This window comes from Actinomadura sp. NPDC049382, assembly GCF_040677125.1.
Lineage (GTDB): Bacteria > Actinomycetota > Actinomycetes > Streptosporangiales > Streptosporangiaceae > Spirillospora > Spirillospora geliboluensis.
The window spans coordinates 54,376-106,669 of sequence record NZ_JBFARO010000012.1; the positions used below are offsets into that span (position 1 = coordinate 54,376).

Sequence of the window (52,294 nt, forward strand, 5' to 3'; positions counted from 1 at the left end):
CGCTGATCACTGCCGAGTAGCATCCGGGTGATCGACCTTGGTAGCCAGGGAGCGTGATCATGCCTCGTCCGCCCGCACCTCCCGGAGGTCGCCCGCGGGCGATTGCGGCATTGCTGCTGTCCGCGTTCTTTTTTCTGCTGATCGGGTGCGGGGCGACGATGGTGTTCATCGGTGCTCACGACCTTTATGTGGCCGACCGGCCGATCAAGTGCGGCGGCGAGGTGATGAACCCGGACGGCCCGTACACGTGCTTCACCGGTCACGGTCCCCGCAACTACAGCGATCTCGTGAGGGAAAGACGCGCCGGACAGGATCGGGCACCGTACATGCTCGCGTTCGGGGCCTTGGCCGTGGTGATCGGTGTACCCGCCCTCAGGCGCGCTCTTCGTTACGTGGGGCGCGTCCAGCGATGGACGACCTCAGGTGAGTGGACCGTTTGAGCCTTCGTGACCCCGGTCGGGCCTGCCATTGGCCACCACGCCCGCGACGCCCCTTCAACTTCCGGGCGTCCCCGCACACGTCGTAGCTGCACAGCACGGGGACGCGGACCCGGCCATCACGCTGCGCGTCTACGCGCACGCCGTCAACGAGCAACTCGCCGAAGCGCCCACGATCTCCGCCGCCCGGATCGGCGGTGCCGCGTAGACCCTGCTGTCAGCAAGACCGCTGGCAAAAGCCCCCTTGTGGTGATCGCAAGGGGGCTTTGAGCTGGGAGCCGGCGAGGGGACTTGAACCCCTAACCTTCTGTTTACAAGATCGCCAAACGATCACTGCCGCCGTCCGAACCCGTCCGCACGCTGGGCCGATGACCTGCGCCTCATCCGAACTAGTTCACCACGATCCGAGATCATCCGTCGCCGTCGCTCCCACGGTGGCTCCCAGGGAGGCACGCCGTCGATCAGTTCGCGAAGCTGGTCACGGACGACCGTGACATCGCGTCGCCTGCGATGCTGTGCGAATGACCTCCTCGCTTCCCGCAGGTTGGACGATCGAGCGAGTACGCACAGTGTCGGGTGACGACAGTGCCGCAGTGTCGCCGACGAAAAGACCCGTATTGGTTGAGGAGTGGACCGACCATCAGTCAGCTCACGAACCCGTTCCGGCAGACCGGGTCGGAACGATCATTCAGTTCGACGGCCTGTGTCTCGTCAGCATCGAAGGCGAGTGGTACATGGGCGCCCTGCAGCCGGACGGTTCCGTCGCCTGCTGGGCTTCGTACGGCGCTGACCTGCAAGAAGCCCTTCGATCTCTCTGAGGGGCCGTTCCGAACCGGGGCCGCAACAGACGAACGAACCTGTACGGAGGGTGCTCCCGCGCGCACGGCGCGCACCCCGTGACAGACGGACGCGCGCGAGAGTGCGCCCTCCGGGGCCAGGAGGGGTCTGGGGAACCACGGGGTTCCCCAGTCACGCACGCGCAGCCTCTCCGACCCAAGTGCCTCGTCGGGGGCGTCTTTGCTTTAGCCAGCCCCGTGGGACGATAGGGCCATGATCTCAACACGAAAGGCAGATGCCGCGTAAGCGGCCTGGCCAACTCCGCGTCGAGGCGTTGTCTCGGCTGCGGTTGCGAAGAGGCCCGACCGGTCAAGGTCGCGTCTCAATGGTTCCCGGCCTATCGCCTCATGGCCGCATGGTCATCGCGCGACTTGAGCGCATGTGCCTATGGCCTGGGAAGACAGCCGAGGCTCTAGACCTCTGGCGCAGCTTCGTACGGACCCCCTACCACCGCCTATATGACCCGAAGTACGTCGGATGCGGCTGCTGGGGCTGCTGCACGGACACGACAGAGGTCCGCTGGGTTCTGGAAGTCGTGGCGCACCACCTGCCACGACGCGACGCCCGTCGGCTGAGATGTGAGATCGCGAGCATCGATGAGGACTGGTGACCGGGCAGCGACGCGACCCTGAGCGGACGGTTCGCCGGCGGGCAGGCCCGGCCTCGCATCGATGCGCGGCCGGGCGTGCGCGGCCGGGGACCGGCGCCCACGCCACACGCCCCGGCCGCGCGGGCGGCGGGCCGCGCCAACGGCGCGAGCGTCGCCGCCCCCTGACCAGGCCAAAGACCTTCTGAAGTCGGTGGAGAGTAACCGGTATGGCGGCGCGATCACCATCGCACTGGCCTATGGCCTGCGTCGTGGCGAGGTGCTCGGGCTTCGCTGGCAGAACCTCGACTGGGAAGCCGGGACGCTGCGGCTCACGCATGCGGTGAAGCGGATCAAGGAACGGGACAAGAGCAGCGCTCGGAAGACCCGCGTCGTGCTCAGTGAGCTGAAGACGGCCAAGGCGCGGCTCGCCCTCGGTGAAGCCTGGCAGGATCACGGGCTGGTCTTCCCGTCCGAGGTCGGCACGCCTACCGACCCGGACAACTTCTCGCACACCTTCTCCAAGCTCGCCAAGCGGGCGGGGCTCGGTCACTGGCATCCGCATGAGCTGCGGCACTCGGGCGCTTCGCTGATGCTGGCGCAGGGGACTCCGCTGCACGTGGTCTCCGAGATCCTCGGGCATGCGGGCATCGCGATCACGAAGGACACCTACGGGCATCTGGTCGTCGACGACAAGCGCGCGGCGGCGGAGGCCATGAGCGGCGCTTTGTTCGGCGGCTGAATCCCGTGGCTCCCACAATGGCTCCCACGGTGGTGCGAGAGGCCCCTTGCGGTGGTCGCAGGGGGCCTCTGAGCTGGCAGCCGGCGAGGGGACTTGAACCCCTAATCTTCTGTTTACAAGAAACCGGCCACCTCAACTCAAATCGCCTTCGCCCAGGTCAGATGGTGTGCGGCTGGTGGTCGACGTAAGCCGCCATACGGCTCTGTTGCGGTACTTCCGTGCAGTACTTCCTGCCCCATTGCGCGGGGACAGGCGGCGACCCCTCAGTGGTGCCATCGTAGCCACGCGCCCTAGGACGGAGCAGTTCAGAGAAACGACACCGGAGGCGCTTACGGTCTGCTAAACATCGAGGGAGAGTCTCGCAGCCGACACAAAATGTCCGACCTGGGGTATACCCTCCTTAGCTATGCCACGCCAACCACAGCGACGACGCGTATCGATGCCAGGCGCCAGCCCCTCCGGCTACCTTTACTTGCTCAAGTTTAATAATGGTGTGATTAAAGCCGGTTGCACCGTCAATATAGCGACTAGAACCAAACAGCACACCACCGAAGCCGGTCGATACGACATCAAGATCGTTGATCAATGGCATTCGGACTACATAACAAACATGCGGAGGCAGGAAGGATGGCTTCTTTCTGTCCTAGATCAATTGGGAACGCGTACGCCCACTGGTCGGGAGTACTTTCGTGATGTTCCTTTCAGCGTCGCGCGCTACCAAGCGATCAACCTTTACCGCGCGCGAAGTGAGTCGTGCTGCTGCGGCAACTGCGTATACCCTGTTGACGTTCGTGCACGAGCCCATGTGGTCGGGCAGCCAATCGGAGGCCCAGGCCCTTCTGTCGACGTATACGTCGATCTCCGTCTGAGTTGCGGCGATGTAATTCGGACTTCCCTGTCAGACGAAGACTTCGGACCGGAGGGCCGATACCCCCTGCGCCCCGGGGACGAGATAAATGTTGAGCTTAGTGGGCCGCCGTGGAATGGGATCTGGCGAGGCTTTGCCTAAGTTGGTGGCGCTAAGTCGGGATCTGGATTTTCGCCTTCTGATCCGTAGCAAGATCAGGACTGTCCAGGGATGTCACCACGGGTCTCCTGACCAGCGCGGCAACCTTCCGTCTGTCCACCCCCGTCTAAGATCATTCGACTCCGTCGTTAGCAAGCGCGCTAAATTGGCACTCACACCCGTCCCGGAGGTGCGCCCGCGCGAACGGCGAGACGGCGTGACAGACGGACTCGCGCGGGCGTACCCTCCGGCTCGGGGGGGGGGGGGGCTGGGGTCGCGAGACCCCCGTTTCGCGCTCGCTGAGCCGACGCCAATCGCGATGCCACCTCGATCCGACCCAGGCGATCGAGCTCGGACTCTCCGCAGCTCAGAGGCTTGATCTCAGCTTAGGGGCCGGGAGCCGTCCGCGCTTGGCCGTGACTGGAACCGCCTTGCGCACACTTGCCCAACCGTTCCGCGCACAGCACCGCCCTGTGGAAATCCCATATCCTACCATCGGGGTGGACACGGCCTCTTATTTCCCGGCTGACGAAGATCAACTCAAGCTAGATATCCGTTATTTGATGATACCTCACACTTTTACACCTGGGGGGTAGGCACCGCTAGATGGCGACCGGTGGACGCGGCATTGCGCACATCGTCGGTAAACAGCCCAAGTAGATCGAGAGTGTCGTTTCGCAGGGTCCTGAAGTCCCCGACTCCCAGCTCCAGGTGCTCTCCATGCGCAATCGTGTTGCGCTGGTGGACGAGGTCATGGTCAATCATGTTCGCGCGCAAAATGTATTTGTCCCGCTTCTCGAGCCCTATACGATCGAGCACTGCAAAGAACACTCTCGACGAGAGATTACTCTCCGTGCGGACCAGATCCTCGGACAGTTTCGCGCGGTCCGATAGTTTTTCTTGAATAAATGAGGCAAAGTTGTTGTGTACCATAGGCGTGTTCGCCTCATCGATTTCAGACATCTTGGTTTTGAGGGCTGTCCCTAGGAAGGCTGTGCTGAGCTGGTCGTACGGAAGAGCTTGCGTGTTCACATACCTAATGTAGAGCTGCGCGACGGCCTTCACCCATCCCTCCCAATGCGCGTAGAGGATGACGACCCCGGAGCGGAGGTTGGCTGTCTGCGCTGGACCTTTACTCTGCTGGACAAGTTTGAGTGTGGTACTCAGCTCCTGCTTGCGCCAGGCAATCTCGGCCGAGATGGCATCATCGAGCGCCTCGACTGTCCGGATCTTGACCATCAGGCGCTGATGATCTTCCGGCCGGCGGGAACCATGAGCGCCAAACGCGCCTCGGTGGACTTGCCAGTGGCGAACCGGGTGGTCATCTCCGGGAGTGTCCAGAACTCGATAGCGCAGTCCCGCAGATTGCGCCGAACTTCTGAACCGGTTTCCAGGAGAAAGCCGAGGCTGATCGCGAGTGCCTCAAAGGATGAGTTGAGGAATCCGCCCTTGAAGTCTTGCTTGTCGGCGTCCCATTTTCCGAGGATCTTTTCGTCGGCCTCAAGCAGTCGATCGAAAGTGTCGCGGAATATTCGCCCCGCTCGCGCCTTGTAGTCGTTCTCGAAATTCAGCGCAAGCCCGACAGCAAAGTCCTCAAGGCCGTCCTGGAAATTGCGGATACTTGCGATCTCCGTATCGTTCTTCTTGTGGAGGTAGAGGAACCTCAGGACGAGCTCTTCGTCATACTTTCGCTTAATGTCAATCTCGGGAAGTCGGATCAAGGTTACAAAAGAATCGTGGGTCGCCAGCGTGGCGATCCACTCCACAAAATCAGGGTTGACCCCTACGAGTTGCGCATTTCGAATCTCCTGATTGGAGAGCTTTGAGCCGAAGGAGTTGAGTCGCTGGAAGAGATCGAATTTGGTCTGCGGATCAGACTCGCGCTGGACGATCTTCAGATCGATCTTGGCGCGCTTGATATCACGTCGCTGTGCAGGTGTAAGAGTCTTCGCCTCGTCTTGATCGCCATCCCATTTAAGGCCAGCGAGAGATGGAAGATATTTGGTGGCAGTGAGCTCAAGAGGCGGGAAGGCGTCTTTATCAAGAAGTCCCTGAAGCTGAAGTAGCGTACTGATACGCTGCAGCCCGTCTACGAGCTCCCACCGGCCCTCGTCATCTTGGGCGACGAATATGGACGGCAATGGAATGCCAATCAGAATGCTCTCAATGAGCTTCGATTTCTGATCTGTTTCCCACCGGAAAAGGCGCTGGAATGGCGGTCGGATGATTAGATCACCCTCGATATACATGTTTGTGAGCTCTCCCACACTCATCGGGTAGCTGTCGGTTGAAATGTTCCTTCTCGCCTTTTCGAGCTCCAATTCGAGACTGCTCACGGTGTTCACAGGTTCCCCACTTCCCCTGCCGTCTGGCAGACACTCAGGCTACAGCGGCGGGGAAGTAGCGGCCAACACTCAGCACTCGATCGCCCCCGACCACATGCCGGCCTCAGCCCCGGCGTGGCGATCGTAGGCGGTACCGGCCACCCGCCCTTGTTGCTCGACGGAGTACCGGCCCTCCTGGACTTTTTTAACGGCCAGGATGTAACCGATCCCCATCGCCTGGCTGAGCATCTCCAACGGCTCAGACGGGTGGTACGCGATGCCGCTGCCCGATCGCAGGTTCAATGCCGCCTCGTCGGCGGCACGCTCGTGCGCGCTGCCCTCGACCTCGATCGCCCAGACGTTCGCGATCGCTCGGCTTATCACCTCGACGTCCCTGCCTGACACCTCAGCCATGCCGCCAGTATCGTTGCCGGAGTGGCTTCTGGACCGGCTATGCGCTCTCGCAAGTTGAGGCCGGTCAGCCGGGGCGGGTCGGCCCGAAGAGGCCGCACGCCCGGCCCGGACGGACCGGCCGCGGCTAGCTTGCGGGCCGCCTTGAAGACGTATTGAAAGTCCTCGTCCGGGGGTGGGGAGGTGTGTGCTGTCCCGGGAGATGCTTGACACCTCGGTCCCATCACATGCTTGACGGGTGCCTGTTCGGCTTGGCTGTCGCGTGTTCGTTTGCGGGCGTCGCGTGTCAGGAGGCCGGGATTGGCCCTGGTCGAGTTGTCAGTGGTGGAGCAGCGGTATCGGGCGGTGCTGCAGGTCGAGGCGGGTGTGCCGGTGACCGAGGTCGTGGCCGGTTTCGGGGTCTCCCGAGAAGCGTGCATGCCTGGGTCAAGCGCTATCGGGCCGAGGGGCTGGCCGGGCTGGCCGATCGGTCTCGGCGGCCGGTGTCCTCGCCGGGCCAGATGAGCGGGCAGGTGGAGGTCGTGGTGTGTGAGCTGCGGCGGGAGCATCCGCGGTGGGGCCCGGTGACGTTGGTGCATGAGCTGGGTCGGCTGGGGGTGGTGCCGGTGCCGTCGCGGATGAGCGTTCATCGGGCGCTGGTGCGGCATGGATTGATCGAGCCGGGCCGGCGGCGCCGCAAGCGCCAGGAGTTCCGCCGCTGGGAGCGCGATGAGCCGATGGCGTTGTGGCAGATGGACATCGTCGGCGGGGTGTTCCTGGCCGACGGCGGCGAGTGCAAGGTGATCACCGGGGTCGATGACCACTCGCGGTTCTGTGTGATCGCCTCGGTGGTACCACGGGCGACGGGGCGGGCGGTGTGTCTGGCGTTCGCCGCCGCGTTGCGTGAGTTCGGGGTGCCGGGTGAGGTGCTGACCGACAACGGCAAGCAGTTCACCGACCGGTTCGGGATGGCGGTGAGGTGCTGTTCGACCGGATCTGCCGGGACAACGGGATTGTGCACCGGTTGACGCAGCCTCGCTCCCCGACCACGACGGGCAAGGTCGAGCGGTTCCATCAGACGTTGCGGCATGGCCTGTCCGGCCGACCGGTTCGACACCCGCACCGCCGTGGCAGAGCAGGAGCTTTTGCCGTTGCGGCTGCCCGCCGCGATCCGCCTGGCCGCCGTCCCACAAGCCGCCCAGGAACCTGAACCCCTCGCACCCGTCGACGCGGCCTGCACCGGCACGCCGGTGAGGCCGCCGCCCTGCGCGGATCGAGGTGTGGGACAGCGGGGCGGTGGAGTTCGAGCGGACCGTGCCTGCCAGCGGGAACATGTTCGTGGCCGGTCGCCAGTTCTGGCTCGGCCCCGCCCAAGCGGGTGTCACGGTGAGGTTCTGGGCCGACACCGACGTCATCCACCTGCTCAAAGCCGGGACCCGGCTCAAGTCGGTGCGCTCGCACCTGTCCACCGCGGACCTGACCGCGCTGGCCGCCCGCAGTGCCCGCAAGGCCGGACCGCCGCCGCTGCCGCCCGCCGAGGACGGCGACGCCGTCGAGGTCGACCGGACCGTCAACAAGGACGGCAATGTCGGCCTGGGCGGCCGGATGGTGCCGGCCGCGGAGATCCTGCGCGGCCGCCGGGTCGGCATCCGCATCGACCCCGCCACGCTGATGTTCTTCGACCTGCAGACCCGTGAGCTGCTGCGCACCCGACCCAACCCCTTCACACCCGAACAGGTCCGCGCCTTGCGCGGGCTGCGGCGGGCCGGGCCCCCGCCACGGCCGCGCACCGAACCGGTCACCGTGCAGCGACGGGCCAGCAACACCGGCGTGGTCATGGTCGCCGGGCAAAAGGTCTCACTCGGCCGCCTGCACGCCGGCCGGGTCGTCACCATCCACGTCGCCGACACCACCCTGACCATCGAGCTGGGCGGCGACGACGTGCGGACGGTCCGGCGGACCACCACCCAGCCCGTCCGCAGCATCAAGGCACACCGGCCCCGCAAGGCCGCGCCATGAAACCTAGAACACCCGTTGAGCATGTCCTGGGATCAAAACGTCAAGCATCTCGTGGGACTAGACAGGGTGGGGAGTGTGCAGACCTGCGGGTTTAGTTGGGGATGTGGTTGGTCTCGTCGTGGTGGCGTTGGCCGGGTCTCTCGGCTGGTAGCACGCCCGGTTATGGGTGCTGAGCGGCTACAGGAGATCGGGCGGGAACTGCGGCGGCTGCGGACTGCTGCGGAGTTGCGCGGGGTTGGGCTTGCGGCTCGGGCTGGGGTTCCTCAGCCGACGGTGTCTCGGGTGGAGACTGGGCGGCGGGTCGCTGATCCGGAGGTGGGTGCCCGGTTGGTTAGGGCTCTTGATGTGGGGCCGGCTGAGGTTGAGCGGCTGCTGGGGCTGGTTCGCGAGGCTTATGCGGAGACGTCCCGTCGGGTTGATGCCGGGGTGTCGTTCCGGGGCGGGTCCGGTGTCGAGCTGCTTGCGGAGGCTCGGTTGTGAGGGCCTTTGAGGCTGTGGTGGTGCCCCGGTTGTTGTGGCCAGCGGAGTATGCGGCTGGGTCGGGGCGGCCATCGACGGGGCTTCGGTGCTGGTGGACGAGGGGCGGTGCTTCGTGTTCGTAGTGGCTGAGGCTGCCTTGCGGACGTGACCGGGGTCGGGGGAGTGCATGGCGGGGCAGTTGGCACGGCTGGTGGAGGTGTCGGGGTGGGCGAACGTGCGGTTCGGGGTTGTGCCTGGGGTGGCGGTGCCTCGTGTGCCGCTGCATGGGTTCTCGGTGTACGACGATGCGGCCGTGTCGGTGGAGACGTTCACGCGTGAGCTGACCTTGACCGATGCGGACGAGGTGCGGGCGTACGTGGAGATCTTCGAGGGGTTTGAGCGGGCGGCCGTGTTCGGGGACGAGGCGCGGCGGCTGGTCGAGCGGGCGGGCAGGGCGGCGCTTAAACGGCTCGGCGAACACCTGGGGTCCGGCGACGACAGCGGGGAGGCGTCCGCGTAGCTGTACTTCGCTGCTGTACCTGTTAGCAAATGGGCCCCTTCCAAGATCGGAAGGGGCCTTTGACGTGCGAGCCGGCGAGGGGACTTGAACCCCTAACCTTCTGTTTACAAGACAATGATCTCAACCGGCGGAAATTGGCGGAGATCGATCTTCTGGAATGTTTGTGCAGTTCAGGCCGGGTGCCCGAGAGGTGGACATAGGTGGATTCGATGCGTGGCAGCGGACCCGTGTTGTCCTGTTGGCCTCCCAACGGCCTCCCTCGGCCACCCCGGACACGGAGACGCCCGCCGGGCTCTGGGGCGTGCCGGGCGGGCGTCTCGGTGAGGCTCAGAGGAGTCTGGTCCCATCGTGGGAGCGGAGGAAGGGCCCGTCGTCCCGCAGCGCGTCGGTGACGCGGACGGCCCGCGCCTCCGGCATGACCGCCACGGCCTCAGCCGGGTCGAGCCACGCAACCCGCGTCGCCTCGTCGGTCGGATGCGCTTCGCCGCCGACCGGACGACACAGGATCGCCAGAGACACGACACCGAGCCGCATGTTCTTGTAGACGCCGACCAGCCGGCCGGGCTCCACCACGATGCCGGTCTCCTCCATCACCTCACGGGCAACGCCCTGCTGCGGTGTCTCGTCCAGCTCGAGCACGCCGCCGGGCGGCACCCACCGGCCGTCATCGGCGCGCTGAATCGCGAGTACCCGCCCGTCCTCCCGGACGACGACGCCGGTGACGCTCACCGAGTGGCGAGGCAGGTCGCCGGTCACTCGTCCGCCGACCACTCGTAGGACAGCTTCCACAGCTGGGCGGGGAAGACGTTGATGACCACTTCGAGGGGGCGCGCGTTCCGGTCGAGCGCGAACCGTGTCACCTCTAGCACCTGGTTGGCGCTGCTGATGCGGAGGAAGTCGGCTTCGTCGTCGGTGGGGCGCCGCGCCTCGATGTCCTCCCGGAACCGGATGACGCGGTGACCGCGCTCGGCGAGCCGCTCGTAGTACCCGGTGGGGCCGGTGTCGGGGAACGCGATGTCCTCGCTGCCCGCGACTGTCATGGGCGTGTAGGAGGCGGCGACCTGGACGGGGTGCTCGTCGGCGAACATGTGCCGCTTGCGGATCAGCACCCGCTCGCCGGCGGGCAGCTCGAGCCGCTCCGCAACGGAGCGGGGCGGGTCGATCGCTTCGGCCTGGACGAGTTCGGTGCTCGGCGTCAGGCCGGCCTTCTCCATGCCCTCGGCGAAGGTGCTGCCCGACCCGTTGCCGCGGGACGGGATGCGCCGGGTCCGCTTGATGGTGGGGATGTCGACGACGAAGGACCCGACGCCGCGCTCGGTGCGGACGAGTCCCTCGGATTCAAGAAGGGTGATCGCTTTGCTGATGGACGCCTGGTTCAAGCCGTACTTGCGGGCTAGCTGGGGCTGACTGGGTAGGGCCGCGCCTGGCTCGTAGGTCCCGCGGGTGATTCCTTCGCGGAGATCGTCGGCCACCTGCCGGTAGCGCGCCCTCGGCTGCTGCAGGGGCACGGGCTCCTCCTCCTTGTCTGTGGGGTTATGACTATAACCGTAGCGCGGAACGTGCTCGGGATCTGTTCTCGCAGGTAGAAGACCATTTTAGAGAGACTGGTTGACACCTATGGCATATGTCATAGACTCTGCAATGACAGAGCAAGACCCCTGCAAGACCCGCAAGGCCCCAGACATGGGGCGGCCCCAGGACGCGAGTGCGAGTCGCGGCCCAGGGCCTTGATCCAGAACCTCCCTAGGAGAGGATCCGAACCCGTGGTGAATGTTCCCACGACCGGCCTTCAGGCCGAGACCCGCGAGTTGCTCACGGCGATCCGTGACGCGCTCGACCTGCCCTTCGCGGCGACGGCCGCCGGCGACGAGAAGCGGGAGCGGCTGCGCGGCGAGAACGCCGTCCGCATCGTGTCCAGCATCGACTACCTGCTCACCTTCAAGCACGCGACCGTGACGAACGTGGCGCGGACGCTGCGGAGCCTGGTCGGCGAGCACCCCGTCGACTACACGACGCGTGAGGAGGCGGGCCGATGACGCACCCCGGTATCTCCATCGCGGCGGCCGTCGTCGCCCTGACCCTCGCCGGCCTGCTGATGTGGGCCAAGCGCCCGTTGAAGCGGCTGGAGTTCATGACCCCCTGGTTCTGCCTGGTCGGCGGGATCGGTCTCGCGCCGGTGTTCCTGCGCGACTGGGTGAACACCCTCATGGACGCCGTCCGCGACATCCCCACCGTGGGGATCACGATCCCCATCGCGGTCGCGATGGTGACGCTGTTCATCGTCCTGTACGACATTTGGCCCAAGCACGAGTCGAGCAAGGTCACCTACGCGGCGGCGGTGCTGCTGCCCTCGCTGGCGCCGAGCCTGGGCGGGTCGGTCGGTTCCCTGACCGCTAACGCCCTGGACGCCATCGGGAACGCGGGCGCCCACGTCATCGCTTCGGCGCTGGGGGTGTGACCATGACCGCGATCATGCCGGAGCGTACGGCCGTCGACCTGGACGCCCTGCGCCGTGACCTGACCGCCGTGCTCGTCGCGCACGGGCTCACCGGCCTGGACAGCGTGTCCCTGGACGTGCACGAGATCATCCAGGGCGACGCGTTCGCCGGGGTCACCGTGTCGGCGCACGCCTACCAGCGGCCCGCGCACCTGCCGCCCGCGTCGGAGTGCGCCCGCCCGGAGCGCCACCCGTTCGCCGAGCTGGCCGACCGGCTCGACCCGAAGCGGCCCGCGCTGCGCGTGGTGAAGGGCGGTGCGGAGTGAACACCGACAACTTCACGATCTGGCAGCGACGTGAGTGCGGGCCCTTCTGCAGGGTCCGGCACACCCACACCGCGTCACCCGCGAACCGGGCCTGCGTCGGCGCGGAGGCCGCGGTCCCGCTGTCGATGTCCACGGCGCACGCCGGCGGCGAGAACCTCGGCCCGGTGATGGCGACCGTGGTCGCCGTGCTGGAGCAGGGGCCCCGCGAGCGCGAGCCGCACGTGAACGTGTCGCTGCCGACCGAGGTGGAGAGCCTGACGCTCGATGAGGCCGAGCGCCTGTCGAGCGTGCTCGCGCGGCTGGTCCACGAGGGCCGCGAGGCCGCGAAGGAGGTCGACTGGCGATGACCCACGTCGAGACCCCGTGCACGCTGGTCCCCTGGTGCGACGGTCGGCACCCCGTGCTGTACCGCTGCGCCGACGAGCTGAGCGAGCGTGACCACTACCGCGAGGTGGGCCGTGTCAACGACGGCGGTCCCTCGGCCATCGTCGTCGGAATCGCGATGAGCGCCGAGGAGACCGACGACGACTCGGCGTCCCCGTCCATCCTCATCCTGCACCTGCTCGACGACGGCGCCGAGGTCCCCGAGCTGCTGTGCGGCGAGGCGTACATCAACCCGTCCGAGGCGTGCGCGCTGGCTCCGCTGCTCATCCGCGCCGCCGAGATCCTGAAGGGAGCGGACCGGTGACCGCTTCTGCTGTGGAACAACTGCATCGGATCGTGGTGGGTGACCTTATGTGGGAGTTCGCCAACCTTGACCTGCCCGGCGACTGCGAGCGGTACGGGTGGTGCGACGGCAACTGCAACCCCCGATACGAGGGCGAGGTCCACTTCCGCTACGTCGCGTCGGCGGTGCACGGCAACGACCTGGTGGAGATCAGCGTCGGGCAGTGGAAGGCGAACCCGAAGGTCGGGGTCCTCGACACGGGGTCCTGCTTCGCCATCAACCGGGACCGGAAGCCGCTGGTGGGGATCTCCACCTATCCGGCCAAGCACCCAGGACGGCACCTGCACTTGACGCCGGAGGACGCCACCACGGTTGCGGAGGCGCAGCGGATTCTTGGGAACGGGCAGTTCGCCGACGCGGTGTACGCGGCCGTCAACTTCGCCAACGCGCGGGCGCGAGAGGTGACGAAGCGATGACCTCCCAGGAAGCGCAGGCAGTGGCCAGCGGGATAGCGAACCTCAACGAACGGCTCGGTCGGCTGGAAACCGAACTCATCGAGCTTCGGAAGTTGGCCCGTGAGCGGCGAGAGCGTCTCGCTCGCCCGGAGACGGCGGTTAGCGAGGCCGCGCGCGGAGGTCGGAAGTCATGACCCCCACTGGTCCCCACGCGTGGTGGACCGGCCGGGAGGCGACCGCTCTGCGGCGGGCAATGGCCCTCACCGTGGAGCGGTTCGCCGACCGGGTCGGTGTCTCACCCCGCACGGTCGCGAACTGGGCAGCGAACCCCGGCATGGCCCCGCAGATGGGCGTCCAGGAACGCCTGGACGACATCGCCCGCGGCCTCCCGCCGGACGTCCGCGCCCGGTTCCACAGCCTCACCGGCAAGCCCTCGCCGGCGCCCCTCGACCTGTCGCAGATCCTCGCGATGCTCACCGAGATTCAGCAGAGCATCACCCAACTGGCGGAGACGGCATGAGCACCGGCAAGGGAAAGCACGGATGGCCGCTGCTGGTGCTCGCCGCGCCCGCATTCGTCGCGGTGTGGTCCGGGTGGGTCGGACTCGGCACCATGACCGGGTTCGGGAAGGTCCAGCCCCTACCTGGCGTCCCCGGCGTCCCAGACGACTTCACGATCAACACGGCGATCACTCTCCCGATCGGCGTGGAAGCGTATGCCGCTTACGCGCTCGGGACGTGGCTGTCACACAGGCGGCTGTCACCCACGACCCGCCAGTTCGCCCGTACGTCCGCGGTCGGCGCTCTGCTGCTCGGCGCGGCGGGTCAGGTGGCGTACCACCTCCTCGAAGTGGCGGACCGGACGCGGGCACCGTGGTGGATCACAACGATCGTGTCGTGCCTCCCCGTGGTGGTCCTCGGGCTCGGTGCGACCCTGGCGCATCTGATCCGTCGTGACACCCATCAGGACCACCCCGACGAGGGTGGAACGAACAGCGACCTCGACCGGCTTCCGGAGTGGATCGAGAAGACGCTGAGGGACGCGGAACCCCAGGTCACCGCTGAGGTCAGTGACCCGTGGGACCAGGTTGAGCCCACCCCTGGGACCACCCCGGCGGAGGCGTTCGGGACCACCCTCCCCCAGGTGGAACCGGAGGCGATCGAGGGGCCGTCTCGGGCCACCCCTAGTGCCACTCCCCGTTCCACCATCAGCGCCACCGTTGGGACCACTGCCGGGACCACCTCGAAGGGTGGCACGAAGCGTGGGCCGAAGGGTGGCACGAAGCGGCGTTCGCGGGCTGAAACGAAGGTGGCACTTCAGAAGCTGATCGCGGATCTTGACGCTGACCAGATCCAGGTGAAGCCACTCGCCGAGGCGCTGGGCGCATCCCGCCGGACGGTGCGGGATCTCCTCGACGAAATGGACGTGCGCCCCATCCCCACCGCTGGCACCCGCCAGTGACAACCCTCGGACAGGGAGTCCACGATGCTCAAACACGAACTGATCCTCGGCAGCGCCACCGGCAGCGGCAAGACCTACACCGCCCGCCAGCGGATCGAGGAGGACATGACCCGCACCGACACCCAGACGTGGGTCATTGACGGGGGCGCCGGGCTGCTGGGCCTCGCCAACGACGTCACCCGGTTCGCGACCGTCCCTGACGGCGCCCACCACCTGCTGTACGAGCTGCTGGGGCACGCCTACGTGCGGGCCGAGCGCCTCGCCGGCCTCGACATGTACGGCGACTTCAATCCGGGCGACCGGCGCCACCGCTACGACCTGCTCGTTCTCACGATCGATGACGCTCACAACGTCCTGTCCCCGGAGAGCAACCGCGCGCTGGTGCGGATCCTGCAGATGGCGCGGAACGTCGGCATCAAGGTGCGCCTTACCGTCCCGGAGTTCTACCTCCTGCCGCAGGGAGCGATCCGGTACGTGATGAACGGCGCGTCCCGTACCAAGTGCGACTGGATGGCCGAGCCTGTGACGGCCTGACCTCGCCCGTCTGAAGCCCTCGTCGACCGTCCGGCCGGCGGGGGCTTCCGCGTGTTCCCGGTCCCCCCGAACGGCTGGCCGAAACTAGGGTTCCGCACAGTCCGCACAAACGGCTCACGCGGATGGCGAGAAGGGGTCCGCCGGACTCCAACGCGCAGGGCGCGCACGTGCGCGCGAGGAACGCCCCTCAGAAGGGGCTGAGGACCGCACTGTCCGCACAACAGAGCCGGAGGAGACTCGCGGTTTAGGTGAGGACCGGAAACCGTCCGTGAGGGCGACTGAGGGGCGGCGAGTGCATGGTCCTCGCGCGGGCCCACGCGTGGGCGCGCGTCGGGCCGCGCATGGCCCCTCCACGGGCGAGCGCACCATGCACAATGCTCAGTTCGGATTCCGGCCTGTCCGCGTCCAAGGCAGGCCCGTGCACGCGCGTGCACGAGACGCCGGGCGAGAGGGCACTCGCGGGCGAACCGGCAACCGGCAACGGCAACCGGCCGCGCTCCTCGTCGGTGACCCCCCGATCTTGCGCGCGCGCGCGATGGCCTCTGGACGGGCCTCAGCGCCCTGTGGGCGAGTGAACCGGCAATGTCGAGACTTCCGGAGTTGCCGGTACGGGGAACGGCGCTCAGCGGCAAGCTGAGCCGTTGTCGGTCGGGTGTGGCATCGTGGGGGATGAGTGAGCGGCGACGCGACCCTGTGCCGGGGACCCTGTGTCGCCGCTCTCGCATGTCCGGCCTGCGCCATCCAACGTGTGAGTGCACACGGACACGTGCACACGTACACGCGCACGCGAGGGGCGGCTACTCGTCGGGCTCCACGACGAACACACCGAGCCCCTGAACTGTCTCGACCAAGCCCTCATCGCGCAGGATCCCGACGGCCTTGCGGAGCGTGTCCCGAGCCACGTCCCACTCCTGCTCCAACTCCGTCAGCGACGGGATTCGCCGACCGGGCGGGATCTCCCCGGACACGATCCGCTCCCGCAAGTCATTCGCTATCTGACGGGACGGCGGGATGCGTGACTCCCTGTCGATCGACGGCATGATCACGAAGCTAGGAGGCTGCCCCCGTCCAGCCATAGCTACCCACTGGGGTAGACGGGGGTAGTACACCGGTTTTACGCTGCGCAGATGAACTTCCCGGCACAGGAAGCAGAGCAGCGTGACGAAGCTGCGGCACGGCTCGCAGCGTTGAAGATGAACCTGGATCCCCGCGGTGTCCTCAGCCGCCTAGACGGCGACACCCTCGCCATCCTCGACCCAGCCACCGACCAGACAGTCGACACGATCTCCGTCCGGCCGTGGCCTCCCGCCCAGGACGCGCCCTGGTTCCACGACTGCCTAGACACTCCCGTCGCCGACGCAAACGACGTCATCGGCGCGGCCGTGGACATCATCGGCAGCCTTCAGCGGCTCGGTGTCCGGCTCCATGGCTGACGTCAAGATCGGCGACTACATGTTGAGCGATCGCGCCGGGGTGTTCTTCTTGATCGACGCTGACGGGCGGATCGTCGGGACGCTGCTACCGCAGCCGGACGGTTCCTGGCGGTGCAAGATGCCGCGCGGTGGCGTGGCCACGTTCCGGCCGCCGGACGGTGTACCGGACCCGGCGTCCTGGATCGCGCGGCAGATCGTCTGAGACCGGGGAGGCCCGGCCGGTCGAGTCTCAGCCCCCGTCTCCCGGCCGGGCCACCCCACCAACACGAAGAGAGCCCCGCCCACCCGAAGGTGGACGGGGCTTCACACTGTGCGCGGCCCTCGCCCCTCAGCAGGGCGCGCACAGGGATCTACCGGTTCGGGACCCGCCACACACCGAACGCGATGAGCAGCGCACCGGCGATCGCGAGGCCCTCGCCGACGTCGACCTGGCCGTCGTCGACGGCGGACTGCACGGTGACGAGCACGGGCGCCAGGCCCGCGACGACCGACTTCCAGTAGGCGGAGATCTTCACCATGGGGGTCACTCCTTCCCGGCCGCGAGCCGCGCGGCCAGAGCCTCGGCGACCTGCTCGCCGATGTCCTGCGGGAGCGCCGTGGCGAGCTTGTCCGCGATCGCGTCCGGGGACAGCCCGGCGAGGATTCCCGCCACGATCGCGTCCTCATCGATGTCGACCGGAGCGCCGACACGGTCGGCGAGGGCCTTCACCAGCGGCAGCAGCTTCCCGGTGTTCTCGGAGGCCATGCGGGAGAACGCGTACCCGGACGCGAGCGCCGTCGCCACGGAGATCGCGCCGTCCTGCAGACCCGCGTCCTTCGGCCACTGCTTCTTGATCCAGTCGTGGAACTTCACCTGGTCGTCGAGCTGCATGTCGTCCTCTCCGGTGATGAGCCGGGCGACGTCCGCCCGGAAATCGGCCATGGACACGCTGTGCGGGTCGGGCTTCTGGGTGTTGACCTCCTTGTGGCCCTTCACCCTCGACGCTGAGAGCCCGTACTCCTTGCACAGCTCGGCGCAGAGCCGCTTGTAGGCGTCGAGCTGCGCGGCGGGCCACGGCTGCCGGCCGTCGTTCTCGGCCTCGATGCCGAGCGACGCGCTGTTGGTGTGGTGGCTGCTGGTGGACGGCGCGTTGTGCCAGCACCGCCCGGCGGCGATGACGTAGATGCGCCCGGACCGGCCGAGCCCGAAGTGGGACAGCGGCCCGTCCAGGCCGGGCCTGCCGTCCCTGACCACGCCGAGGGAGGGATAGTCGCCACCGCCGGTCGCCCCGGCCGTGTGGTGGCACACGATGCCCTCCACGGACGGCTGAGGGCCGTGGCCGCGGGTCTGCCACCCGGCAACCTCGGTCACGGGGTAGCCGGTGCGGCGTGCGACGGCGGCGAGCTGCGTCAGGTACGGCACGGTCAGTTCCCCTCCACGCAGCCCTGGCAGCGCAGTTGCCCGTCGTCGCCGCGCTCGAAGACCAACTCGGGCTCGACGCTGTCCGGCAGGTCGCACGAGGCGATCCCGCATAGCACGCACTCCATGTCAGCCTCCTTGCAGTGCAGTGATGAGAGCGGCGGCGCCAGTGAGGACCGCGCCGAGCCCGGTGATCCCGGCGAGCGGCATCGCGTACCGCCACCGGTCCGCGGCCCGGAGCCTGACCTCCTGGTCGTCGTCCCGCTTGGTCAGGTCGTTCACGCGCGCGTCGGTCGACGTCTGCTTGGTCTCCACCACCCGGAGCCGCTGCTCGTGGTCCATCACCTGACTGGCCACCATCGTGTGCTGGGTGAGCAGCACGTCGAGCTTCGTGGAGATCTCGGCGACCTGCGCGGCCGTCGCCGGCGGGTCCATTGGGAGAGTCATGACACCCGCTTCAGGACGAGGTGGCTGTTAGTGAGAACGGTCGCCGAGGTCCCCGCTCCGGCGGTGTTCTCAGCGAACTGGAGCGTGATGTTCCCGTCTCCTCCGGCGACGAGGAGGAACCGCTCGAACGCCACCTTGTGGCTGCCGCCCGCGCCGCCCAGGGTGAACTCGGTGTTGAAAGCTCCCGACACTCGGGACTGCATCGCCGATAGGTCCACTACCGCGCCAGTCGTCGGGTCGGGGCCGATCATCCCGCGCCGGCCTCCCGAGTCAGTCGGCACCGACCACGCGTAGTCGAGGTCGTTCCCGGTCGGGGCGACGTAGTAGAGCACCAGCTCACCGCGATACGTGGCGCCGCTGACCACGGGAAGCTTCAGCTCCGTGTCGTTGGTGAGGGTGGTGGAGTTGGTCACCGACTGGTCTGCCGACTTGATGGCCTCGATCGGCAGCATCGATGCCAGCAGCGCAGCGTCCATCCGCTGCCCAGCTGTGATGTTCGGGTACGTACCCACTCGGCCTCCTACAGGGCGACGAACACGGGTTCGGCGAGAGACACGGCGGTGCCTGCGCTCTGCGCCTTGCTCACGCCGTTGGTGGAGCGGGTGACGGTGAACGGCTGGACCTGCGGTGTGGCAGCGAACAGGTCGAACGCCGAACTGGTGCCGTTGGTGCTTCCGGTCTCTCGGCGCACCACGCACCCGGCGAAGCCACCGGACGTCAGGTCCGTGTCGGTGGTCTCGATCTCCCACCCGGCCGGTTCGGTGTCTGCGGCTGACCACACCTTGGCGCGGATGATCGACCCGATCGCTTCAGCCTTCAGGACCCGCCACGGGGACGTCACGTGCCCGGTCGCCGATACCGCCGAGGCGAGCAGTGTGAGCGTCCCAGCGACGCGCTTACGGATCCGCAGCGTCAGGCTGGCATCGAGCCCGATTTCCACCCCAACCCAGTAGTAGTTACTCGCGTCGCTCCACCGCAGGTATGCGCCCCACGTGATTGCCGCACCGGTCGGGATCACGTTGGTGTTGGAGTGGAACAGGACGGACTGGTGGGCCGTCCCGACCGGCACCACGATCCCCCGCTCAACACCCGTGGTGGAGGAGGCGATCACGCCACCGGTGCTGTTCGCGGCGGAGAAGTCGCTCGCGGCGCCTGCCGCGACCGTCCACGCCTGCCCGGTGTCGGTGCTTCCCCACCCGTTGGAGACGGTGACGCTGAACGCGTCCGCCACGTCATCGCCCGCGTCCCCGATCGCGGTTACCGTCATCACTTCGCCGCTGGCACGGATGTTGAACGGCACGTCCGTGGGGTCGGTCGTCCACCACACGGCTTGTGTCGGAGCCACGACCAGAGTGGTCGCGTCCGCGTCGACGGGACTGGCCAGCTCAGAACCGGGGGTGTCCAGCCGGTCGAAACCGGCGGTGTCGACCTGCCCGATATGCCAAGGCGACTCGGGCACAAGGTTGAACGTGATCTCGTGCTCGTTCAGCTTCAGCGTCTCGGTGTACCCCTGGACGAGCAGGGACACGTCATCAGGAGGCAGGCCGGCGGGGATTCCGGTCAGGACGATCCGGTCACCGACGTCCAGTCCGAGGATCTGGTCGTACATGGTGTCGGTGATGCCGGTGGCGCGGAGGTTCACTGTCAGCGTCGGGAACCGCGCCTCGTCGACGGTACCGAGGTGGAGCCGCCAACCAGCCTGGTCGCTGAGTTGGGCGTCGGTCTCCAGCGACAGGGTCGCCTTCCCCGCGTAGCGTCCGACACCATCCGGTGGTTCAGCGACCGACAGCGGCCCGGTGGTTTCCTCGGCCCGGACACTCGACCCCGTCACACGTTCCGCCGTCAGGTCGTTGATCACCGACCGGTCGTCATCGACAGGGGTCAGGTCCCCGGCGACCTGCCGGGCCGAATAGTCCAGCGTGACCGCCGGGTCCTGGTTGTAGAGCGACAGCCGGGACCGGTACGCGAACCCGAGGAAGTCGCGGGGCTCGTACAGGATCCCCAAGTCACTGTCGGCCGCTTCCTGGAGCAGTTCGACGAGCGTCTGGTTGAGCTGGTCGCCAAGGGTTACGAGGTTCCCCGTCCGGGCCATGCCGACCGCGGCGAACTCGATCTCCTCTTCCCTGGCTAGGCGCCGCATCCGGTTCGTGGGGTTCTCGCCGTTGTACGCGGCCATCGCCGCGGACGTGCTGGCGTAGGCGCTGATGGCGTCCGCGACCGCGAGGTGCCCGACGACGACCTTCCCGAGCCCGCCGTTCTGCCCGACTGTGACACGGTGGGTGCTGCCGAATGTCCGCCCGGTCAGCGTCCAGTTGTGCGGAAGGATCGGGATCGAATCGCGGATAGTGTCGCCGCCCGTGAACTCGATGACCAGGGTCCGGCCCGCCACGTTCGAGCCGGACTGGGTCAGTTCCAGGTCCAGGATGGTGAACCCGAGCGTGTGCATGTTGAACGCCATCGTCGAGTCCAGCAGGCTGTTCCCGTTGGCGTCGTAGGCGCGTGTCCGCAGAGCTCCAGTCGAGTCCAGCCGGACATCGATCGTGCGTACGGTCCCGCCGACACACACCACCTGCAGCAGCGACGTCTCCACCGGCGGGTTCTCCTGAACCCATACGAACAGCCGGATCGAGTTCTCCCCGGTGAAGACGTGCCCTGGTGTGGTTCCGGTCAGCCGGCCGGATTCCATGACCGGCAGTGGATCCGATGAGGTCCATTCGCTGTTGGATCCGAGTTCAGGTGCGCCGGTCACGACCATCGGAGAGGCCGCACTGTTCGACGCGGCGATCTGGGTGGCCTCCGCCCCGTCCTCCATCGGCCAGTACACGAGGATGTTTTCCCGCGCAGGGTTGCTGAACTCCCGGAACATGGCGGACCGCAGCGTGGGAGCGTTCTGTGTCAGCCGCCGTTTGATCCCGGCGGCGGTGATGCTCACATAGGAGTCGGCGCCGGACATGTCCCACGTCGCGGGCCATGAAGCGACTTCGCCGTGGAAGCGGTACATCCTGTCGTTTAGGGCGGCGGGGCTGTGCACCGTCCACGTGTTCGCCTGGTCGTCGGTGAAGGAGGTGTCACCGGCGGTCTGGGCAGTGAAGTCGGGGGAGGCGACGAGGGTTCCGTTGATGCCGTCGCGGATCTCGGCTGAGAACACCCGCCCGGAGCGCCCAGCGAAGGTGAAGTTCGGGGTCTTGCCCACCTGGACGGGTGCGGTGCCGTCGTAGATCGAGGTGACTCCGGATCCTGTGATGTCAGCGCCGAGCTGTGTCCACGTCCCGTCGATGCGGCTGGCGATGTAGAACCGCACGGTCCACCCGCTCGCACCGTTGTTCACGTCCAGGGTGGCGCGCACCGCAAGGCGACCCCGGCCGGTCACCGGCACGGCCGCCGTCGACCGCGCATTGACGGTGGTGGTGCCGTCTACGGACCAGTACAGGGTCAGGTCGCCGTCGGTGCGGGTGAACAGCCCCCACGAAATCTGCCCAGCGGGTAGCTGCGCCTTGCCGATGAGGTCCGCGTCCACGGTCCAGTTGTCGAGGTCGGCCTCGACCCGGACGTCTAGGTCCCCGGTGACCGACAGGGCCGCCGAGTCCGGCGCTGACGCGTACCCGGTGAGGGTGTCTGGCAGGTCCAGGTAGGACGGCCCCGGCAGCGACGCCCTCAGCCGGGTGTTGCGGCCGAGCAGCCCGTACCAGGCGCCGACCGGGTTCCGGGGCGAGAACCTACCGTCGCGGTTGTCGAGCTTCAACGTCAGCTTGCACGGATCGGCCTCCTGCGCCTCCGCCGACTGGCCGCGGGTGATGGTGACCGGGTCGACGTCGCGGACGTAGCCGGTGATGTCGGTCCATGTCCCGCCCAGCAGCAGCTCGTACCGGTCGTCGAGGGGGAACCGGGCCATCATGACCTCCCGAGCGTCTTCTGGACGTCGCCGCCGGACTCGGCGATCGCGGCGCGCAGCAGTTCGATGAGAGCGCTAGCTATGTGGGACCCGTCGCCCTTGATCACGATCGGGGGGAGACCGCCCGCAGCGGCAGCGCGGACCCCGGCCGGGGTGACCGCGTTGATCCCGGCAGCACCCATGCCGCCGGCGTTGACGGCAGCAGCCCCGGCCATGCCCGCCGCGGCGGCGGCGACGGCGCCTGTACTGCGGTCCATCCCAGCGGCAACCATCGCGCCGATCTTCCGGCCCGCCCGCTCCGGGGAGCCTCGGCCAGAGAGGGGGCCTTCCTTCGCCGGAGAGAACGGCAGCACGTTCCGGATCTTCGACGCCATCTCGTGTGCCTTGGACGCGAGGGCACCGAACCGGGAGGTGATGCCGTTGATGAGCCCCTGAACGACGTTGCGGCCAGCCTGGACGAGCAGCCCACCGAGGTTCCCGAGCGCCGACCGGATACGTCCCGGCAGCGACCGCATGAACCCGACCACGCGGGTCGCGCCCGCCTTCACCCCATTGGGCAGGGTGACCATGAAGAAGTTCTTGATCCGCGTCCAGTGCGCGATGATCAGCCCGACCGGTCCGAGGAACCCGTACTGCGCGGCCTTCTTGATGATCGACACCACGAACGACCCGAACGCGCGCAGAGCCGCCGGGACCGTCTGGGTGAAGAACGTCTTGATCTTCCCCCAGTGCGCGATGATCAGCCCGACCGGTCCGAAGAACCCGACCTTCGCGCCCCACTTGATCACCGAGATGATGAAGTTGAATCCGGCGCGCAGCCACGCGGGCAGCGTCGTGGTGAAGAACTTCACGATCTGATCCCAGTACTTGATGATCAGCGCCACGACGACGGCGACCAGCGCGACCACCAGCAGCACGGGCCAGAACGCGATGACCCAGGAGAGCGCCATCTTCGCGGCGTTCAGGAGCGCCTGAAGGCCCATCAGCGCCCACGCGGCCACGACCCGGCCGGCAGCCATCGCCGCCGTCGCGGCCATGCGTGCGCCCGTGGCCACAACCGACGCGCCGAGCTTGGCGACCGACAGCGCCGCCCGGCCCGCCGAAGCGGCTATCTGCGCGGCCCCGCGGCCGACCGTCGAGGCGGCCGTGCCGATCCCGGAACCGACCGTCTTCAGCGCACCCCCGGCCTTGGAGGCGAACCCGCTGATGCCCTTCCCGGCGACGAGCGCGGTCAGCGCCAGCCCGCCCAGGTCCGCACCCATCGGGGCGAGGGCCTGCGTGATCCCTGTCGCTGCCTGCGCGGTGTCGCCCATGACGCCGTTGGTGTTCGCCAGCGACGCCAGCGCACCCTCGGTCTTCCGCTTCCACGACTCGATGCCGGTTGCGGCGTTGTCGTTGAGGGTCTGCCCGAGCCGATCCGCAGCGCCGGCGGTGTCGCCGAGCTTGTCCTGCGTGGAATCCAGGCTCGCCAGGAACCCCGGAATGTTCTCCAGCCCGATGTCTTCGAGCTGGGTCCCGAACAGGGCGATCGCGGCCTGTGACTGGTCCGTTGGATCCTTGATCCCACGGAGACCACCGATGATCTTCTGGAACGCGGCGGCCCCGCGATCCCCGCCGGCGAGGAGGTCCGCAGTCATCTTCTTCTGGTTCAGGCCGAGATCCTTGTAGACCTGCCCCGTTGCGCTGCCCATGTCCGTGGCGCGCTTCAGGAACTCGGCGAGGGCATCTGAAGTCTTGTCCAGCCCGAACGCGCCCTTCTCGGACGCCTTGACCAGGAGGTTGAACGCGTCCTGCCCCTTGATCCCGAGCGCCTCAAAGTAGGGCGAGTACTCGTCGATCGCGTCGACCACGTCCTCACGGACGTTCGCGGGGACCTTCTGCAAGGTGGCTGCAAGCAGGTCCACGCCCTCGCTGGCGTTCTTCACCAGCCCGGTCCGCACGGCCTGTCCCACGACCTGCATGGACCGGTTGACGTCGATCTCATACGCCTTGGCCAAGTTCAGGGCCTTGGTCGTCATGGACTGCACGGCCTTGTCGCTGGCGCCACGCATCCCGTCGATCGAGGAGACCACGGCGCCGACCGCGTCATGGACCTGGTCGAGGCCCTCACCGAGCCCCTGGCTGTAGACGTTCCCGGCGACCTTCCCGAGCCGCGCCGCCTCCGGGCCCGTCGCGCCGAGCTGCGCCGCGAGCTTGTCGCCCAGGGCCTCCTTCTCCATGCCGGCCTGGAGACCCTGGACGAGCGCGACACCGCCCGCAGCGCCCAGCGCACCACCCGCCGCCGCCATCTTCGCGCCGTGCTTCTCGAAGAACCCGCCGACACGACCAAGGCCCTGATCAACCCTGTCCGCGTCGATGCCGATCTTCACCAGCAGGTTCGCCAGAACCGCCACCAGTCACCCCTTCCTCGTCAGGTCGGAGCCCCGCAGGGAGGCGTTGAGCTGCTTCACGACGGCGAGCTGGTCGCGCCAGGTCTGGACGGGCTTGTCCCACCGGGGCATGAAGTCGGTGACCTTCGCGGCCCGTTTGCCCTTGCCGCGGTTCGCGTTCGCGATCGTGGACCCGACGATCCCGGCGTGGAGGTCCCCGCGTTCGGGGCCGAGCGTCCCGGCGACCCGCTCGTACGCCATCCACGCGGTCAGCTCGCTGGAGCTGATCCGGTCGAGTAGTTCAGCGACGGTGTAGCCCAGAGCGAGCGCTAGTCGGAACTGGAATCGGCGCTCCGGGCGTCGTCGAAAACCTCGGCGAGGGCCTCGACGTCGTCCTCGTCGGTCGCCGACAGTTCGAGGGCGGCGTCACGGATCCGGAACGCGGCCTTCGGCGTCTTCTGCACGATCCGGGTGGCGAGGTCGGTGGTCATGATGGGCCGGCCGCCCGCGTCGACCGTGCACACCGCCACGATCTGCGCGGTGATCTTGTCGAGGGCCTTGGAGTCGCCGCCGTTGCGGATGGTGGCGTACGTGGCCTCCATCCGGTTGCGGAGGTTGCCGGGCATCTCCCGGACGATGACCGTCCCGCCAAGCTCCGGGATGGTGACCTCCTTGGTCTCGACCTCGGCTCGGTCGAGGGCGGCGAGGATCTGCTCCTGCGTGAGTGCCATGCCGGGCCTCAGCTCTCGTCCGTCAGGGTCGGCTTGCCGGTGACCTTCCAGGTCAGCGACGCGGCCAGCTTGTCGTCGAAGGGCGCCTCCGGCTCGAAGCCGGTCAGGATCGCCGAGAACGACCAGGTCGTGGCGTCCGGGTCGGGGAACACGATCCGGTAGTTCCGGGGGTTCTCGTCGTCGAAGTCGGCCACCAGGACGTCGTGTTCGGCCGGGTCGTAGTTGACGTCCGCGGAAACCTCGCCGCCGTCCTTCAGACCGCCGACGAACTCGCGCCACCCGTTCGCGGTGTCGTGCGCCGTGACGTCGAGCGTCTCCCGCTCCATCGACGGCGGATTGATGGACGTGACGTTCGCGATGGTGGTGAACACCTCGGTCGGGGTGGCGCCGTCGCCGCGCTGGAGTGCGGTCCCGAAGCCGTCGATGCCGGCCATGTTTCCTCCTTGCTTGGGCGGCGTCGCCGCACACGAAAAAGACCCGGCAGCCTGGCGCTATCGGGTCGGGTCAGCGGGTCGGGATCAGACCTGTTCGGTGATCACTCGGAACCGGATGGGGATGTGCCGCACGTGCGGTTCCGGGTCACGGAGGGTCTGGGAGAACTCGTAGCGGGTCGACACGTGGTGGTGACCGGGGATCGTCAGGGGCTGGTGGTCGAGCAGCGACACCAGCCGAGAGGTGATCTCGGTGGCCTTGGAGAACCCGCGGTAGTCAGTCCACACGTGCAGCGTCAGGACCGTCTGCCGACCGAACCGGTCATGGGAGTTGTCGGGCTGCTCCAGTGCCTCGCCGATGACGACGTACGGGTACGGGGTGCCTTCGGGGATCTCATCGAACACGCCCTCGATCAGGCCCGTGAGGGTCGCGTCTCCGGTCAGCACGTCGTACACGGCCTCTTGGATCGGGCCGAGCGGGGTGACGGGAACGGTCATCGTCCGATCGCCCTTCGCACGTCTTCGGTGATCCGGTCGGGGAGGCGGCTCCGCTCGGCCTCAGCCGCCGCAGTCAGCGCCGGGTTCGCCGGGATCCGCGTGGTCCCGAACTCGTGGAACTTCGCGTAGTACAGGTCCGGGTCCCGCCAACCGACCTCGGCTGACAGGTCGGCCTTCTTCACGAACGCCTTCAGGCCCCGCTTCATGCGGCCGGTGTCGACACGGACCTGTTCGCGTGCGTCGTCGCGGACGGCTTCCGCAGAGTCCTTGATGGCCTTCCCCGCGGCCTCGCGGATCTGCTCGCCGACTTCCTCCAGGCGGCGGTGGAGCTCGTCCAGGCCCTCGATGGTGACCCGTTCAGTCATGACGCCTCCCTCGCGAACACCACGTCGCGGATCTCGCCGCCGGTCGGCCGCTGCCGCCGGCCGCGCGCCCACCGCGACACCCAGTCCAGATCCCGCGTCCACCGGTCAGCCTCGACGAACCCTGCATCCGCCATGAACGCGCTCACGTCGCCGTAGCCGGACGCCATCGTGCGATCCAGGACCGTGCATGTCTCGACGACTACGAGGTCCACAGCGGCCAGATCAGCGCCGCGCAGCACCGCCAACTCCAAGCCCTGCGCGTCGATGACGACGACATTCGGCGGGGCTGGTGTCTCAGCCTGAATCTCGGCGAGGACGCGAACCTTCACCCGGACGGTTCTGGTGACCCGGTCGCGCCGGTCCGGGGTGACGAGAGTCGACACGTTGGTTCGGTGCATCACGTGCAGGACCGCGTCACCCGGCTCGTCAGAGCACGCACACTCCACCACGCGCGCCCTGGGAAACGACGTGCGTAGGAGGCTGGCAGCCGCCGGGTTCGGCTCCACCAGAGTGACCTGGTCCTGCGCGAAACCGGCGGCCTGATAGAAGGGGAGCTCCTCGCCGTGGTGCGCGCCGACGTGGATCAGGGCGCGCGGCTCGACGTCGAGGCGGTCGAGCAGGGCGGGGAAGGCGTGGAAGACGTTAGCCACGGACGGCCTCCCCGGTCGCGGGGTGCCGTTCGTAGTCGGCGGGGAAGTCGATGTCGTCGGTCGCGTCGTCGATCTTCACGAACCAGGGACGGCGGGTCACATGCCGGTCAAGGTCAGTGCCCTGAACACTGCGGAGCAGCCGCCACCCGGCCTTGTCCATCCCAGCGATCCGGGACAGATGCTCATCGAGCAGGGCGTGCTGCTCGGGCCACCACGACGCGGCGAAGATCTCACCCCACGGCGTGCCGGTGACGCTGGAACCGCCGCGCCTCCCGAACACCCGGTACTCCCGCTCCGGCCGGTACACGATCCGGGCTATGGCGACGTCGGTGAAGTACACGTCGCCGAGCAGCAGAACCGTCCGGCCGGTGTCGTTCCACAGGCCCCGCGTCGAGACGTACTCGTTGTCGTGCTCGGGGCCGCGCACATGCCGGGACACGCCCAGCACCGTGTACCGGTCATCGTCAGGGGCGGTGACGTGCACGTCTCTGCAGACGGCGCGGGCCTGCCGGATCGTTCGGTGAAGCAGCGGCTCCCCATCCACCGGCACCAGATGCGACGGCACACCGAGGTGGTTCTTCCACTTCGTCTGAGGTCCCGCACAGGCGATGATCACGCGCACCCGAACACCGTCCCCTCGATCTCCCGCAACCGGGTCGGCCACGTGTGCCGCTCGGAGATGACGGTCAGCGCGTTATCGGTCAGTTCCCGCCGGCGTGCGTCGGTGAGGGCGTCAATCTGCTCGCCCAAGTGCTCGAAGTCGCCCCGCTCGAACCGGAGCATCGTCTCGGCCGTGAGTCCCTGCTCGTCCAGACCCGGCGTGTCCGGGTAGGCGAGCATCCCCGCCCGCCCGAGCGTGCGCGGAACCCGATCCGACCAGTAGAAGGCGGCCGGCGCACTGTCGCCGATCACGACCCGCGCCGACGCGTACAGCTCCGACAGTTCCGCCCCGACGACCCGGTCATTGGCGCGACCGACCCACCGGAAGCCGTGCCCGTACCGGCGCTTGGCCCATGCGAGCAGTTCCTTGCGGTGCTGACCGTGGATCCCAGCGACGTTCCCGCCGACGAACACCACGTTCGCCGCCATGCGCGGCACCGGGTCGACGCGGCCGAGCCACCGGATCCCGATCGGCGGAGGGCACCAGAAGTGGTTCACACCCCTCGCGGTGAACTCCTCCTGGTGCCCCCCATCTGCGGTGAACACGTACTGGCATGTCCACCACGGCTGCGCGCCGACCCGCTCGACGCGGTTGGCGATGCCGAAGTACAGGTCGAGGTGGATCCCGATCGTGGCGGTCCCGGCGTCCTCGATCCGGCGGAGCATCGCCGCGGCGTCACCTCGCGGGTCGTGGCCGTGGGTGCGCGCCCAGATGAACAGGTCAGCGCCCTTGCAAGCTCGCACCACGTCAGTGACATGGACTCTGCGGGCGGGGAGGTGCGTCACCGTCCAGCCGAGGGCCTCACACCCGTCAGCGATGTCGTTCTTCCACGAGTCCGCCTCGATCGGCACTGGGGCGCCGAGCAGCACAACGCGCATCACGACCCGGCCACTCCAGGCTCCGACTGCACTAGCGTCACCGGTGCCTTCAGGTACGTCCCACGGGACGGCTGTACCGTCGCCAGCACCCGGAACGTCTGCCCGCCTCCGCGTAGTTCGTCGCCACGCGCCACATCGGCGGACGGATCGAAGTAGACGGTGTGGGAGTGTTCAGCACCCCACTGATCGGCTTCCTGCCGCTCGACCGCCGTGGGCTGGTCGACCTTCGCGGGCACCTCCCCGACCTCGACGAGGGCGACGGTCTGCCCGCCGGAGCCGTCGCCGGTGACGTCCGGGCGCCACACAGTCAGCGTCCGGTTCAGCAGGTGCCCGATGCCCATGTCAGGCCCCGGTCAGGTCCGAGTACGGGCCCGACAGGATCCCGCGCCGGCCACGCCCATCGGCCTCGGCCTGCAGCACGCGCTCCCGCTCCCCGAGCTCGGCACCCGCGAGGTACTCGTTCACCTGCGTGACGGTGTGCTCGGACGGGTCGAACGGGCCGTTCGGGTCAGGGTTCGGCGTGGGCCATGGGGCCGCCGGTCCGGACCCCGAACCCGCCGCAGCGTCCTGAGCCTCGGCGTCGGTGAGAAGCTCCCACCGCTTCGAGCGGTCCATCGACGAGAGCGGCCCGGCCAGATGCACGACCCTGCCCGTCCGGGTGTTGCGGTACGCGACCGTCATGGCCGCACCTCCATTCACAGGGAGTCCAGGAACTCGTTCTCGAACCCGGCCCCGGCACCCCGCCACGCCGGAAGCGGAAGGTCGGAGTCGAGGGTGGCGTTCTTCGCGCCGAGCGTCCCGGCCGCCCGCCGGATAATCGCCCTCTCCTGCCGGGTGGCGTACAGCCCCATCGCGCCGCCACCCTGCGCCTGCCACCCGTAGTCGCCGAGCTGCTCACCGGACAGGCCCAGAGGGTTCGACAGGCCGCGCCGCACCATGTTCACCAGAACCGGCACCACCACGTCCGGGACGGTGTCCGCCGTCCACGGAGTGGCAAGGTCAGCGATCTGAATGACCAGGGCGGAGGCGTCGGTGATGACCGCCTCAGCCTCCGCCTGGTCAGCGTTGTCGAACCCCGGCCGCGCCGTCAGGTCAGCGAACGTGATGAGCGCGGCCACAGGTCAGGACCCGGTGTCCAGCTTGAACACGCGGTCGGCGTCGACCACGCTCGCGCCGGCGAACGTGGAGACGACCGAGGCGTCCCGCATGTTGTCCGGCTGGTACTGGAACAGCGTCCGCAGCCCGATGCCGCCGGTGGTGGCGGTACCGACCTGGCTGGGCGCCACACCGCGCGGCGGGACCGGCACGCGGTTCGCGAACACGAACCCCGACTGGTGGTACGCCACGGCCGTGCCGGCGGTGAGGCCGTTGGACTCCACGACCGTGAAGCCGTAGATACGGCCCATGGTCGCGGTCTGGATCGCGGTGCCGTTCCCGATCGCGTCCGCGCGGACGAACTTGTCCACGCTCAGCAGCCGGGTGATGATGTCCGGCGCGCACGCCAGGTACCGGTCACCGGCCGGGACGTCCGCCTCCGACAGCGCCTCACGCGCGGCCAGGATCGCGCCGTCAGTGTCGGACGCCGAAGCGGTCGCGGCGAACGAGTCGTCGGCCGCCACAGCGTTCATCGCCGCAGCGAGCTTGTCCTCAGCGCCGATCGCCACCGACGCGGTCTGCGGCTGCGTGACCTGGACACCGAAGTCCACCAGGTTCAGCGACAGGTCCTGGTCGGTGAGGCGGGTGGCGTCGTAGAGGTGCGACAGTTCGACGTTCACCGCGGTCTCGTTCAGCGCGTCGTAGGTGATCGGGTCGCCGGGGTTCGCCTGCGTGCGCGCGGCCCGCGGGGTGCGGACGCGGACGGTGATGGTGTCGCCGTTGTCGCCGCTGAACTCGGGGCCGGGGATCCGGGACACGGTCATGGGCAGGGCGAGCTGCCGGACGAGCAGGCTCACAGCCAGGCTCGAAATGCCCTGCGCGGTCAGAACCGCCATGGTGCTTTCTCCTCACTCGTCACGACGGTCCCGCCGTCGTGGGCTAGAAGCCGCGGGCCTTCTTCAAGACCTCGTCGGCCAGTTGCTCGCCGGTCTTCTCCGGCTCCTTGTCGGGGGCTGCGCCGGGCGTCAGCCGCTCCTTGGGGCGACCGAAGATCGCCGCGCCTGCGTCGTCGCTCTCGCCGCCGTCCGGCTTGTCGTCCGGCTTGGCGTCGCCCTTCTTGCCGCCGAACGCCTCCAGCAGCTCGTCGGCGTCGGCCTCGAGCTCCTCCTTGGTGGAGCCCGTGAGCCGCTTCGCCTGTGCCGCCGTCAGGCCCTTCGCCTGCGCGACCTCAGCGCGCAACTGCCGAGCCTCGGCGTCCGCCGCGCGCTTCTCCGCCGCGGTGACGCGGTCGGTGAGCTTCTGCAGCTCGCTCTTGGACGTGTCCGCCTCAGCGGCCTTGGCCTTCAGGTCGTCGTAGTCGGCGTACTTCTCCCGCTCACGCCTCAGCCGGTCGGCCACGATGCGGTCGACGTCGGCCTGGCTGAACGTGGTAGCCGCCGGCGGTGCCGGCGTGGAGGTGGTGCTTCCGCCCTCGGGCGTGGTGGTGCCTTCTCCGGACACTGGTTCCTCCTGCTGGAGTGGTGACCCGGCCTTTCCAAGCGCGGCCGGTGGCGCTGGCTTCAAGCGCCCGCCCTCGACGCGAGGTAGGCGCGGTAGTTGTTCATCCCGTCGTTCTCGGTGCCGACCGCCTGGACGTCGTTCTCACGCGCCCACTTCTGCGCCTCGACGTACTCCCGCTCGTACCGCTCGTTCGCCGCCGGGACCTTCGACCCCTCGTAGAACGGTTCGACCGTGCATCCGCAGTGGTCGTGCGCCTCGAACTTGCGGATCTTCTGCGGCCCGTTCCCCGCGATCGTCCGGCAGAAGGCGCACGGGCTGCCGGACGGGATCCGGATCGACAGGCCGTCCCCACGAGAGTCGGCGTCGGTTGACCGGACGATCGTGTCCCGGCCGCCCTTCAGCACCAGCCGCCCAGCGGACCCGGACGCCTGGACGAACCCGGACCGTGCCGCGGCCTGCGGTGAGAAGCCGGCACGCAATGCCCGGAGCGTCCCGGCCAGCCCGGTCGCGCGGAGGTTCGCGGCGATCTCCGCCAGCGACAGGCGTGGCGCGATCTTCGGTGTCATCTCGCCGGGGATCCCCTCGGCTCGTCGGAACGCGGTGAAGTACGCGGCGGCGAGGCCGGCGGAGTCTTGGTGCCGTGCGTTCAGCAGCACCTCGGCGAGCTGAATGAACGCGCTGAACTCGGAGATGTTCCCGGTCTCCCACGTCGGCCAGAGCAGCGCCAGGTCCCGCAGCGTCGCGGCCCGGATCGCGAGTTGCCGCCGCTGATGCTCGCGGGTCAGCGCCGCGCCCTCAGCCGTCCGTGCCATTACGCGGCCTCGGGCGTCCCGGTTTCCGGTTCGCGCTCGGGTGTGGCCTGCCGCTCCAGCACCGCCGTCAGGTTCGCGAACGCGTCACCCTGCGCCGCCGCAGCCTTCCACCGCTCCAACTCAGGATCGGTGACACCCGGAACTCGCTCCCACAGCTCCTGCGGAGGCACACCCAGCATCTGCGTGAGCTTCCCGAGCGCGTCCACCGTCTGCGCCAGCGAACGGGACTCAGTGTCACGCCACCGCACCGACGCGGACGGGTCCGGCGCCATGTTCATGTACGACGCCACGAGGTTGAGGGCCTGCTCGTGTGACTCGCCCAGCACCGTTTGGTTCTCGGTGACAGCGCGCCGGTATCCGGCCTCGGCCGCCGCAAGCGCCTCAGCGGACAGGTTCGCGAGCTGCCCGAGCAGTTCATGCGCCGGAGTCGCGGAGACCGTGGCGAGGTGCCGCAACGTCGCCTCACGGCTGTCGATGTAGCCCTTCAGATCGGTCTGGTTGAACTCACCGACCTTGACGTCCGGGTCCTCGAACGTCCACAGCTTCGCCGCTGACGCCTTGAGCTTCTCTTCCTCGGACTCGGTCGCCCAACCGAGGATGTACCGCTGCCGGAACGCCCCGTACTGCTGTGCGACCAGCAGGGCGAACGTGGTGACGTCGATCTGGTCCTGAAGGTCCATCAGCGGCTCGACGATCCCCGACACCGGGTCGTCCAGGTCGTCGGTGTCCCGGTACCGCACGACCGGGCACACGGCCTCACCGTCCATCTGGGCGCCGTGCAGCTTGTAGCCGAGGAACCGCAGCGCCTCGCCGTCCGCGGCGCCGTCGAAGACGTACACCGCCTCCTCGTCGAACAGACGCCACCCCGACTTGCGCTTCTCCAGTGCGAACCGCGGCCAGTCATCGTCGTCGCCGTACAGCGCCGTCATGTGCCGCGCCGACGCGCCACGCATCACCGGGACCGGTTCGCCGGGGAGCACCGTCGCATAGGCCGCGCCGTACGCCAGCGCCGACCGGTGAACCCCGATCTGCCGGGCGTCGAACCGGTTCCGCTGCCACACGTCCCACGCGGGGACATCGTCCGCCGAACGCGGCGTCCGGAACCCGTCGACGTACATGGCGTGCGACCGGGCATTCACCACGAACGGCAGCAGCCGCACCCGCGAGATGCGCGCCAACTGGTGCACCTCGGACGGCGCCGACGATGGGAGCCACGACGGGCGCCAGTCCGGATCGTTGCGGAGGTAGTCCCTGATCCGCTCCAGGCGGCCCCGCTCAGCCTGCCGGTACTCCAGCAGCTCCTTCACCCGCTCAGTTGCGGCCGTCTCGCTCAGCGGCACTCCGGCCCTCCCATCAGATGAACGACGCCTTGCCGGTCTTGCGGCTCCGCCGCTTCCACTTCGGTGACGCCAGCCCCTGCCGACGTGCCATCCGTGCTCCGACCGCGCACACCGCGAGGTCGATCTTCTTCGGCGACTCGCGGGACTCCTTGCTGATGGACACCCCGTACTGGTTCGGCCGCCGGCGGGCGTTCAGCACATGCCGGGTCAGCGCCGAACCCCCGTCATGGGTGAGGTCACCGGCCTTGATGTCGACGAGCATCCGCTCAACGGCCTCGGTGAACTCCTTGTCGCGGGCCCGCATGTCCCACGCCACCGGGTGCCGGTACTTCCCGGTGGTCGCCTCGACCAGCAGGCCCCGCCCGAACTCGTTGCCCCACGCATCGACGTACGACTCGAAGTCCCGGACGTCAGCGAAGAACACACACACGTCCCACCGGTCGAACGCCTGCCGGACCGCCCGGTCAACGTCGACGCGGTTGACCCGCCAGCCCTTCCCCGCCGGCCCCTGCGGCTTCTCCCACACACCGATCGTCCACAGATGCCCGGTCTCCATGTGGCAGCCGACGAGGCCGGTCGCGTCGTCGCTGGTGGACCCGTCGAAGAACATCGCGATGTGCGCGCCGTCCTCCACCACCTGGGTTGCGTCCGTGCACGCCTTCCACTGCGGCTGCGTCACCCACGCGTCCCGCGCAGCGGTCGGCTGGTTGAAAAAGTAGCGACGGGACTCCTCGACGTCCTTCTCGGGATTCCAGAACTCGTTCTCGATGATCCCGTCAAGGTCCAATGCGTCGGCGAACGGCCCGTACACCTCGCGCAGCGCCGCCCGCAGCTCCTCGCGGTCGGTCAGGTCCACCTTCGCGGGCGCTTCACGGTGGTCGTACAGCAGCCGAGCCGCCCGACTCTTGCCCTCAGCGATCAGTTTCGCGCGCTCGTGGGTCTTCTCTGCCACCGAGTTGTCGCCAGGCTGGTACATCGTGGTCGTTTGGAACGCCCACGGCTGCGCGTCCCGACGCTTCCGGCAGTTCCGGTCAACCGTCTTGTACATCTGCCGCAGCTCCGGCGTGACGTACAGATGCGTCTCGTCGAAGATCGTGCAGGTCTCTTTCCCGCCGTCCTTGCTGGAACTGGACGCGGTCGACGGGCGGATCTCCCCACCACCGGGAATGAACGTCCGCGTCACCCCGGCCGCACCGGTCGGGAGATCCTCACCGAGCGGACCCTCGGTCAGGTTGAAATGGATGTTGTCGTAGGTGTTGCCGGACTGCTCTTCCTCGGTCGCCAAGCACCGAACGAACGGGTAGGTGACCGGCCGGCCCATCGGCTCGCCCGGCTGGAAGCGGTACCGGAAGTCCCGCCACTCGAACACCTCGCCGCCCTCGGCCCACCCGGCGAACCGGCAGGGCCCGAACGCCTCGAACAGCCCAATGAACCCCGCCAGCTCCGACTTGGCGCGGCCCTTCCCGCGGCTGATGACCGCCGAGTCGTAGATGCGGCGGCCGTCGCCCTCCCGGACGGCGTAGACATCGACGAGGAACCCGCCGAACTCGCCGTCGAGCTCCACTTCCTCGCCCTGGACGTCGCCGGGACCGTGGACGCAGAACCATTCGACCCACGCCCACGCCAGATGCCCCAACGAACGGTCCCGGTCGTGGTCTGGGGCGTACACCAGCTCACGAGGCATCCGTCATGCGCTTCCGCCGCGCCGCCGACAGGTCCGCCACGCCCTTCCCCTGCGCGGCGGACCTGGGCTTGTCATCGCCGAGCTTGATCCGGCCCCGCATCCGGTCCACGTGGGTCGCGCCGAGCAGCGACTCAGAGATCCGGATCTCCGCCATCAGCTTCGGAGACGGCTTCTGCCAGTACTCCTCGACCAGCGGCGCCAGCATGTGGAGCCTCTGCCAGTCGGTAGGGGTGAACAGAGCGGCCTGCGGAGCCCGGCACCACGTCTCGTACCAGGTCCGGGTCTGCTCCAGGTACCCGTCAGCGCCCGGCAGCGGCGGAGCGTCCACCTCAGCCCCGGCAGGGACCGTCACGGCACTGTCCTCGAACGTGTCAGCGTTCCGGCGGCGCTTCTGCTCGGCCGGAGGAGGCCCCATCCCAGGCATCGGCACCCCCTGAACCTCGTTCGCGCTCAGTGAGCCCCCTGGGGGCTGTGACCCGTACGCACCGCGCCTTGCTAACCCCGCCGTGCTGCCACCCCTGCCGGCCGGGGCCCTCCCCACCCCGTCAGTCACTCGGTGTGATCAGACCTGGATGAGGTTCAGGGTCTCGGGCTCGGTTGGGTTGCCGGGCGCGGGCGTCCCGGCCTGTCTTGCTTGCATGGCATGGCGCGCAGGCTGCCTGCAGCATGTGGAGTCGGTGGTCTGTGTTGGCGCCTGTGTGGTCGACCTCGTTGGCTCGGCCGACACAGCGCGGGCCTTGGATCTGGCAGGCCCATCCGTCTCGTTCGAGTACGGCTCGGCGTCGCTGTGCCCAGTCGGGTGGTAGTGGTGCGGTGCGCCAAGGCTTGGCCATTGGGTGTCTCCCTGCCTCACCTGGGGTGGCCGGGTGCGGCCGTACCAGCGTGGGGGTGGGGGTGGTGTGTCTACCCTCCCCCCATGCTGAAGTACGGGGTGGTTGCTCTCGTGTGTGCGCTGGCGCTGGCGGGGTGTGGTGGTGAGGCTGAGGCCACGGACCCGGCCAAGCTGGACGATGCGGGGAATCTCGCATGTCAGGACTTCGCTGAGGGCTACCCGTCTGCGGTGACGCAGGATGCGCGTGTGGCGCTGGCGAACAAGGTGGCCAAGTGGGCGCCTAAGTCGCAGACGAATCGGATAGCGGACATGTCGCAGGCGTTGGGGCGTGCGGCGGACGGGTCGCCGGGTGCGTGGAAGATCGCGGCGGACGCGTTCGCTCAGGCGTGCCTTGATGCGGGGTACAAGAGCCGCTGACAACGCGAAAGGCCCGGCAGCATCGGCCGGACCTTCGGGGAGTGGGTTGTGGGCATGGCTCCGCTGTAGCTGCGAAGTCTTGCGGTCTCAGCGTATCAGGGGTTTCGGTTCTTCGGATTCCGTTGCTGTCGTGTCTTCTCGCACTCGAATACGTCGCTGAGGCGGAACAGCTTGGCTCGGCCTCGCTTGCCCGCGTGAACGAGGTGCTTCCTGCGCACCCAGCTATAGACGGTGTTCACCGAGACGCCTACCTCGTCGGCTGCCTCGGCTGCGGTGTACAGGTCCGTGGTCACGGAATCACCGGTTCCGACCCGGCGAACGTTGCGTCGCACTGGAGGCACAGGTACTGCGGGTAACGCTGATCCAGCGCGGTGACCTCGATCGTGTCGCTGTGGTCGCAGGTGAACCACGCGGCGGGAAGCTGCCCGTCGCATCCGGGGCACAGCCCGGCGACCGTCTGCCCGCCGCTGACCACCGGTACGGCGTCGGGGTGGGCGCACTGCACCTTCACGAAGCCTCCTGCTGCGAGGTGAGGTCGTCGTGGTCAAGGATCTGGGCGAGGATCTCCCACTGCTTGCGGGGCCAGCGGTGCCGGCGCGGCCGTCGAGGGGGCTGCGGGTCGCATCCGCAGTCGGGGTCGTCGCAAATACAGACGTCGTTCACGCAGGCGACGATCTCCCGTTCGAGGAACACGCGGAGGGACACGGCGCCGCAGATGGGGCAGCGGGCAGTGAGGCGGTGCACCGTCTCCGCTTCGCCGAGGGCGGAACGCGCCCACCGGTTGAGGCGGGTCGCTTCGGTGTGGACGTAGGCGGCCAGCTCCGGGAGGGTCTCGACGCGGCGAAGCAGCCCGATCACGCGGGTGATCCTCTGTCCGGGGGACGCGCCGGCGAGGGGGGTCAGGCCGAGCCACTCGCACACGGCGCCCTCGATCTCCGGGACGCCCTTGCGGATGGCGTCGAGGGCGTCGAGGGCGGACAGGTTGATGGGGGCGCGGGAGTCCCCGACGCCGTAGAAGCCGAGCCGGGCGTTGGCGTCCTTCGCGCGGCGGTCTTCGCGGTCCTGGTAGCTGCGGCGGCGGCGCTCGTCGGGGGTGAGGTCCCGCTGTGTCCAGCGGCGGGGCGTGCCGCCGGCGAGGGCGACGTTCAGGCGCGGGATCCGGTCCCGGAGTTCGGACAACGCGCTGTAGATGTCATCCCCAGTCACGGGAGCACCTCCGAGGTCTCGGGCTGGTCGAGGGTGATGTCTCCGAGCTCAACGAGCTTCCGCATGGCCCGGCATGTGGTCGGGGTCTCGCGTTCCAGGGCCGCCCGGACGCCGTTCTGCACGATGACCGCGACTTCGCGTTCTTCGCCAGGCTCGTAGACGGCGCCGGCCTCGGAGACGTGGGCGAGCATCCACGCGCTGCGGGCGTCGATCAGCCATTGGGACGTTCGGTATCCCTGCTTGGCGCCGGCGTCCGCGACGGTGGAGATCGCGTCGGCGAGGGCCGGGTTGTTGCCCTGGGTGGGGCAGCGGAGGATCGCGTTCTTGACCAGGTCGAGCACGATCTGTCGCGGCAGGCTGATCTCTTCGCGGGTGGTCACGAGTCCTCCCGGCGGTGGGCGCGGTACTCGCTGTAGACGGTCGACCAGCGGACGACGACCGTTGCGGCGGAGAAGCTGAACAGGATGACGGCGGCGAGGGTGAGCAGGGAGATAAGCATGGGTAGTTCCTTTCTCGCCCCGCCCAGGAGCGCCCTGGGCGGGGCCTCAGTGGGTTAGAACGGGGGCTGGTCGTCCTGGGGCGGGTTCGACCACTGGTCGGCCTGCGGGGATCCGCCGAACCCGCCGGACTGCTGCGGCTGGTTGCTCCGCTGGGCCTTGGTGACCTTCGCGGTGGCGCTGCGGAGGGACGGGCCGATCTCGTCGACCTCGATCTCGAAGACGGTCCGCTTCTGCCCGTCCTTCTCGTACGAGCGCTGCTTCAGGCGGCCCTGGACGATGACGCGCATCCCCTTGGTGAGGGTCTCGGCGCAGTGCTCGGCCATCTGCCGCCAGACGTTGCAGGTGAGGAACAGCGCTTCGCCGTCCTTCCAGTCGCCGGACTGGCGGTCGAAGAACCGCGGGGTCGACGCGACGCGGAAGTTCGCGACGGGTTGCCCGGACGGGGTGAAGCGGAGGTTCGGGTCCTCGACGAGGTTCCCGACGAGGGTGATCGTGGTGTCTCCGGCCATGGGTCAGTTCTCCTTGCTGATTCGGTTGAGCTTGCGGGCGTGCCTGGCCTTCAGGCCGGCGGTGCGGCGGGTGGTCTTGTCTCGGTAGGTGCGCTGTAGGCGGTCCCGCTTCTGGCGGGCTGCTTCTCGGCGGGCGTTCAAGCGGTCATCGACGGCGGTGCGGAGGTCGGCGTCTGCGGTTTCGCGGGGGTTCATGGGTGGTTCACCGTCCCTGCTGGGGCTGACCGAATGCCGTTCTGTGCAGGGTTGTGAAGGGTTTTTCTATCCCCCTACGCGCATGTGCGTATGGAATGTTTGTCTGAACCCTGCACAACCCTGCACTTCTGCAGGTCAGCGCGTTTCACGCTTCGTCGCTGTCGTCGTTGGCGGCCAGACCAACCCCGCGGTACACCATCCCTTGGGCGGTCTTCTTCTTCTGGAGCCCTCGCAGGCCCATCGCTTCGGCGAACGCCTTCTCCGTCCCGGCCTCCTCGCCGAACTGGTGGCACCACTGCGACCACTCGGTGAACAGGTCACGGGCACGCACGTGGGCGTGCGGTGAGGAGACGGTCCGCTCGTCGAGGAACCGGCCGAGGGTGTCGGACTCTGACCGGAACGCATCGGTGCGCTGCTGGACCTTCTCAGGCGCTTCCAGGCCCAGTTCCTCGTAGGCGCGGTATCCCTCGAACGCCCACGCGAGGACGGCGGGGAGTTCCAGGGCGAGACGCTCGGGCAGGCGCGGGTCCGGTGTCTCCACGACCACGTCGAACGGCACCACGAAGATGCGTCGCCACATGGCGGGATCGTCGCCGGACACGACCGGCTTGTGGTTGGTGACCATGATGATCGTGTGGGACGGGTCGAACTCGAAGAAGTCCTGACGCATCCTGCGGGCGCGGACCTTGTCGCCGCCGGTGAGGCGCTTCACGGTCGCGGCGGCCAGTCGGCGGCCCTTGTCTGTCTCGGAGCACACGGCGAGCCGCGCGCCGAGCAGATCGGCCTGCCCGGTCGGGTGCGCCCCTCCCTTGTCGACGAGGAGGTCCGGCTCGGCCGAGATGGCGTAGTCGCCGAGGGCCTCGCTGACGACGTCGAGGAGGGTGGACTTCCCGTTCTTGCCGACGCCGGTGAAGATCGGGAGGACATGCTCGCGGACCTGGCCGAGCAGGGCGTAGCCGAACAGCCGCTGAACGAACCGGCGGACCTCATCGTCGGGGAGGATCTCGGCGATGAACTTGGAGAAGACGGGGCCGTGGGCGTGGAGGTCGAGGCCGCACCCGGCAACCTTGGTGATCAGGTCTGCGGGGGCGTGGGGCCTGACTTCCCCGGTGCGCAGGTCGAGGGTGCCGGTCTTGGTGTTGAACAGGAACGGGTCGGCGTCGAGGCGGTCGGCGGCGGCTGACAGGGGCCGCAGGGACCCGGCGATCTCCAGGGTGCCGCGGATCCCGGACGCGGACTCGATCCGCTTGATGTCGGTGAACAGGTCGTTGCGGGCCTCACCCTTGGGCAGGTGGGCGAGTTCCCTGAGTGCGGCCTTGGCGATCGAGACGACTGCGCGGGTGGCGGCGCCGTCCTTGTCGAGGGCCCAGCGTGCGCCGTCCCAGTAGTGCCACCCGATGCCGTGGGCGTGGAGCAGCCGCCCGGCGAAGCGGTGGGCGAGACGCTCGGCCATGCGGAGCTGTCCGCGGTGGGGTTCTGGGTAGGGCCACGACTCGTCGGCCTCGGCGTCGTTGGTGGGGGTGGTCACGCCGCGTCCTCCTTCGCCGTGCTGAGTCCGGTGAACTCGGGGCGCTGGGTGGCCATCAGCTTCGCCCGGTACGCGCACGCGTCCATCTGGCGGTGCTGCTGGCACGCGGTCTTTGGGGCGTGGGTGGCGCACAGCACGTGGCGGTAGTCGACGCGGGCGGGGACGTCCACGAGGGTCTTGCAGTAGAAGCCTCCGCGGTACGTGCAGTAGCAGGGGATCGTGTCGACGGGCTTGCGGCGGTTCTCGTTGACCTGCATCTGCCGGGGGATGTCGCGGACGCTGGCCGCGATCGGCTTCCACGCGGCTTGCATGTCGGCTTCGGCCTGCCGGTAGCCGACATCGCGTCCGGCGTCGAAGGCGAGGCGGTAGCCCTCCTCGAACGCTGCGGCCTCACGGGCGCGCTGGCTGTCGAGGTCGTTGACGAGCTGGGCGGCTTGGGCGCAGAGGCGCCGCATTTGCGAGACGGGGCTTTCGGGGGTGCCGACCGCTGTGTTCGGGGGCGGGTCGAGCGTTGGAGACAACGGACCCCTCCTTAGGGTCTCCGGTCGCAGGCGGCGTGCCGGGTGAGGGGTAGGTCCCGTGGTGCCGTCGCGCTTTTCTTGTTCGGGGGTGGTGCTGTGCTGCCGGAGTGGGTTGAGGCCGTTGCTCAGGCGGACTCGCTGAGGGGCGCGGGGGCCATCTCGATGCCGAGGGCGCGGAACAGGTCGGCGCGGGTCACGCGGTACTCCCGGCCGACGCGCAGGATGCGGCAGGGGAACTCGCCACGGCGGGCGAGGTCACGGGACTTGCTCTCGCCGATCCCAAAGCCGCGGCCAGCGGTGACGACGTCGAAAGCGGTGGGGAGCGCGAGGAGTTCCTCGTAGCTCATGGTGGCGTTCTCGTACTTCTTTCTGGGGGTGGCCTTGGGCATGGCCGTGCCTCCTTCTCCGAGCGGCGTCTACGTCAACATGGAAGCTGACCTTAGGCCGCGATCATCCTGTGAACAGACTGACGGAGACCGCCGGAAATGTCAACTGGGGCGCGGACCGCTGGTGTGAGGTCTGGACCCAGGCAGACCTAGGCGGATACAGTTCGTCAGGTGAGCGACGAAAACAGGAGTGCCCCTAGCCAGCCAGGGCGGCCGACGCCGGCGCAGTTGGAGCAGATGAAAGAGCAGGTCACGAGTGCTACGGACGACCCGGTGACGAAGCGGCTTCTCGCCGCCGGGAAGGACTACCCGGAACTGCCGGGCGTCCACGTCACGGTCAACCAGGTCGTCGCGTACAACATGGCCTACTTCCGCAAGGTCGCCGGCATCACGCAGGAGGAACTCGGGAGACGGCTCTGCGGATGGACCTCGAAGCCGTGGTCCAAGGCGGCCGTCAGCGCGGCAGAGAGGTCTTGGGACGGCAAGCGCGTCCGCCAGTTCGACGCGGACTTGCTCTATGGGCTAGCGCGGGCCCTGGATGTTCCGATCAGCGCGTTCTTCCTCCCGCCGGAGAAGGACGGGGTGAACGAGCGCTACTTGATCGACCCGCCCCACACCTACAGCGAGGAGGACTGGGGGGGCCGCAGCGAAGAGGAGATTTTGGAGTTCACCGTCAGCAAGACGCTGTGCTCGCACATGCGGGACCTCGCCATGTTCGCTCTTGCTGACCCGTCCGACGACAACACCCCGGTCATGGTTGCCTACCGGTCTCGGCTGTCCAATGTGTGGGCCATGTACTTCGGCGACGAGTTCCCCGAGGACGACCTGAAGACCCTGACCAGCGAGGACCAGCTCGTCGACCGGGCGGCCCGGCTCCGGGGGCACTACGCGGCCATCAGGGAACTGTCCGGGGAGATCGGCATCATGCTGGAACGCACGTACGACCGCCTTGCTGAGGAGCGCCGGAAGAAGAAGGCGTCAGGGGCGAAGCCCAGTGATCCGTCATGAAGGGCTCCACATACAAGCGCTGTAAGTGCCGGGGTGCGGACGGGAAGGAGCTCGGCGCGGACTGCCCGAAGCTCAAGCGCAAGGACGGGTCATGGTCGCCGAGGCACGGGTCCTGGTACTACCAAGCGGAGCTTGACCCCGGCCCCGGCGGGAAGCGGCGGCGTGTACGGCGCGGCGGGTTCGCGTCCGAGGCGGACGCCCTCGCCGGCATGGAGGAGGCGCGGCGTAAGGAGGCCAGGGGCGGCAACGCGCAGATCAAGGTTCTCGTCGGCCAGTACCTCGACGACTGGCTGAAGGCGCAGAAGGGCCTGCGCCGCACAACCTTGAACTTGTACGAGGGCCACGTCCGGAACTTCCTGAAGCCGCATCTCGGGCATGTGGAGTTGGACCGGCTGAGGGTGCGGCACCTCGACGACATGTTCGAGGCGATCGACAAGGCGAACGAGGACATCGCCCAGGCGGCCGAGGACCGGCGGCGGCTGCGCGCTGCGGCTCGGGACGCGTGGCGGGCCGGGGACAAGAAGGCGCACCGTGAGGCCCTCGACGCGCTCGAAGAGGTCCCGCCGCATCGCCGCCCGGCCGGCGCGGCGACGAAGCAGCGGATCCGCGCGACGCTCCGCACAGCCCTGTCCGACGCGGTCCGTGAGGGCCTGGTCCAGGTGAACGTTGCGAAGCTGGTGAAGCTGGAGGCGGGGAAGAGGCCGAAGGCTCTGGTGTGGACGCCGGACCGTGTGCGGGTGTGGCGGGAACGTCTCGACCGGGAGATGGACGCTGCGGTTACGGCGGCCGGGGGCCGGCCGGTCAATGCCCTGCGGATCTGGATGTCGCAGCCGCGCCCGTCGCCGGTGATGGTGTGGACGCCGGAGCAGACGGGGGTGTTCCTCGACCGGGCGTCACGGCACCGCTTGTACGGCCTGTACTACCTGACGGCGTTCACGGGGCTGCGGCGCGGTGAGGTGTGCGGGGTCGAGTGGGCGGACGTCGACCTCGACGCGGGTGAGCTCGCGATCCGGCACCAGCGGGTCATGGTGGGGTACCGCGACATTGAGGACGGTGCACCGAAGACCGACTCTTCCGACGACACGATCCCGCTGGACGAGTCGACGGTGAAGGTGCTGCGGACGTGGCGGGCCGCGCAGAACGAGGAGCGGCTCGCGTGGGGTGAGGCGTGGGTCGACTCGGGGAAGGTGTTCACCCGTGAGGACGGCGCCGCGCTCCATCCGGACTTCGTGTTCGATCTGTTCGAGCGGCTGGCGTTCGAGGCGGGTCTCCCGCCGATCCGGCTTCACGATCTCCGGCACGGCGCGGCGACGCTGATGCTCGCCGCCGGCGCGGACATGAAACTCGTTCAGGCGATGCTGCGGCATTCGTCGGTGACGATCACGAGCGACACCTACACGTCGGTGCTCCCGGACGTGGCTCGGCAGGCGACCGCGGCGGCCGTCGCGCTCGTTCCGAGGGCTGTGAACGGTGACCAGTCCGGGACGGATGGCCTCCCCTCGGCCTCCCAAGGCGGGGGGTCGCACCCTTCAGTTTCCAGTACCCCTGCAAACGCGCAGGTCGTGAGGCTGGAACGTAGAGCCGGCGAGGGGACTTGAACCCCTAACCTTCTGTTTACAAGACAGATGCTCTGCCAATTGAGCTACGCCGGCGGGCTCGTCCCGCATCGTAGTCGACTTGGTGGGAGTCGTGCTCATCGTGCTGGTGTGGTCGGGGGAAGCAGCGGCGTAGGGGGCGGTGCCAGGGGTTGGCGGTGGTGCCCGGGAAGAGGACGGCTACTGCCAGGCAGTACTTGCTGAGTCTCACCGGGCGCAGGCCCATGCGGCGTAGGAGGCGGTCCACTGGGGTGTCCGGGGTGGACGACTTGGATTCGACCAAGACCCAGTCGTCGCGGGCGGCTTGGTGGGTGTTGTGGTGTGTGCAGATGAGGTTGGTGTCCAAGGTGACGCGGCCTGTGCCGTGGCGTTGGACGAGGGTGGTGCGGTTGTAGGACGTGGTCGCTGAGGGGAGTAGCGGGGACGGTGGGTTCGTGCGGTAGGTGGTGAGGAGCGTCTCCCAGAGGAAGTCGTGGGCGGACGGGGTGAGTTGGTCGCGGTGGGTGGGAGCGTGGGGGAGGCGGCGCTTGTCGGTGGCTTCGCGGGTGCCGCTCATCTTGACTTCGAACATGCACTCGCTGGTGTCCAGGTAGGTGCGGGTGCGGATTTTGTAGCGGCGGCGTCTGTCTTGCAGGTGGTGGCGGTAGGTGAGCAGGTCGGGGGTGTCGAAGTAGGTCGAGGTGTAGCGGAAGGTGCGGAGGCCGTCGATTTCCAGGGCCGCGTGTGTGGGTGTCAGTTGGGTGAGTAGGGCGGGGATGAGGTTGGTGGGGACGATGTACTTGCGGTCTAGGCGGAGTTGTAGTGCGGAGCGCGCCAGTACCTCGGGGAGGCCGACTGTGGGGAAGGCCGTCAGGTTCATGTGAGGCTCCGGGTGAGAGCGGTGCGGTGGGTTGCGCGGCGGAAGCGGACGTCCACCACCATGACGTCGCGGACGTAGTCGACCTCTGTCACTGACTGGCGCAGGATGGTGCCGCCCAGGCGGCTCTCTAGGTCGGCGCGTAGTGCGCTGTCGTCGTGGTGCACTACGTCCAGGGTGATGAGGCGGTGTTCTGTGCGGGGCGCCAGGCGGGGGTGGTCCGCGGTGTACATGACCGCTAGGAGGACGGTGTCGAGGGTCAGCGCCAGCCATGGGGTTTGGGCGGTCAGGCCGTTGACCAGCCCGAGTGCCAGGGCGATGAAGTAGTAGCCGACCTCTTCCTGGGTGAGGGCGCTGGAGCGCAGGCGGATGATCGACAGCACCCCGAACAGGCCGAAGCCGATGGCCAGGTCCGCTCGTTGGACCAGGAGGAGTGACACGACCGTGAAGACGCCGGCGTTGACGGCGATGTAGGCGAGTTGCAGGTCGCGCCTGCGGTGGCGCCTGAAGTAGATCAGGTGCGCCAGCACCCCGATCGCCAGTAGGTCCGCGGTGAGGCCGTACAGGATGTCGTCGCGCATGAGGTCAGGCTGGCGCGGGGGGATGAGGCCGCGGTGAGGGCACTGTTAGGGCGTTCTCATGAGAGGGTTCTCATCCGCGACGCGTCGCCTGGGCGCGGGCTCGGGGGGATAGTGGGCGGATGGCCACCCGAGCGGCGATCGCCGGTGCGGGCGCGGCGGCCCTCGTCACGTTAGGTCTTGCCGCTGCGTTCGCCCACGCGCAGACGAGTGCACCGCCACGGCTCGGCGACACCGTGCGGGTGTCGCCCGCGTCCAGCGGTCCCACGGTGTCCAGGTCGGCGCGGCCGTCGCCGGAGCGGACGGTGCGGCCCGTCGCGCCGCCGCGTCCGCCGGACAGCGACGACGATGACGACGATGCCGACGACGACTGAGGCCGGGACGCATGGCGTCAGCGCGCGCGCCCGCATCGTCGGGTGGATGCTGTTGCTGGTCACGCTGGCCCTGGGCGGGTCGGTGTTCGTTACCTGGTCGGTGCAGTCGGCCCGGCTGGACGAGCGGGTCAACGAGGAGTTGGGGCATGAGGCCGCGAAGCTGCGTGAGTACGCCCAGGGCGGTGTTGAGGCGCGGGACGTCCGGACGCTGCTGACCGCCTACCTCGCCCAGAACCTCCCGGACGAGGAGGAGACGTTCTTCACGGTCGTCGACGGCCGCGCCGACCGGCGCAGCCCGTATCCGCCGCCCGCGCGGCTGGATCGTGACGCGGCGTTCGTCGCGCGGGTCGCCCGGGCAGAGCGTCCCGCTCACGGGTGGGCCGACAGTTCGGCGGGACGCGTCCGGTACGCGGTCGTGCCGGTGCGGGTGGCGGGTGATCCGGCGCGGGGAGCCCTGGTCGTGGTCGAGTTCCGCGACCGGCAGCGGGACGAGGTGGTGGAGGCGACCCGGGTGCTCGGGATCACCGCGTTCTGCGCGCTCGCGGTGGCCGGGGCGGCGGGGTGGCTGGTCGCGGGGCGGGTGCTGGCGCCGGTCCGGCTGGTGCGGCAGGCGGCGGAGCGGATCAGCGGGTCGGATCTGACGCGGCGGCTGGAGGTGCGCGGCAATGACGACGTCGCCGCGCTGGCCGCGACGTTCAACGTGATGCTCGACCGGCTGGAGGCGGCGTTCGCGACGCAGCGCCGGTTCGTCGACGACGCCGGGCACGAGCTGCGGACGCCGCTCACGGTGATCCGCGGGCATCTGGAGCTGATGGACGACGATCCGGCCGGGCGGGCGGAGACGCGGGCGCTGCTCCTCGACGAGCTCGACCGGATGGGCCGCATCGTGGACGACCTGCTGGTGCTGGCGAAGGCGGAGCGCCCCGACTTCCTCGCGCCGGACGTGACGGACCTCGCCGATCTCACGGTCGAGACGGTCGCCAAGGCGCGCGGGATGGCGCCGCGCCGGTGGCGGGTGGGCGGTGTGGCGGAGGTGCGGACGGTCGCCGACCGGCAGCGGCTCACGCAGGCGCTCATGCAGCTGGCGGCGAACGCGGTCCGGCACACCGGAGAGGACGACGTCATCGAGATCGGTTCGACGGTGCGCGGGTCCATGGCGGTGCTGTGGGTGCGCGATGCCGGGCCCGGGGTGGACGAGGCGGACGCCGTCCGCATCTTCGACCGGTTCGTCCGGGCGGGGGAGGGGCCGCGGCCGACGGACGGGGCCGGGCTCGGCCTGGCGATCGTGGCGTCGATCGCGCGGGCGCACGGCGGGCGTGCCCGGGTCGAGCACCCGGTCGGCGGGGGCGCCTGCTTCGTCCTGGAGCTGCCGTTGCGTCCGGTTAGGGAGGGTTCTGTGGAGGTTCTCGCGGGTGACGGGCACGAGAGGGAGGACGCATGAGCCGGATCCTGATCGCCGAGGATGAGCCGCGCATCACCTCGTTCCTGGAGAAGGGCCTGGGCGCGGCGGGTTTCGGCACCGCCGTGGCAGCGGATGGCGTCGCCGCCTACGAGCAGGCGCGGGGCGGCGCGTACGACCTGATGATCCTCGACATCGGGCTGCCGCTGCGGGACGGGTTCACCGTGCTGCGCCGGCTCCGCGAGGAGCGCGTCGGGCTGCCCGTCATCATCCTGACCGCCCGCGACGGCGTGGCCGATACCGTCGCGGGCCTGGAGGGCGGCGCCGACGACTACATCGCGAAGCCGTTCGCGTTCGAGGAGCTACTTGCGCGGGTGCGGCTGCGGCTCCGCGCCGACCGGATCCCCGAGCCGACGCTGCTGCGTGTCGGCGACCTGTCCCTTGACCTGCGGACACGCCGCGCCCACGTGCCCGGACGGACGGCCGAGCTGACCTCCCGAGAGTTCGCCCTCGCCGAGATGTTCTGCCGCAACCCCGACCAGGTGCTGACGCGGGAGCAGTTGCTCGCGCACGTGTGGGGCTTCGATTTCGACCCCGGCTCCAACGTCGTGGACGTCTACGTCCGCTACCTGCGCCGCAAGCTGGGCGCCGACCGGTTCGAGACGGTGCGCGGCACCGGCTACCGCCTGCGCCCCTAGAGCAGGCGGAGTGGCCGGAGGCAGGCGCCGGTTTTACGGTGGGGGTATGGACGTCATGGGGCCCGGGAACCTTGAGGCGGCGCGCTGGTGGGGGCGGATGGCCCGGGATCCGCTGGACACGTACCGGGGGCTCGCCCGGCGGTACGGGGACGCGGTGCGCGTGCCGTTCGGGCCGCGGCGGGCGTTCTACCTGCTGTCGCGGCCCGAGCACGCCGAGCGGGTGCTGGTGGCCAACCAGGACAACTATGTGAAGGCGTTCACGTATCGGCCGCTGCGGGCCGTCCTCGGGGACGGGCTGCTGACCAGTGAGGGCGACATCTGGCGGCGGCACCGGCGGCTGATGCAACCGGTGTTCTCCCAGCGGCACGTCGTCGGGTTCGGGACGCAGATGGTGGAGACGGCCGTCGCGGGCGTCGAGCGGTGGCCGGACGGGGTGACGCTCGACGCGGCGGGCGAGCTGCGCAAACTCACCCTGGACATCGTGGGGCGGGCGCTCTTCGGCAGCGCGCTCGCCGGTGAGGCGCCGCGCGTCGGGCGGGCGCTGGAGGCGCTGCAGCGCGGCGCCGTCGTCGGGACGTTCCTGCCGGGCGGACTGGCCAAGCGGGAGATCTACCGGCGGGTACCGGGGCTCGGCGGCGCGCTCGACTACCTGGACGGCATGGTGCAGCGGGTCGTCGAGGGGCCGGACGGCGGCGAGATGCTGGTCCTGCTCAAGGAGCGCGGCGAACTCGGCGCCGAGGAGCTCCGCGACGAGGTCCTGACGCTTCTGCTGGCCGGGCACGAGACCACCGCGGCCGCGCTGGCGTGGACGCTGATGCTGCTGTCGCGCTACCCGGCCGCCAGGGACCGGCTGGAGGCGGAGGTCGACGACGTCCTCGGCGGCAGGGAGCCGAAGGCCGACGACGCCGATCAGCTGCCGTGGACGAAGGCCGTCATCTCGGAGGCGATGCGCCTGTACCCGCCGGCCTGGACGATCGAGCGCGACGCGGTCGAGGACGACGTGGTCGCCGGGGTGCGGATCCCGGCCGGGTCGACCATCGCCGTCCCGCCGTACCTGGTGCACCGGAACGTGGACGTGTGGCCGAACCCGGAGGGCTTCCAGCCGGAGCGGTTCATGGGGGAGCAGCAGCGCCCCCGGTACGCCTACCTGCCGTTCGGCGGCGGCAGGCGCATCTGCGTCGGGGCCGGGTTCGCGATGCTGGAGGCGACGCTGGTGCTGGCCGCCATCAGCCGCACCCACCGGCTGGACCTGGTGCCGGGCGTGAACGTGCGGGCGCGCGCGGAGATCACGTACCGTCCGGCCGGGGTGGTCCCCATGCGGGTCTCGCGCAGGTGATCCCGGGTCCGCGCGGGACCCGGGACCCCCGGCCGGTCAGGATTTCGTGCGGGGCAGCAGCAGCGCCGGCACCAGGGCCAGGACGGCGATGCCCAGCGCGATCCAGAAGGCGTGGCCGAAAGCGGCCGCCAGTTCGGGCGCCACGGCCTCGCGAGTCGCGTCGGGCAGCGGGCCGAGGGCGGCGAGACCGGGCGTCCGGGCGCTGATCTCGCGTTGCAGGACCACGGCGAGCACCGTCGTCCCGACGGACGCGCCCATCCGCTGGAGGGTGTTGATGGCGCTGGTCGCCCGCGGGATGAGGTGCGGCGGCATCGACTGGTAGGCCGCCGCCATCGACGGCATGATCGTCGCGCCGAGGCCGAGGCCGAGCACGAACAGGGCGGCGGCCAGGACGGCCACCGGGGTGTCCGCGCCGAGCTGGGTGTAGGCGGCCGTGCCGATCAGGCCGAGGACGATGCCTGCGGGGACGACGACGCCGGCGCCGAGCCGGTCGGTGATCCGTCCGGCGAGGGGCATGGCGACGGCGGCGCCGAGCGCCTGCGGCGCCAGCAGGAGGCCGGTGGCGAGCGGGCCGTGGCCGCGCACGACCTGCCAGTACAGCGGCAGCAGGACGAGGACGCCGAACAGCGCGACGGCGACGACGACGTTGGTCACCGCGGCGGCGGTGAAGCCGCGGTGCCGGAACAGCGCGATTTCGATCAGCGCGGGGCGGCGGCGCGCGTGCCGGACGTACAGCGCGATCAGCGCGGCGGCGATGCCGGCGATCGCCCAGGTGCGCGGTTCGCCGAGCCCGCCGGGACGTCCCGCCTCGGTGGTGCCGTAGGTGAACAGGGCCACGCCGCCGCACAGCAGGAGCAGGCCGCGCACGTCCAGCGAGGCGGGCCGCGGTGTCGAGCGGGGCAGCAGGCGCAGCGCGGCGACGACCGCGACGGCGCCGAGCGGCAGGTTGGCGAGGAAGATCCAGCGCCAGCCGGCGGACGAGAGGATCAGCCCGCCGACGATCGGGCCCGCGACGGAGCCGAGCAGCATGGGCAGGCCGATGAAGCCCATCACGCGTCCCATCCGGGCGGGGCCCGCGGCCTGCGCGAGGACGGTCTGCGCGACCGGGATGATCATGCCGCCGCCGACGCCCTGCACGATCCGGAAGCCGATCAGCGCGGGCAGCGACCAGGCGAGCCCGGACAGCGTGGAGCCGGCGAGGAACAGCAGCAGCGCGGCGATCCAGACGCGGCGGGCCCCGAACCGGTCGGTGGCCCAGCCGGTGGCCGGGATGACGGCGGCAAGGCCGAGCATGTAGCCGGTCAGGACCCACTGGACGGACGTGAGCGGCGCCCCGAAGTCTGCGGCGAGCGTGCGGGTGGCGACGTTGACGGCGGTCGCGTCGATGATCGACATGATGGCGCCGAGCACCACCGCGATGCCGAGCGCGACGAGGCCCCGGTCGAGCTTCTGCGCGGAGTCGGGGGCGGGTGCGTGTGCGGTGTGCGTTGCGGTCATGGCGGTTTCCTCGCATTTCAGACGGGCCGGGCGGTCAGGCGGGCCGGATGTTGTGGTTGCGGTGGAACACGTTCTGCGGGTCGTAGGCGCGCTTGACCTCGCGCAGCCGCCGCAGGTCGCCGGGCGTGTAGGCGGTCGCCGTCCGGGACGTGTCGTGCAGGAAGTTCAGGAACGAGCCGCCGGTCGAGAACGGCGCGAGCGCCGCGTCGTCGTCGGCGGTGCCGTCGACGGTGAGCGAGAACGGGACGTCCCGGTGCCCGACCGGGCCCGCGTCCGGCGCGGGACGGGCCATCGCGCCGCCCCAGTGCCGCACCTCGATGCCGGCGGCGCGGGAGGCGGCGATCGCGGCGATCAAGGCGTCGGGGAGGTCGGCGTGCAGGTGGAAGTGGTGGGGTGCGGTGCCGCCGAGCGACTCGGTCTCGGCGTAGGGCATCGTGCGGAAGTCGTCGTGCAGGGCCTGGCCGCCTGCCTCGCGTAGTGAGCGCAACGCGCGCGCGCCGTCCTCGGCGGAACCGGCGTAGGCCCCGCGCAGCACGACGACCCGGCCGTGCACGTCGTGGTCGGCCAGGGCGACCGACACCGTCAGTTCGTCGGGGCGGGTGTCCGCCTCGTCCCGGAACCGGGTGAGCACGTCAGTGGCGCGCTCGGCGGGGAACAGCGCGGCCCCCGCGAACACCGTCGAGACCGGGTGGAGGCGGAACTCCAGCGACGTGACCACACCGAAGTTGCCGCCGCCGCCCCGCAGCGCCCAGAACAGCTCCGGGTGGCGGTCGGCGTCGGCGGTCAGGTACCGGCCGTCGGCGGTGACGATCCGGGCGCGCAGCAGGTGGTCGGCGGCGAACCCGTAGCGGCGGGACAGCGGGCCGACGCCGCCGCCGAGCGTGTAGCCGGTGACGCCGACGGACGCGTGCGAACCGGACAGCGGGGCGAGTCCGAGCGGCGCGGCGGCGGCGATGACGTCGCTCCAGCGGGCGCCGGCCCCGGCGCGGGCGACGCGGCGGGCCGGGTCGACGAGCACGCCGGCCATGCGGGACGTCCTCAGCAGCATCCCCTCGTCCGTCGGGACGAGCGTGCCGTGCCCGGTGGCCTGGACGGTCAGCGGCAGGCCCCGCTCGCGGGACGCGAGGACAGCGGCGCGCACGTCCGCGGGCCCGGTGGCGTCGACGGTCAGCGGTCCGGTCCGGCGGGGGAGGGCGGTGATGTTCATGATCTCGATCCTTCCGGAGGTTTTTTCTCCACTTATTTGCACCGTAACACCGACCGGAGGATTTGTCTCCACTTACTTCCGGACGTTCTCGGTGCCCGACCCCGCCGACGCTATAGTCACTCTTCTTGATAGTCAATAATCGTGACTACCTGGGAATTGGAGGAACTCCCTCCACATGCTTGCTACGCTCAAACCCATGGGGCAGAAGCAGAAGGAGCGCCCGCTGCGGGCCGACGCGCGCGACAACCGCAGGCGGATCCTCGCCGC

General features: G+C 68.9%; 71 protein-coding genes, 1 tRNA gene and 1 pseudogene (1 of these 73 cut by a window edge). 28 read left to right on the forward strand and 45 right to left on the reverse strand.

The genetic code is table 11. The annotated features are described in order from the left end of the window. Positions 1-53 precede the first annotated feature (53 nt). The 5 genes from AB0K34_RS10810 to AB0K34_RS10830 all read left to right on the forward strand — a co-directional run bounded on the left by AB0K34_RS10810 (position 54) and on the right by AB0K34_RS10830 (position 3,611). On the forward strand, positions 54-440 hold the full coding sequence (locus AB0K34_RS10810; protein ID WP_364547365.1) for a hypothetical protein: 387 nt from the start codon (positions 54-56) through the stop codon (positions 438-440). Between the two features lie 28 nt (positions 441-468). Then, positions 469-645 (forward strand): hypothetical protein, encoded by a 177-nt coding sequence (locus tag AB0K34_RS10815; RefSeq protein ID WP_364547368.1) that lies wholly within the window; start codon positions 469-471, stop codon positions 643-645. 313 nt (positions 646-958) lie between these two features. Then, a complete protein-coding gene (locus AB0K34_RS10820; protein WP_364547371.1) occupies positions 959-1,255 on the forward strand; it encodes a hypothetical protein in 297 nt (98 codons plus the stop codon). Between the two features lie 690 nt (positions 1,256-1,945). Next, positions 1,946-2,602 (forward strand): site-specific integrase, encoded by a 657-nt coding sequence (locus tag AB0K34_RS10825; protein ID WP_364547374.1) that lies wholly within the window; start codon positions 1,946-1,948, stop codon positions 2,600-2,602. Between the two features lie 439 nt (positions 2,603-3,041). Next, positions 3,042-3,611, forward strand: coding sequence for a GIY-YIG nuclease family protein (locus AB0K34_RS10830; protein WP_364547599.1), 570 nt, complete (start codon positions 3,042-3,044; stop codon positions 3,609-3,611). Between the two features lie 576 nt (positions 3,612-4,187). Here AB0K34_RS10830 and AB0K34_RS10835 read toward each other — a convergent pair. The 3 genes from AB0K34_RS10835 to AB0K34_RS10845 all read right to left on the reverse strand — a co-directional run bounded on the left by AB0K34_RS10835 (position 4,188) and on the right by AB0K34_RS10845 (position 6,346). Next, the gene (locus AB0K34_RS10835) at positions 4,188-4,847 is read right to left on the reverse strand and encodes an MAE_28990/MAE_18760 family HEPN-like nuclease (protein WP_364547377.1); all 660 of its coding nucleotides are present in this window, start codon (positions 4,845-4,847) and stop codon (positions 4,188-4,190) included. After that, complete coding sequence (locus tag AB0K34_RS10840) at positions 4,847-5,944, reverse strand: DUF262 domain-containing protein (RefSeq protein ID WP_364547380.1); 1,098 nt, start codon at positions 5,942-5,944, stop codon at positions 4,847-4,849. Before AB0K34_RS10840 ends, AB0K34_RS10835 begins: the two co-directional genes overlap by 1 nt. Before the next feature lie 78 nt (positions 5,945-6,022). After that, positions 6,023-6,346, reverse strand: a complete 324-nt coding sequence (locus tag AB0K34_RS10845) for a hypothetical protein (protein ID WP_364547382.1) — start codon at positions 6,344-6,346, stop codon at positions 6,023-6,025. A 312-nt stretch (positions 6,347-6,658) separates the two neighbouring features. Between AB0K34_RS10845 and AB0K34_RS10850 the strand changes: the two are divergent. The 4 genes and pseudogenes from AB0K34_RS10850 to AB0K34_RS10865 form a co-directional block, all read left to right on the forward strand. Further along, positions 6,659-7,409 (forward strand): annotated as a pseudogene (locus AB0K34_RS10850) (IS481 family transposase); the annotation flags it as partial. A 191-nt stretch (positions 7,410-7,600) separates the two neighbouring features. Beyond that, positions 7,601-8,341, forward strand: a complete 741-nt coding sequence (locus AB0K34_RS10855) for a hypothetical protein (protein ID WP_364547385.1) — start codon at positions 7,601-7,603, stop codon at positions 8,339-8,341. A gap of 162 nt (positions 8,342-8,503) precedes the next feature. Beyond that, complete coding sequence (locus AB0K34_RS10860) at positions 8,504-8,821, forward strand: helix-turn-helix transcriptional regulator (protein WP_364547387.1); 318 nt, start codon at positions 8,504-8,506, stop codon at positions 8,819-8,821. A 166-nt stretch (positions 8,822-8,987) separates the two neighbouring features. Next, positions 8,988-9,320 carry a Scr1 family TA system antitoxin-like transcriptional regulator gene (locus AB0K34_RS10865; protein ID WP_364547389.1) on the forward strand — a complete coding sequence of 111 codons (333 nt, stop codon included), beginning with the start codon at positions 8,988-8,990 and terminating at the stop codon, positions 9,318-9,320. Positions 9,321-9,647: 327 nt separating this feature from the next. Here the strand turns inward: AB0K34_RS10865 and AB0K34_RS10870 are convergent, their stop codons facing one another. Both AB0K34_RS10870 and AB0K34_RS10875 read right to left on the reverse strand, forming a co-directional pair. Continuing rightward, entirely contained in the window at positions 9,648-10,076 is a 429-nt protein-coding gene (locus tag AB0K34_RS10870) for an NUDIX domain-containing protein (protein ID WP_364547392.1), read from the reverse strand. Beyond that, the gene (locus AB0K34_RS10875) at positions 10,073-10,828 is read right to left on the reverse strand and encodes a GntR family transcriptional regulator (protein WP_364547395.1); all 756 of its coding nucleotides are present in this window, start codon (positions 10,826-10,828) and stop codon (positions 10,073-10,075) included. Before AB0K34_RS10875 ends, AB0K34_RS10870 begins: the two co-directional genes overlap by 4 nt. A 255-nt stretch (positions 10,829-11,083) precedes the next feature. Here AB0K34_RS10875 and AB0K34_RS10880 point away from each other — a divergent pair, with 255 nt between their 5' ends. From AB0K34_RS10880 to AB0K34_RS10920, 9 genes are all read left to right on the forward strand, one after another. Then, entirely contained in the window at positions 11,084-11,356 is a 273-nt protein-coding gene (locus tag AB0K34_RS10880) for a hypothetical protein (RefSeq protein ID WP_364547398.1), read from the forward strand. Beyond that, positions 11,353-11,778 (forward strand): hypothetical protein, encoded by a 426-nt coding sequence (locus AB0K34_RS10885; RefSeq protein WP_364547401.1) that lies wholly within the window; start codon positions 11,353-11,355, stop codon positions 11,776-11,778. The genes AB0K34_RS10880 and AB0K34_RS10885 overlap by 4 nt, the downstream gene beginning before the upstream one ends. Positions 11,779-11,780: 2 nt before the next feature. Then, the gene (locus tag AB0K34_RS10890; protein ID WP_364547404.1) at positions 11,781-12,083 is read left to right on the forward strand and encodes a hypothetical protein; all 303 of its coding nucleotides are present in this window, start codon (positions 11,781-11,783) and stop codon (positions 12,081-12,083) included. Beyond that, positions 12,080-12,430: a hypothetical protein gene (locus tag AB0K34_RS10895; RefSeq protein WP_364547407.1), complete on the forward strand. Its 351-nt coding sequence runs from the start codon at positions 12,080-12,082 to the stop codon at positions 12,428-12,430. The genes AB0K34_RS10890 and AB0K34_RS10895 overlap by 4 nt, the downstream gene beginning before the upstream one ends. Continuing rightward, on the forward strand, positions 12,427-12,771 hold the full coding sequence (locus AB0K34_RS10900; RefSeq protein WP_364547410.1) for a hypothetical protein: 345 nt from the start codon (positions 12,427-12,429) through the stop codon (positions 12,769-12,771). Before AB0K34_RS10895 ends, AB0K34_RS10900 begins: the two co-directional genes overlap by 4 nt. Positions 12,772-12,803: 32 nt before the next feature. Continuing rightward, a complete protein-coding gene (locus tag AB0K34_RS10905) occupies positions 12,804-13,226 on the forward strand; it encodes a hypothetical protein (protein ID WP_364547413.1) in 423 nt (140 codons plus the stop codon). A 169-nt stretch (positions 13,227-13,395) separates the two neighbouring features. Continuing rightward, positions 13,396-13,725, forward strand: coding sequence for a helix-turn-helix transcriptional regulator (locus AB0K34_RS10910; RefSeq protein ID WP_364547416.1), 330 nt, complete (start codon positions 13,396-13,398; stop codon positions 13,723-13,725). After that, positions 13,722-14,666 (forward strand): hypothetical protein, encoded by a 945-nt coding sequence (locus AB0K34_RS10915; protein WP_364547419.1) that lies wholly within the window; start codon positions 13,722-13,724, stop codon positions 14,664-14,666. Before AB0K34_RS10910 ends, AB0K34_RS10915 begins: the two co-directional genes overlap by 4 nt. 24 nt (positions 14,667-14,690) lie before the next feature. Continuing rightward, complete coding sequence (locus AB0K34_RS10920) at positions 14,691-15,200, forward strand: hypothetical protein (RefSeq protein ID WP_364547422.1); 510 nt, start codon at positions 14,691-14,693, stop codon at positions 15,198-15,200. Between the two features lie 797 nt (positions 15,201-15,997). On the opposite strand, the gene AB0K34_RS10925 is transcribed toward AB0K34_RS10920, so the two are convergent. Beyond that, positions 15,998-16,240, reverse strand: coding sequence for a GntR family transcriptional regulator (locus AB0K34_RS10925; RefSeq protein ID WP_364547425.1), 243 nt, complete (start codon positions 16,238-16,240; stop codon positions 15,998-16,000). 87 nt (positions 16,241-16,327) lie between these two features. On the opposite strand from AB0K34_RS10925, the gene AB0K34_RS10930 reads away from it, so the two are divergent. Together AB0K34_RS10930 and AB0K34_RS10935 are read left to right on the forward strand one after the other, a co-directional pair. Continuing rightward, on the forward strand, positions 16,328-16,633 hold the full coding sequence (locus AB0K34_RS10930; protein ID WP_364547428.1) for a hypothetical protein: 306 nt from the start codon (positions 16,328-16,330) through the stop codon (positions 16,631-16,633). Next, complete coding sequence (locus tag AB0K34_RS10935; protein WP_364547431.1) at positions 16,626-16,835, forward strand: hypothetical protein; 210 nt, start codon at positions 16,626-16,628, stop codon at positions 16,833-16,835. Before AB0K34_RS10930 ends, AB0K34_RS10935 begins: the two co-directional genes overlap by 8 nt. 148 nt (positions 16,836-16,983) lie before the next feature. Here AB0K34_RS10935 and AB0K34_RS10940 read toward each other — a convergent pair whose 3' ends face one another. From AB0K34_RS10940 to AB0K34_RS11055, 24 genes are all read right to left on the reverse strand, one after another. Then, positions 16,984-17,151 (reverse strand): hypothetical protein, encoded by a 168-nt coding sequence (locus AB0K34_RS10940; protein ID WP_364547433.1) that lies wholly within the window; start codon positions 17,149-17,151, stop codon positions 16,984-16,986. A 5-nt stretch (positions 17,152-17,156) separates the two neighbouring features. After that, positions 17,157-18,035 (reverse strand): peptidoglycan recognition family protein, encoded by an 879-nt coding sequence (locus AB0K34_RS10945; protein ID WP_364547436.1) that lies wholly within the window; start codon positions 18,033-18,035, stop codon positions 17,157-17,159. 2 nt (positions 18,036-18,037) lie between these two features. Then, a complete protein-coding gene (locus AB0K34_RS10950; protein ID WP_364547439.1) occupies positions 18,038-18,160 on the reverse strand; it encodes a hypothetical protein in 123 nt (40 codons plus the stop codon). Position 18,161: 1 nt separating this feature from the next. Continuing rightward, entirely contained in the window at positions 18,162-18,467 is a 306-nt protein-coding gene (locus tag AB0K34_RS10955) for a hypothetical protein (RefSeq protein ID WP_364547442.1), read from the reverse strand. An 8-nt stretch (positions 18,468-18,475) separates the two neighbouring features. Further along, positions 18,476-18,955 carry a hypothetical protein gene (locus tag AB0K34_RS10960; protein WP_364547444.1) on the reverse strand — a complete coding sequence of 160 codons (480 nt, stop codon included), beginning with the start codon at positions 18,953-18,955 and terminating at the stop codon, positions 18,476-18,478. A 44-nt stretch (positions 18,956-18,999) separates the two neighbouring features. After that, positions 19,000-22,374 (reverse strand): hypothetical protein, encoded by a 3,375-nt coding sequence (locus AB0K34_RS10965; RefSeq protein ID WP_364547447.1) that lies wholly within the window; start codon positions 22,372-22,374, stop codon positions 19,000-19,002. Next, the gene (locus AB0K34_RS10970; RefSeq protein ID WP_364547450.1) at positions 22,371-24,764 is read right to left on the reverse strand and encodes a hypothetical protein; all 2,394 of its coding nucleotides are present in this window, start codon (positions 24,762-24,764) and stop codon (positions 22,371-22,373) included. Before AB0K34_RS10970 ends, AB0K34_RS10965 begins: the two co-directional genes overlap by 4 nt. A gap of 3 nt (positions 24,765-24,767) precedes the next feature. Then, entirely contained in the window at positions 24,768-25,001 is a 234-nt protein-coding gene (locus tag AB0K34_RS10975; RefSeq protein WP_364547453.1) for a hypothetical protein, read from the reverse strand. A 68-nt stretch (positions 25,002-25,069) separates the two neighbouring features. Then, on the reverse strand, positions 25,070-25,471 hold the full coding sequence (locus tag AB0K34_RS10980) for a hypothetical protein (protein ID WP_364547455.1): 402 nt from the start codon (positions 25,469-25,471) through the stop codon (positions 25,070-25,072). A gap of 8 nt (positions 25,472-25,479) precedes the next feature. Next, positions 25,480-25,905, reverse strand: a complete 426-nt coding sequence (locus AB0K34_RS10985) for a phage tail tube protein (RefSeq protein WP_364547458.1) — start codon at positions 25,903-25,905, stop codon at positions 25,480-25,482. 84 nt (positions 25,906-25,989) lie between these two features. Further along, complete coding sequence (locus AB0K34_RS10990; protein WP_364547461.1) at positions 25,990-26,400, reverse strand: DUF3168 domain-containing protein; 411 nt, start codon at positions 26,398-26,400, stop codon at positions 25,990-25,992. Next, entirely contained in the window at positions 26,397-26,765 is a 369-nt protein-coding gene (locus AB0K34_RS10995) for an HK97-gp10 family putative phage morphogenesis protein (RefSeq protein WP_364547464.1), read from the reverse strand. Before AB0K34_RS10995 ends, AB0K34_RS10990 begins: the two co-directional genes overlap by 4 nt. Next, positions 26,762-27,415 (reverse strand): FkbM family methyltransferase, encoded by a 654-nt coding sequence (locus tag AB0K34_RS11000; protein WP_364547466.1) that lies wholly within the window; start codon positions 27,413-27,415, stop codon positions 26,762-26,764. Before AB0K34_RS11000 ends, AB0K34_RS10995 begins: the two co-directional genes overlap by 4 nt. Further along, the gene (locus AB0K34_RS11005; protein WP_364547468.1) at positions 27,408-28,037 is read right to left on the reverse strand and encodes a hypothetical protein; all 630 of its coding nucleotides are present in this window, start codon (positions 28,035-28,037) and stop codon (positions 27,408-27,410) included. Before AB0K34_RS11005 ends, AB0K34_RS11000 begins: the two co-directional genes overlap by 8 nt. Next, positions 28,028-28,954, reverse strand: a complete 927-nt coding sequence (locus tag AB0K34_RS11010; protein WP_364547471.1) for a hypothetical protein — start codon at positions 28,952-28,954, stop codon at positions 28,028-28,030. Before AB0K34_RS11010 ends, AB0K34_RS11005 begins: the two co-directional genes overlap by 10 nt. After that, positions 28,954-29,295, reverse strand: a complete 342-nt coding sequence (locus AB0K34_RS11015) for a head-tail adaptor protein (RefSeq protein WP_364547474.1) — start codon at positions 29,293-29,295, stop codon at positions 28,954-28,956. The genes AB0K34_RS11010 and AB0K34_RS11015 overlap by 1 nt, the downstream gene beginning before the upstream one ends. A gap of 1 nt (position 29,296) precedes the next feature. Continuing rightward, positions 29,297-29,635 carry a hypothetical protein gene (locus AB0K34_RS11020; protein WP_364547476.1) on the reverse strand — a complete coding sequence of 113 codons (339 nt, stop codon included), beginning with the start codon at positions 29,633-29,635 and terminating at the stop codon, positions 29,297-29,299. A 14-nt stretch (positions 29,636-29,649) separates the two neighbouring features. Beyond that, a complete protein-coding gene (locus tag AB0K34_RS11025; protein ID WP_364547479.1) occupies positions 29,650-30,072 on the reverse strand; it encodes a hypothetical protein in 423 nt (140 codons plus the stop codon). A gap of 3 nt (positions 30,073-30,075) precedes the next feature. Continuing rightward, positions 30,076-30,945 (reverse strand): hypothetical protein, encoded by an 870-nt coding sequence (locus AB0K34_RS11030; protein ID WP_364547482.1) that lies wholly within the window; start codon positions 30,943-30,945, stop codon positions 30,076-30,078. Between the two features lie 43 nt (positions 30,946-30,988). Beyond that, positions 30,989-31,549 carry a hypothetical protein gene (locus AB0K34_RS11035; RefSeq protein WP_364547485.1) on the reverse strand — a complete coding sequence of 187 codons (561 nt, stop codon included), beginning with the start codon at positions 31,547-31,549 and terminating at the stop codon, positions 30,989-30,991. A gap of 59 nt (positions 31,550-31,608) precedes the next feature. After that, complete coding sequence (locus AB0K34_RS11040) at positions 31,609-32,361, reverse strand: hypothetical protein (RefSeq protein ID WP_364547488.1); 753 nt, start codon at positions 32,359-32,361, stop codon at positions 31,609-31,611. Beyond that, positions 32,361-33,701: a phage portal protein gene (locus AB0K34_RS11045; protein WP_364547491.1), complete on the reverse strand. Its 1,341-nt coding sequence runs from the start codon at positions 33,699-33,701 to the stop codon at positions 32,361-32,363. Before AB0K34_RS11045 ends, AB0K34_RS11040 begins: the two co-directional genes overlap by 1 nt. A gap of 13 nt (positions 33,702-33,714) precedes the next feature. After that, complete coding sequence (locus AB0K34_RS11050) at positions 33,715-35,385, reverse strand: hypothetical protein (RefSeq protein ID WP_364547494.1); 1,671 nt, start codon at positions 35,383-35,385, stop codon at positions 33,715-33,717. Further along, positions 35,375-35,737: a hypothetical protein gene (locus AB0K34_RS11055; protein WP_364547497.1), complete on the reverse strand. Its 363-nt coding sequence runs from the start codon at positions 35,735-35,737 to the stop codon at positions 35,375-35,377. The genes AB0K34_RS11050 and AB0K34_RS11055 overlap by 11 nt, the downstream gene beginning before the upstream one ends. A 564-nt stretch (positions 35,738-36,301) precedes the next feature. Here AB0K34_RS11055 and AB0K34_RS11060 point away from each other — a divergent pair. After that, positions 36,302-36,634, forward strand: a complete 333-nt coding sequence (locus tag AB0K34_RS11060; protein WP_364547500.1) for a hypothetical protein — start codon at positions 36,302-36,304, stop codon at positions 36,632-36,634. A gap of 95 nt (positions 36,635-36,729) precedes the next feature. Here the strand turns inward: AB0K34_RS11060 and AB0K34_RS11065 are convergent, their stop codons facing one another. The 10 genes from AB0K34_RS11065 to AB0K34_RS11110 all read right to left on the reverse strand — a co-directional run bounded on the left by AB0K34_RS11065 (position 36,730) and on the right by AB0K34_RS11110 (position 41,482). Beyond that, entirely contained in the window at positions 36,730-36,927 is a 198-nt protein-coding gene (locus tag AB0K34_RS11065; protein ID WP_364547503.1) for a helix-turn-helix domain-containing protein, read from the reverse strand. Continuing rightward, positions 36,924-37,145 carry a hypothetical protein gene (locus AB0K34_RS11070; RefSeq protein WP_364547506.1) on the reverse strand — a complete coding sequence of 74 codons (222 nt, stop codon included), beginning with the start codon at positions 37,143-37,145 and terminating at the stop codon, positions 36,924-36,926. Before AB0K34_RS11070 ends, AB0K34_RS11065 begins: the two co-directional genes overlap by 4 nt. Beyond that, entirely contained in the window at positions 37,142-37,840 is a 699-nt protein-coding gene (locus AB0K34_RS11075) for a hypothetical protein (protein ID WP_364547509.1), read from the reverse strand. The genes AB0K34_RS11070 and AB0K34_RS11075 overlap by 4 nt, the downstream gene beginning before the upstream one ends. Beyond that, positions 37,837-38,220, reverse strand: coding sequence for a hypothetical protein (locus tag AB0K34_RS11080; protein ID WP_364547512.1), 384 nt, complete (start codon positions 38,218-38,220; stop codon positions 37,837-37,839). The genes AB0K34_RS11075 and AB0K34_RS11080 overlap by 4 nt, the downstream gene beginning before the upstream one ends. After that, a complete protein-coding gene (locus AB0K34_RS11085; protein WP_364547515.1) occupies positions 38,217-38,339 on the reverse strand; it encodes a hypothetical protein in 123 nt (40 codons plus the stop codon). Before AB0K34_RS11085 ends, AB0K34_RS11080 begins: the two co-directional genes overlap by 4 nt. A gap of 54 nt (positions 38,340-38,393) precedes the next feature. Then, a complete protein-coding gene (locus AB0K34_RS11090; RefSeq protein WP_364547517.1) occupies positions 38,394-38,849 on the reverse strand; it encodes a single-stranded DNA-binding protein in 456 nt (151 codons plus the stop codon). Between the two features lie 3 nt (positions 38,850-38,852). Next, positions 38,853-39,044: a hypothetical protein gene (locus tag AB0K34_RS11095; protein ID WP_364547520.1), complete on the reverse strand. Its 192-nt coding sequence runs from the start codon at positions 39,042-39,044 to the stop codon at positions 38,853-38,855. Between the two features lie 145 nt (positions 39,045-39,189). Further along, positions 39,190-40,572 (reverse strand): phage/plasmid primase, P4 family, encoded by a 1,383-nt coding sequence (locus tag AB0K34_RS11100; RefSeq protein WP_364547523.1) that lies wholly within the window; start codon positions 40,570-40,572, stop codon positions 39,190-39,192. Continuing rightward, positions 40,569-41,027, reverse strand: a complete 459-nt coding sequence (locus tag AB0K34_RS11105) for a hypothetical protein (RefSeq protein WP_364547526.1) — start codon at positions 41,025-41,027, stop codon at positions 40,569-40,571. The genes AB0K34_RS11100 and AB0K34_RS11105 overlap by 4 nt, the downstream gene beginning before the upstream one ends. A gap of 191 nt (positions 41,028-41,218) precedes the next feature. Then, positions 41,219-41,482 carry a hypothetical protein gene (locus AB0K34_RS11110; RefSeq protein WP_364547529.1) on the reverse strand — a complete coding sequence of 88 codons (264 nt, stop codon included), beginning with the start codon at positions 41,480-41,482 and terminating at the stop codon, positions 41,219-41,221. Positions 41,483-41,650: 168 nt separating this feature from the next. Between AB0K34_RS11110 and AB0K34_RS11115 the strand changes: the two genes are divergently transcribed. After that, a complete protein-coding gene (locus AB0K34_RS11115; protein ID WP_364547532.1) occupies positions 41,651-42,487 on the forward strand; it encodes a helix-turn-helix domain-containing protein in 837 nt (278 codons plus the stop codon). Beyond that, positions 42,484-44,085 (forward strand): tyrosine-type recombinase/integrase, encoded by a 1,602-nt coding sequence (locus tag AB0K34_RS11120; protein WP_364547535.1) that lies wholly within the window; start codon positions 42,484-42,486, stop codon positions 44,083-44,085. The genes AB0K34_RS11115 and AB0K34_RS11120 overlap by 4 nt, the downstream gene beginning before the upstream one ends. On the opposite strand, the gene AB0K34_RS11125 is transcribed toward AB0K34_RS11120, so the two are convergent. The 3 genes from AB0K34_RS11125 to AB0K34_RS11135 all read right to left on the reverse strand — a co-directional run bounded on the left by AB0K34_RS11125 (position 44,067) and on the right by AB0K34_RS11135 (position 45,519). Continuing rightward, positions 44,067-44,139, reverse strand: a tRNA-Thr gene (locus AB0K34_RS11125). The two genes, AB0K34_RS11120 and AB0K34_RS11125, sit on opposite strands and share 19 nt — an antisense overlap. Then, complete coding sequence (locus AB0K34_RS11130) at positions 44,102-44,941, reverse strand: polyphosphate polymerase domain-containing protein (RefSeq protein WP_364547602.1); 840 nt, start codon at positions 44,939-44,941, stop codon at positions 44,102-44,104. Before AB0K34_RS11130 ends, AB0K34_RS11125 begins: the two co-directional genes overlap by 38 nt. Then, positions 44,938-45,519, reverse strand: a complete 582-nt coding sequence (locus AB0K34_RS11135; RefSeq protein WP_364547538.1) for a DUF4956 domain-containing protein — start codon at positions 45,517-45,519, stop codon at positions 44,938-44,940. The genes AB0K34_RS11130 and AB0K34_RS11135 overlap by 4 nt, the downstream gene beginning before the upstream one ends. 119 nt (positions 45,520-45,638) lie before the next feature. On the opposite strand from AB0K34_RS11135, the gene AB0K34_RS11140 reads away from it, so the two are divergent. From AB0K34_RS11140 to AB0K34_RS11155, 4 genes are read left to right on the forward strand one after another with little or no spacing between them, the layout of a single operon-like run. After that, positions 45,639-45,890, forward strand: coding sequence for a small secreted hydrophilic protein (locus AB0K34_RS11140; RefSeq protein ID WP_138642342.1), 252 nt, complete (start codon positions 45,639-45,641; stop codon positions 45,888-45,890). After that, entirely contained in the window at positions 45,874-47,331 is a 1,458-nt protein-coding gene (locus AB0K34_RS11145; RefSeq protein ID WP_364547541.1) for a HAMP domain-containing sensor histidine kinase, read from the forward strand. Before AB0K34_RS11140 ends, AB0K34_RS11145 begins: the two co-directional genes overlap by 17 nt. Further along, on the forward strand, positions 47,328-47,987 hold the full coding sequence (locus tag AB0K34_RS11150; protein ID WP_301176152.1) for a response regulator transcription factor: 660 nt from the start codon (positions 47,328-47,330) through the stop codon (positions 47,985-47,987). The genes AB0K34_RS11145 and AB0K34_RS11150 overlap by 4 nt, the downstream gene beginning before the upstream one ends. A 46-nt stretch (positions 47,988-48,033) precedes the next feature. Then, on the forward strand, positions 48,034-49,323 hold the full coding sequence (locus tag AB0K34_RS11155) for a cytochrome P450 (RefSeq protein WP_364547544.1): 1,290 nt from the start codon (positions 48,034-48,036) through the stop codon (positions 49,321-49,323). A gap of 36 nt (positions 49,324-49,359) precedes the next feature. Here AB0K34_RS11155 and AB0K34_RS11160 read toward each other — a convergent pair whose 3' ends face one another. Together AB0K34_RS11160 and AB0K34_RS11165 are read right to left on the reverse strand one after the other, a co-directional pair. Continuing rightward, positions 49,360-50,820, reverse strand: a complete 1,461-nt coding sequence (locus AB0K34_RS11160; protein WP_364547547.1) for a DHA2 family efflux MFS transporter permease subunit — start codon at positions 50,818-50,820, stop codon at positions 49,360-49,362. 34 nt (positions 50,821-50,854) lie between these two features. Then, positions 50,855-52,027, reverse strand: coding sequence for an FAD-binding oxidoreductase (locus AB0K34_RS11165; protein ID WP_364547550.1), 1,173 nt, complete (start codon positions 52,025-52,027; stop codon positions 50,855-50,857). 196 nt (positions 52,028-52,223) lie between these two features. Here AB0K34_RS11165 and AB0K34_RS11170 point away from each other — a divergent pair, with 196 nt between their 5' ends. Further along, positions 52,224-52,294, forward strand: the 5' portion of a protein-coding gene (locus AB0K34_RS11170; RefSeq protein WP_364547553.1) for a TetR/AcrR family transcriptional regulator. 589 nt of this gene lie beyond the right edge of the window; 71 of the gene's 660 nt are visible here — the first part of the coding sequence; its start codon is at positions 52,224-52,226; the stop codon falls past the right edge of the window.

Excerpts from the sequence above, each read along its gene's own strand:
- AB0K34_RS10820 (WP_364547371.1), top strand. The coding sequence starts at position 959 with ATGACCTCCTCGCTTCCCGCAGGTTGGACGATCGAGCGAGTACGCACA.
- AB0K34_RS10825 (WP_364547374.1), top strand. The coding sequence starts at position 1,946 with ATGCGCGGCCGGGCGTGCGCGGCCGGGGACCGGCGCCCACGCCACACG.
- AB0K34_RS10830 (WP_364547599.1), top strand. The coding sequence starts at position 3,042 with ATGCCAGGCGCCAGCCCCTCCGGCTACCTTTACTTGCTCAAGTTTAAT.
- AB0K34_RS10835 (WP_364547377.1), bottom strand. The coding sequence starts at position 4,847 with ATGGTCAAGATCCGGACAGTCGAGGCGCTCGATGATGCCATCTCGGCC.
- AB0K34_RS10845 (WP_364547382.1), bottom strand. The coding sequence starts at position 6,346 with ATGGCTGAGGTGTCAGGCAGGGACGTCGAGGTGATAAGCCGAGCGATC.
- AB0K34_RS10860 (WP_364547387.1), top strand. The coding sequence starts at position 8,504 with ATGGGTGCTGAGCGGCTACAGGAGATCGGGCGGGAACTGCGGCGGCTG.
- AB0K34_RS10865 (WP_364547389.1), top strand. The coding sequence starts at position 8,988 with ATGGCGGGGCAGTTGGCACGGCTGGTGGAGGTGTCGGGGTGGGCGAAC.
- AB0K34_RS10885 (WP_364547401.1), top strand. The coding sequence starts at position 11,353 with ATGACGCACCCCGGTATCTCCATCGCGGCGGCCGTCGTCGCCCTGACC.
- AB0K34_RS10890 (WP_364547404.1), top strand. The coding sequence starts at position 11,781 with ATGACCGCGATCATGCCGGAGCGTACGGCCGTCGACCTGGACGCCCTG.
- AB0K34_RS10900 (WP_364547410.1), top strand. The coding sequence starts at position 12,427 with ATGACCCACGTCGAGACCCCGTGCACGCTGGTCCCCTGGTGCGACGGT.
- AB0K34_RS10910 (WP_364547416.1), top strand. The coding sequence starts at position 13,396 with ATGACCCCCACTGGTCCCCACGCGTGGTGGACCGGCCGGGAGGCGACC.
- AB0K34_RS10915 (WP_364547419.1), top strand. The coding sequence starts at position 13,722 with ATGAGCACCGGCAAGGGAAAGCACGGATGGCCGCTGCTGGTGCTCGCC.
- AB0K34_RS10920 (WP_364547422.1), top strand. The coding sequence starts at position 14,691 with ATGCTCAAACACGAACTGATCCTCGGCAGCGCCACCGGCAGCGGCAAG.
- AB0K34_RS10925 (WP_364547425.1), bottom strand. The coding sequence starts at position 16,240 with ATGCCGTCGATCGACAGGGAGTCACGCATCCCGCCGTCCCGTCAGATA.
- AB0K34_RS10930 (WP_364547428.1), top strand. The coding sequence starts at position 16,328 with ATGAACTTCCCGGCACAGGAAGCAGAGCAGCGTGACGAAGCTGCGGCA.
- AB0K34_RS10935 (WP_364547431.1), top strand. The coding sequence starts at position 16,626 with ATGGCTGACGTCAAGATCGGCGACTACATGTTGAGCGATCGCGCCGGG.
- AB0K34_RS10940 (WP_364547433.1), bottom strand. The coding sequence starts at position 17,151 with ATGGTGAAGATCTCCGCCTACTGGAAGTCGGTCGTCGCGGGCCTGGCG.
- AB0K34_RS10950 (WP_364547439.1), bottom strand. The coding sequence starts at position 18,160 with ATGGAGTGCGTGCTATGCGGGATCGCCTCGTGCGACCTGCCGGACAGC.
- AB0K34_RS10955 (WP_364547442.1), bottom strand. The coding sequence starts at position 18,467 with ATGGACCCGCCGGCGACGGCCGCGCAGGTCGCCGAGATCTCCACGAAG.
- AB0K34_RS10960 (WP_364547444.1), bottom strand. The coding sequence starts at position 18,955 with ATGGACGCTGCGCTGCTGGCATCGATGCTGCCGATCGAGGCCATCAAG.
- AB0K34_RS10965 (WP_364547447.1), bottom strand. The coding sequence starts at position 22,374 with ATGATGGCCCGGTTCCCCCTCGACGACCGGTACGAGCTGCTGCTGGGC.
- AB0K34_RS10975 (WP_364547453.1), bottom strand. The coding sequence starts at position 25,001 with ATGGCGTACGAGCGGGTCGCCGGGACGCTCGGCCCCGAACGCGGGGAC.
- AB0K34_RS10980 (WP_364547455.1), bottom strand. The coding sequence starts at position 25,471 with ATGGCACTCACGCAGGAGCAGATCCTCGCCGCCCTCGACCGAGCCGAG.
- AB0K34_RS10985 (WP_364547458.1), bottom strand. The coding sequence starts at position 25,905 with ATGGCCGGCATCGACGGCTTCGGGACCGCACTCCAGCGCGGCGACGGC.
- AB0K34_RS10990 (WP_364547461.1), bottom strand. The coding sequence starts at position 26,400 with ATGACCGTTCCCGTCACCCCGCTCGGCCCGATCCAAGAGGCCGTGTAC.
- AB0K34_RS10995 (WP_364547464.1), bottom strand. The coding sequence starts at position 26,765 with ATGACTGAACGGGTCACCATCGAGGGCCTGGACGAGCTCCACCGCCGC.
- AB0K34_RS11010 (WP_364547471.1), bottom strand. The coding sequence starts at position 28,954 with ATGCGCGTTGTGCTGCTCGGCGCCCCAGTGCCGATCGAGGCGGACTCG.
- AB0K34_RS11015 (WP_364547474.1), bottom strand. The coding sequence starts at position 29,295 with ATGGGCATCGGGCACCTGCTGAACCGGACGCTGACTGTGTGGCGCCCG.
- AB0K34_RS11020 (WP_364547476.1), bottom strand. The coding sequence starts at position 29,635 with ATGACGGTCGCGTACCGCAACACCCGGACGGGCAGGGTCGTGCATCTG.
- AB0K34_RS11030 (WP_364547482.1), bottom strand. The coding sequence starts at position 30,945 with ATGGCGGTTCTGACCGCGCAGGGCATTTCGAGCCTGGCTGTGAGCCTG.
- AB0K34_RS11040 (WP_364547488.1), bottom strand. The coding sequence starts at position 32,361 with ATGGCACGGACGGCTGAGGGCGCGGCGCTGACCCGCGAGCATCAGCGG.
- AB0K34_RS11050 (WP_364547494.1), bottom strand. The coding sequence starts at position 35,385 with ATGCCTCGTGAGCTGGTGTACGCCCCAGACCACGACCGGGACCGTTCG.
- AB0K34_RS11060 (WP_364547500.1), top strand. The coding sequence starts at position 36,302 with ATGCTGAAGTACGGGGTGGTTGCTCTCGTGTGTGCGCTGGCGCTGGCG.
- AB0K34_RS11085 (WP_364547515.1), bottom strand. The coding sequence starts at position 38,339 with ATGCTTATCTCCCTGCTCACCCTCGCCGCCGTCATCCTGTTCAGCTTC.
- AB0K34_RS11090 (WP_364547517.1), bottom strand. The coding sequence starts at position 38,849 with ATGGCCGGAGACACCACGATCACCCTCGTCGGGAACCTCGTCGAGGAC.
- AB0K34_RS11095 (WP_364547520.1), bottom strand. The coding sequence starts at position 39,044 with ATGAACCCCCGCGAAACCGCAGACGCCGACCTCCGCACCGCCGTCGAT.
- AB0K34_RS11105 (WP_364547526.1), bottom strand. The coding sequence starts at position 41,027 with ATGCGGCGCCTCTGCGCCCAAGCCGCCCAGCTCGTCAACGACCTCGAC.
- AB0K34_RS11110 (WP_364547529.1), bottom strand. The coding sequence starts at position 41,482 with ATGCCCAAGGCCACCCCCAGAAAGAAGTACGAGAACGCCACCATGAGC.
- AB0K34_RS11120 (WP_364547535.1), top strand. The coding sequence starts at position 42,484 with ATGAAGGGCTCCACATACAAGCGCTGTAAGTGCCGGGGTGCGGACGGG.
- AB0K34_RS11130 (WP_364547602.1), bottom strand. The coding sequence starts at position 44,941 with ATGAACCTGACGGCCTTCCCCACAGTCGGCCTCCCCGAGGTACTGGCG.
- AB0K34_RS11135 (WP_364547538.1), bottom strand. The coding sequence starts at position 45,519 with ATGCGCGACGACATCCTGTACGGCCTCACCGCGGACCTACTGGCGATC.
- AB0K34_RS11140 (WP_138642342.1), top strand. The coding sequence starts at position 45,639 with ATGGCCACCCGAGCGGCGATCGCCGGTGCGGGCGCGGCGGCCCTCGTC.
- AB0K34_RS11145 (WP_364547541.1), top strand. The coding sequence starts at position 45,874 with ATGCCGACGACGACTGAGGCCGGGACGCATGGCGTCAGCGCGCGCGCC.
- AB0K34_RS11150 (WP_301176152.1), top strand. The coding sequence starts at position 47,328 with ATGAGCCGGATCCTGATCGCCGAGGATGAGCCGCGCATCACCTCGTTC.
- AB0K34_RS11155 (WP_364547544.1), top strand. The coding sequence starts at position 48,034 with ATGGACGTCATGGGGCCCGGGAACCTTGAGGCGGCGCGCTGGTGGGGG.
- AB0K34_RS11160 (WP_364547547.1), bottom strand. The coding sequence starts at position 50,820 with ATGACCGCAACGCACACCGCACACGCACCCGCCCCCGACTCCGCGCAG.
- AB0K34_RS11165 (WP_364547550.1), bottom strand. The coding sequence starts at position 52,027 with ATGAACATCACCGCCCTCCCCCGCCGGACCGGACCGCTGACCGTCGAC.